Raw genomic sequence first — 43,575 nt, forward strand, 5'->3', positions numbered from 1 at the left:
TCTGCTGCTGCAAGTCGCCCCCGGCCATGATGCGGTGGTGGTCGCCGGCAGCCTGCCCCGTGGCGTAGACCCGCACTGGTTCCGGCAACTGCTCGACACGCTCAAGGCGCAGGGCCTGAAAGTGGCCCTGGACAGCAGCGGCGAGGCCCTGCGTGCAGGCCTGCAGAGCGCGCCATGGCTGGTTAAACCCAATACCGAAGAGCTGGGCGAAGTGCTTGGCCTGGCCGTGGATGAGCCCGCGCAGCAGGGCGAAGCTGCCCAGCGCTTGCTGGCAACCGGTATCGAGCACGTGGTGGTGTCTGCCGGCGAGCAGGGCGTGCGCTGGTTCAGCCAAGGGACAACCCTGGCCGCTGTACCGCCCACGGTGACGGTGGCAAGCACCGTCGGTGCCGGCGATTCACTGGTGGCGGGCATGGTGCACGGCCTGCTGCAGCATGAGGCCCCTGCCCGAACCTTGGCCCGGGCCACCGCCATCGCTGCCCAGGCCGTCACCCAGGTGGGCTTCGGCATCCGCGACCAGGCGCAACTGGCGCACCTGGAAGCCGGGGTGCAACTGACAGAACAACAAGAGGGTTGCCGATGAACATTGCCATTGTCACCGCCTGCCCCAACGGGCAGGTGTCGAGCGTGCTGAGTGCGCGGCTGCTGTCCGCCGCTGCCCAGCGCCGCGGCTGGAGCACCAGCGTCGAGGTGCAGGACACCGAGCACCCGGAGCGCCAGCTCAGCGCTGCACAGATCGCCGAGGCCGACTGGGTGCTGGTGGTCAGCACCGGTGCAGTGGACCTGAGCCGCTTTGTGGGCAAGCGTGTCTACCAGAGTACGCCGTCCCAGGCCTTGGCCGACCGCGAAGGTTTTCTTGATGAAGCCGCCGCCAATACCAGCCTGTTGGCTGCCGCTGCGCCCGAAACCGCGCTCGCCACCCATACCGCCGTACGCATCGTGGCCGTCACCGCCTGCCCGACCGGCGTTGCGCATACCTTCATGGCAGCCGAGGCATTGCAGCAGGCTGCGCAGCAGCTGGGTTACCAGCTTACGGTCGAGACCCAAGGTTCGGTGGGCGCGCGCAACCCGTTGTCTGCCGATGCCATCGCGGCGGCCGATGTAGTGCTGCTGGCCGCCGACATCGAAGTGCCCACGGCGCGGTTCGCCGGCAAGCGCATCTACCGCTGCGGTACCGGCATCGCCTTGAAGCAGGCGCGAGCCACCCTGGACAAGGCCTTGGCCGAGGCGAAAGTGGAAGGGGCTGCCGATGCGGCAGCTGCCGCCCCGGCCAAGGGCGAGAAAACCGGGGTGTACAAGCACCTGCTGACCGGTGTGTCCTTCATGCTGCCCATGGTGGTGGCGGGCGGCCTGCTGATTGCACTGTCGTTCGTGTTCGGCATCGAGGCATACAAGGAACCCGGTACCCTGCCTGCAGCTTTGATGCAGATCGGTGGCGAAGCCGCCTTCAAGTTGATGGTGCCGCTGTTGGCCGGTTACATCGCCTGGTCCATCGCCGACCGCCCCGGGCTGGCCCCCGGCATGATTGGCGGCCTGCTGGCCAGTACCCTGGGCGCAGGCTTTATCGGCGGTATCGTGGCGGGTTTCCTGGCCGGTTACAGCGCAAAAGCCATTGCTCGCTGGGCGCGGCTACCCACCAGCCTGGAAGCGCTCAAGCCAATCCTGATCATCCCGTTGCTGGCCAGCCTGTTCACCGGCCTGGTGATGATCTATGTGGTCGGCCAGCCGGTAGCGGCCATGCTCGAGGGCCTGACCCATTTCCTCGACAGCATGGGCACCACCAATGCCATCCTGTTGGGGCTACTGCTGGGTGGCATGATGTGCGTGGACCTGGGCGGCCCGATCAACAAGGCGGCCTACGCGTTTTCGGTCGGGCTGCTGGCTTCGTCCAGCTACGCACCCATGGCGGCCACCATGGCGGCGGGCATGGTGCCGCCGATTGGCCTGGGTATCGCCACCTTCCTGGCGCGTCGCAAGTTCGCGCAAAGCGAGCGGGAGGCGGGCAAGGCTGCACTGGCGCTGGGGTTGTGCTTTATCTCTGAAGGTGCAATTCCGTTCGCCGCCAAGGACCCGCTGCGGGTGATCCCCGCCAGCATTGCGGGCGGCGCGCTCACCGGGGCATTGTCGATGTACTTTGGCTGCAAGCTGATGGCGCCCCACGGTGGCCTGTTCGTGTTGCTGATCCCCAATGCCATCAACCATGCCTTGCTTTATCTGCTGGCAATTGTGGCGGGTAGCCTGGTGACGGCAGTGATTTACGCGGTGATCAAGAAGAGCGAGCAGGTAGAGCTGGCCGTGGCGCCCGCCAAAGGCTGACCCGTTCACCTTTCACCCATGCCCTGGGGCCACTCAGCCGCCCCAGGGCATGGAAGTGTCAGCGTGATCGATGCTTGTGCCGCAATGGCGCCAGCAGGTCACCCAGGCCGTTATGGTCGATTTCGTGCATCCATGCCAGTAACCCACCCAGTTCCCCATGCGGGAAACCCTTTCGGGCAAACCAGGCCAGGTAGTCTCCCGGCAGGTCAGCGATGGCGCGACCCTGGTATTTGCCGAACGGCATGGTGCGGGTAACGAGTAATACCAGGGTTTCTGGGTTCATGTCTGTTCACGGTGTCCGATTGATGCGGTGACGATACTGCAATCTGCACGAGCGCCAAAGTCGCAATCATGCAGAACGCCGCTGTCGAGTGTGTCCGCTCGAAATTCAACTAATTGATATATATAGAGTTTTATTTATTAGTCAGGTTGGCACGATCGCTGCTCTTATCTAAAGGACTACCACCTGCCAAGGAGTTTTGCCATGAGCAACCCGAACAAAGACGTTGTGGATATACTGAACGACCTGATCGAGTACAGCAAAGACGGCGAGAAGGGTTTCAGTGGATCGGCCGGCGATGTGAAGAACCCTGAACTCAAGGCATTCTTCACCCAGCGTGCTGGCGAGTGCGCCACCGCAGCAGCAGAGCTGCAAAGCGAAGTGCGTCGCCTGGGCGGCGACCCTGAGACTTCCACCAGCATCAGCGGTGATCTGCACCGTGGTTGGGTGAACCTGAAGTCCATGGTCACCGGCAAAGACGAAGAGGCCGTTCTGAACGAAGTGGAGCGTGGTGAAGACCACGCCCTGAAGGCCTACAAAGAAGCTCGCGAAAAACTTGTCAAGCTCGGCCGCGCTGCCAGCGATAGCTCTTATGCGTTGGTAGAGAAGCAGCTGCAAGGCGTACAGCGTAACCACGACCAAGTCAAAGCCCTGCGTGACGCCGCCCGCGCTCGCTCTTAACGGCCAGGTCCCTCAACACGGTTACGGCCATTGGCTTTAGCCCTGTAGAGCGCTTCATCCGCTGCACCCAGCAGGCCTGCCAGGTCGTGCTGGGTGTTTGGCGTGTGGGCACTGACGCCAATGCTCACTGTGACAGGTTGTGTGTCCTGGCCAAACGGCGCCAGCCGCTCGACCCGGGCGCGTATTCTCTCTGCCAGCAGCATCGCCCCCGCCTCGTCGGTTTCCGGTAATACCACCTGAAATTCCTCACCGCCGTAACGTGCTGCCAGGTCGGCAGGCCGCCTGATCGACGCCTCGATGGCCTTGGCTACCTCGCGCAATGCATGGTCGCCACCTGCATGGCCGTGGCGCTGGTTGAATGCCTTGAAATGGTCCACATCCACCATCAGCACGGCGAGTGGCTTGCGGTTGCGCTGGGTGCGCGCCCATTCCTGGCGCAGCACCTGGTCGAGCCGCCTGCGGTTGGCCAGGCCGGTCAGGCTGTCGGTTGCAGCCAAGGCGGCAAGGCCCTGTTCAGCCTGTTGGCGCCGACGCAGTTCTCGGCCCAGCAGCAGTGTCAGCCACAGGATGCCTGCACACAGCAGGCCCGTGGCGACACTGACCATGATGGCGGTGCGGCGCCACGAGGCGAATACGTCGTCGGCAGAATGCACCACCAGCACGATCAGGGGCAGTTGCGCGACCCTGGCGAAGGTGTACATGCGCGGGCGACCGTCGGTTGCCGACGCCGCAGTAAAACTGCCGCTCTGCTGGCTGACCATGCGGCGGAAATTCGGTCGGTCTGCATAATTGCTGCCGATGGGTGGGTCCTGCGCGCGTGCGGGTTGACGCGCCAGCAGCTGGCCATCGGTGTTGAACAAGTTGATGTTGCTGTCCGCACCAATGTCCAACCTGCGGAACAGGTCCACGAAGTAAGACAGGCGCAGGGCACCGGCGGCAACACCGGCAAATTCGCCACCAGGCCCCGTGATGCGCCGGCTGAAGCTGATGCACCAGTCCAGGCCGCCCAGCCGCGCCTTGAACGGTGGGCCAACCAGCAGCCCCAGGCTTTCATTGCGCGCGTGGGCCTGAAATACCCCGGTGTCGGCGAAATTGGCCTTGCGTGGCACAGTGCTGGTGGAGTCCCCCACCACATCGCCTTGCTTGTCCAGCCATAGCACGTCCCCGCGCTTGCGGTCGACGAACGCTTCGTTGAACAGCAGGCGCTGGCGCAGCGGGCCCGGTATGCTCGGCAGCTCGCTACGCCCAACGGCCCATATCAGGCCCTTGAGGGATTGGTCGTAGAGCTCGGCATTGCGCAAAATGTCACTTTCGATCAGCTGCACGATGTTGTTGGCCGAGCGCACGGCCGACAACTCCACGCTGTCCCGCTCACGGGCCAGCAGGTAACTGACGATGGCTACGATCGCCAGCACGGCCACGCAGCTGCCCAGGGTAAGCGCCAGTTCGGGGTGTGACCTGTGAAGTGCGAAACGCGGTGAGGGAATTGGCATGTTCGCTACTGCAGGGGCAGGGCCATTCGCGGCGGCGACATTCTAGGGAACTGTGGATTGTCGGACAAGTTTGCCCGACAGAATCCCCATGCGGCAGTGTTCAGCACTGCCGCATGTTCAGCTCAAGGGGCGGCAGACCAAGGTCAGAACACGTTGAACGGGTAGTCGACGATAACCCGCACTTCATCGTTGTCGCTGTTGCTGTCGATGGACGCATAGCCCTGGCTGCCACGGTGGGTGGCGTAGCGCAGCAATACCGACAGGTCCTTGAAGTCACCTTCCTGGAACACGTATTTCACATCCAGGTCGCGCTCCCAGTGTGTGGCGTTCTTGCCGTCGGCGCGGTAGTAGTCGTAGTGGGTATTGCCCTGGTCGGCCTTGGTCAGGTCTGCCTTACCCCGCGAGTACGACAGCGACGTGCTCAGGCCAGGTATGCCCAGGCCGGCGAAATCGTAGCCGTATTGCAGCTTCCACGAGCGCTCATTGGGCGCGTTGAAGTCCGAGTACATGCGCGAGTTGTCCAGGTACACGCTGTCACCCAGGTTGATGTAGTCGAACGGCGTGTCACCGTTGACCCGTTGGTAGGCCGCCGTCACGCTGTGGTGCCCGGCGTTCAACGTCAGGTGCAGGCTGTAGGTATTGTTGTCAATGCGCCCGAGCAGCGCCCTGCCGGTGTTCTGGGTGTGGTAGAAGTGCGCGCCAGGGTTCAGGCTGAGCTGGTCGTTGACCACGTAGGTGTAGTCGAAGTCAGCGTAGTACTGGTTCCAGATGTCCTTGAGCTCAGCGGCATACAGGCTGGTGGTGATGCTTGGCGTGCCGGTCCAGGCGGCACCGGCCCAGCTCAGGTGTCGGCTTTTGTCGTGGCCGTCGAGGGTGCCGTAGTAGCTGTCGATGCGGCGGTGTCCGCTTTGGTTGTATGGCTTGGTGAAACTCACCTGGCCACCTTCGAGCAACAGGCCGTCGATGCTGTGGTTGCTCAGGCTGACGCCGCGGAAGGTCTGCGGCAGCATGCGGGTTTCACCACCGGCGATCACCGGGTTGGTCAGGAATAGGTCGCCGGCTTTCAGTTCGGTATCCAGTGCCTTGAGCTTCACCGCAGCCCCCGCAGTGGAGAATGAACGCGGGGCGGCGCCCAGTTCGCCATCTGCCTTGACATGGGCAGGCAGGATGCTGGTGCCTGCATAACCGCCACCGCCGTCCAACTTCAGCCCCAGCATGGCGTGGGCGTCGAGACCAAAACCGACCGTGCCAGGGGTATAGCCCGATTCGAAACGCGCCACGGCACCCTGGCCCCATTCACGTTTGTCGCGAACGCTGGGGTTGTGGTTGTCGCGGTTGAAGTAGGCATTGCGCAGGTTCAGGTTCAGGGACGAGCCTTCGACAAAACCCTGGGCCGGGCTGTCATCTGCCTGGGCGGCGCATGGAATAGTTGCAGTCAATGCAATGAACAACGGGGTAAAACGGAACGCGGAAGGCACCGGGACAAGCTCCTTGTTTCTGTCGGTGGGGCAGTTTTTGTTGTCGATGTTTGCGCTTTACATCAAGGGACGATAGGGCCGGGCACAAAACCAGCGCCTATAAAAAAAGCCGCTGATCGGCAGCGGCTTTCAAAGGTTAACATATCGACACAAACCCTGGCCATGTCACCCAGGGCCCACCGCGGCACAGCGGCTTCAGCTGTCGGCATTGGCATCCACGGTAGCTTTTGCAGCGGTCTGTTTTGCGCCTTTCACGGCATCCAGCTGTTGTGCGGCAACGGCTTCGCGAGCCTCTTCGTGGGTGCTGGCGAATGCTGCATTGCGGGCGACGAACGCCGGGGATTCTTCGGCCATGGCCAGGGGTGACAACAACAGGGAAGACAGGACGAAGACGCTGGCAATACCCATACTGTTGGACATTTGTAACTACCTTCTTGCGGTGCAAGTGTTAATGAGGACAGGGCTGAAGTTAGCCCTTCACCGGCCTTGGAAACAGAGTGAAGTTGGATAAGCACTCTTGCATGAAAGGTAACTATCTTCGGCAAACAGGTGGCGTCCAGGCGTAAACCTGCGGGCTAGAGCCTTTCTGGCCCATCGCAAGTCACGCCTGGGGCAGGCGCGTTCAATTAATAGGAGCGTTCAGAACCCGATAAAAGCGTAATAAACGGGCGGTTCGCTGGTGGTCTGCATGCCCCAGGCCTGCAAGTCTGAAACCAGTGCTTCATTCTCCACATGCAAGGTCCAGTGCTCACCGTCGGGTTCTGCGACCTGCGCCAGGGCCGTTGCGAAAGCGCCCATGTCGGGCAGGTAGGCGGTAAAGCCATTGCCTTTCACCGCGCTGGTGGTCATGCCCAGCCTCTGGCACACCGCAACCTTCGCGGCGATGTCGTCACGGTCAGCCTGGCGGGATGCCTGCACCAACGCCTCCAGGCCAGCATCCAGCAACTGTGTGCCGTGAATCAGTTGCGGGCCCTGCTGCCAGGCTTCGGGTGGGCAGTCCTTGCTCTCCGGCCGCAGCGGGATATGCGGGTTGATTTCTACCGGGTAGATACGGCACACCAGCGGCCGTTGCTCGTAGATGGTGCACAGGTCGTTGTCGTCCAGGTTGCGACAACGGCCCGGGTTGAAGGCGGCGAAGGTCACCGACACCCGGGCCTCACCACTGCCGCACGGCACCGGGTGGGAGCGACGCAGCACATGGTCGCGCTGCTCAGCCGGCATGCCCGGGCCGTCCGTCACGAACGCCTCGATCAGGACCACCACCTGCCCACCCGCATCCGCCCACTGGCGGGCCTCGCTCAAGGTCAGGGGTACGTGATGCCCGGTGCAGCACTTGCCGCAACCGGTGCAGGCAAAACGTAGGCTGTCTGTCACTTGCTCTGCGGGCTCCACTCACTGACGTACGCCTGCTGCTGACGGCGATCGTACAGGCACAGCTCGGTGCCAGTGCGCTGCTTCATGTGCTTTTGCGGGTACACGCCTTCAATCAGCAGGGCGCTCATGGCCACCCGGTCATCGAACTCTGCAGGCTTGCCGCGGGCATGGGCGTTCTTGAACTGGCTGGCGGCCAGGCACGCCTTGATCATCTGCTGGCGGTGTTCGTTCCAGGCCTCGTTGCTGGAGGCTTGGGCAACGCCGCTGAACAGGGCGCAACTGATCACAATGGAGCTGAGGCACTTCATGAATGGCTTCCCACTGGTAGCTGGCTGATAGGGGATTATGCCCCAGTCACACCCAACGGCAAGCCGGGTGTGGCCAAGGCCGGTCAGCGCTCGGCGAACACCACGGCCCGCGCCGCCACCACCAGGCAGTCGGTCAGCTCCGGGGAAGAAAATTTGGTAAGGATGGCGTTGGCCCCGGCCTGGGTCGCCTTCTCGCTGCTCATGGCACTGTCCAGCGAGGTGTGCAGCAATACGTAGAGGTGTTGAAAGTCCGGGGTCTGGCGCAAGGTGCGGGTGAACGCGTAGCCGTCCATTTCGCTCATCTCGATGTCCGAGACGATGATGTTGATTTCCTGCGCCGTGCCTTGCAGTTCCAGCAGCACGTTGATGGCGTCCTTGGCACTGCGCGCGGTGCGGCATTCGATGCCCAGGTTGCGCAGGGTATGCACCGACTGCTGCAGGGCCACGTTGCTGTCGTCCACCACCAGAATGTTGGCAGCGGCCAGCAGGCTGGCATCTTCCTCGCTGAGCCCACCTGGGTGAGGCTCCGGCGCAGGCGGGGCGATGCCGTGGATGACTTTTTCGATGTCCAGTACCTGTACCAGGGCGTTGTCCACCCGTGTTACACCGGTGATGAACGAGCGGTTGCCTGAGCCGAAGGGCGGGGGTTTGATGTCGGTGCTCAGGCAATGCACGATGCGGCTTACCGCCTGCACGTGCAGGCCCTGGCGCGAGCGGCTGATCTCGGTGACGATGAGGCAGCCACCGTTCGGGTCGGCCAGCGGCATCTCGCCGATGGCGCGGGACAGGTCGATGACCGACAGCGGGTGGCCACGCAAGGTGGCCACGCCCTTCACGTGCGGGTGCGATTCAGGCAGCTTGGTCAGCGCCGGGCAGGGGATGATTTCGCTGACCTTGAGCAGGTTGATTGCCATCAGCTTGCCGCTGCGCAGGGTGAACAGCAGCAGGGACAAAGCGTCCGCGCGGGCATTTTGCGTGGCCATGGTGACCTTCGGTGGGGAACAGGGGATAACAGGCTATCGGCCTGTTCCGTGCAGGCTTTAGGGGTGGATTGACTAACGTTCGCGCAACGCCTCCTTGGCCCGGTTGAGCGGCTTGATCAGGTAGTCGAGGATGGTCTTTTCGCCGGTGCGGATATCCACCGTGGCAATCATCCCCGGCACGATCGCAAAGTGCTTGCCAGCCTTGTTCTGCAGGCTGTCCTGCTCGGTGCGGATGAACACCCGGTAGTAGTAGATTTCCGGTTTTACCTCGTCCTGCAGGGTATCGGGCGAGATCCCCACCACCTTGCCTTCCAGGCCGCCATACACCGAATAGTCATAGGCGCTGATCTTTACCTTGGCCTGCTGGTCTGGGTGGATGAAGGCGATGTCGCGCGGTGCGATGCGGGTTTCGATCAGCAGGCGTTCGTCCATCGGCACGATCTTCATCACCTGGCCGCCCGGCTGCACCACGCCGCCCAAGGTGTTGACCTCGATGTCCTTGACGATACCGCGCACCGGCGAGCGCAGCGTCAGGCGGGTGAGCGAATCGCTGCGCCCACGAATGACCTCCGACAAACTGTCGGCCTCGGCGCTGGCCTTGGCCAGTTCTTCCCTGGCGCGCACCAGGTAGTCCGACCGCGCTTCGGTGGCCTTGAGTTCCAGTTCCGAGCGCTGGCGGTTCAGGCGGATCACCTCCACCCGGCTGGAAGCGCCCATCTTGGCCAGGTTTTCGGTGATTTTCAGCTCGCTGCGCACCAGCCGCAGCGAGTCCTCGATGCCGGCCAGGGTCTGCTCCAGGCCACGGCGGCGGGTCTGGTACAGCGCGGTTTCGGCATCGATCAGCTCCGGCGATTCGCGCAAGCCGGGCGGGAACACCAGGGGCTTGCCAGTGACCTCTGCGTGCAGGCGCGCCTGGCTGGCCTTTGCTGCGCGGTACTTGGCCTCGCTCTCGCCTACGCTGGAGGCCGTCTTGGTCGGGTCGAGCTGGGCCAGCACCTGGCCACGCTCGACCAGGTCGCCTTCGGCCACACTCATCTGCGCGACGATGCCGCCTTCGAACGACTGGATCACCTGCTCCCGCGAACTGGGGATGACCTTGCCAGTACCGGTGGATACCTCGGTCACTTCGAACCAGGCCGCCCAGGCCAGGAACGCCGCCAGCATCAGTGCGCACAAGGTGATCAGGCGGCTGGCGCGGAACACCGCCTGGTCGTCCTGCCCATCGAGGTAAGAGGCGGGGAGTTCATGGTTGCTCATGCCTGCGCTCCTTGCAGCTTGGCCAGCGCGGCTTCGCGCGCATCATCGATGACGACCCGCCCGCCATCGAGGACCACGATGCGGTCCACCCGTTGCAGCACGCTCAGGCGGTGGGTGGCGATCACCAGGGTGCGGCCCTGGCAGAAGCGGTCCAGGTTATCCAGCAGCCGGCGTTCGGTGATGTCGTCCAGCGAGGCGGTCGGCTCATCCAGCAGCAGAACCTGCGGCTGGCGCACCAGCAGGCGCGACAGCACCAGGGCCTGGCGCTGGCCGCCAGACAACCCCAGCCCGCCCTCCAGGATCAGGTGGTCCATGCCTTTGGGTAGGCGCCGCACGAAGTCCAGGGCGCCGGTGGCAGCCAGCGCGGCCACCAGTTCCTGGTCGCTGGCCTGGCCGGCCCCCAGGGTGAGGTTTTCCCGCAGGGTGCCGTGGAACAGCCGTGCGTACTGGGCCAGCAGCCCCACGTCGCGGCGCAGGTCGGCAGGGTCGAGGTGGGCCATGGCGATGCCATCCAGGCTGACTTCACCCTGGCTCAGGTCCATTGCGCCGGCAAGGGCCTGCAGCAGTGTCGACTTGCCTGCACCGTTGCGGCCCAGCACGGCAATGCGTTCGCCTGGGCGAATGTCCAGCCGGGCGATGTTGAGCACCGGTGGGGTGTCTTCGCTGTAGCGGAAGGTGGCCTGGCGCAGGCTGTACTCCCCGCGAATGGCGGGCAGGTGCACCCGTGCCTCACCCTCCGGGTGGTCGACGGGCGACTGCATCAGCTTGTCCAGCCCCTGCAGGGCCACCTTGGCCTGCTGCCAGCGGGTGAGCACATGGGTAAGCTGGGCCAGCGGGGCCATCATGCGCGAAGACAGCATGGACGCGGCCACCAGGCTGCCGGTGGTGAGGTCCCCGGCAATGACCATGGGCGCGCCGATGACGATGACCACGGCGAACACCGCGCCCTGTACGTTCTGCGTCCAGGCCACCAGGCCATTGGTGAGTGTGCGCAGGCGCAGGTTGGTGTGGGCGCAGGCGGCGTTGTACTGGTTCCATTGCCGCTCGAAGCGCGCTTCGGCCTGCAGTGCCTTGATTTCGTCCAGGCCTTGCACGCTTTCCACCAGCATGGCATTGCGCAGCGACGACTCGCGCATCGACGCATTGGCCAGCCGGGCCAGGCGCCGCTGCGCCAGCAGGCCAGGCAGCACCATGGCCAGCAAGGCCACCAGCGGCACGAACACCAGCACGCCGCCGATCAGCCAGAACACCAGCAGGAACAACAGGAAGAAGGGCAGGTCGGCCAGCGCCGTGGCCGTGCTGGAGGTGATCAGGTCACGCACCGACTCCAGCTCGCGCAATTGCGAGATGAACGAGCCGGTGGATTTGGGCCGTACCGAGTTGCGCAGGCGCAGGGCATGCCCGTACACCAGGTCGCTCACCCGCAGGTCTGCACGCTTGCCCAGCAGGTCGGTCACCTTCAGCCGCAACAGGCGCATGCTGAAGTCGAAGACCAGCGCCAGCACCACACCACCAAACAGCACGTACAGGGTGGGCAGCGATTCGGCCGGGATCACCCGGTCGTACACCTGCATGGAAAACAGCACACCCGCCAGCGCCAGCACATTGGCCACCAGCGAGGCGACCATCACCTGGCCATAGGGGCGCAGGTCGCGCAGCACGATGCGGGCGAACCAGTGGCGGTCGTAGGGGGCGGTGTAGTCGTCGGTGCGCACGTCGCGCAGCGGGCGTGCCGGGCGCAGCAGGGCGACGCGGGTGATTCTGCCCACCAGGGTATCGCGTGGCAGGCGTGATGCGAGGCCTTGATCGCCGGCAAACACCACGGCCAGTTCGTCTTCCTGGGTGACCGACTCCACCACCGCCAGCTGGCCGTCGTCCAGCTCCAGCACCAGCGGCGTGCGCCACTGGCGCAGCCCTTTGGCATCGAAGCGCACGAAGCGCAGCGCCAGGCCCGCCTGGCGCGCCATGTGGCGCAGGATTTCGTCCAGCGGGCGGGCATCCTCGTCAGCCGCCAGGCGGATACGCTGGGGCGATACGTCCAGGCGGTAGTGGTGGGCCACCTGCAGCATCACCTCAAGCCACGGGCCCAGGTCTGCGCGGGGTGCGGGTGCCGGGGCCGCGGCCTGTTCAGGCAGCGTCACGTTGATCGGGTCGCTCATGGCCGGATCTCCACACCTTGCAGATTGCGCCCCTCAAGGCCCAGGGCGGCCCGCAGGGCGCCGGTGTTGTACAGGCAGTCTACGTCCAGGCGCAGCAGATCGGAGCGGGTGCCGGCCAGCTCGAAACGTGATTGGTAGATTTCCTGCTCGGCGTTCAGCAGGTCGAGCAGTGGCCGGGTGCCCAGGTCCAGGTATTGGCGGCCGTACAGCATGCGCGCCTCCTGAATGCTGACCTGGCGCGCTTCCAGCGAGCCCAGGCGGCGGCCCAGGCCGGAGGTTTGCGCCATGGCCTCGGCCAGCCCACGGCGCGCCTGCAGGCGGGCGGCGTCTTCGGCGGAGTCGGCGGCGGTGAGCGCATAGCCGGCTGCCCGGGTGCGCGCGCTGATGGCCCCGCCCTGGTAGATAGGCACCTCCACGTTCAGGTAGATACCGGCCTGGGTTCGGTCCAGGCGGCCGTTGTCGCGGTTGTAGTCGTTGTCCAGGTAGTGGTTGACCTGCGGCTGCAACGACACCGTCGGGTAAGCCTCGGCCTTGGCCTGGGCCAGTTCGGCCTGGCCCTGAGCGCGCTGGGCGAGGGCCATCAGCACACCGGGCAGGCGCTCGTCGCCCTGTGCCGGGCGCTGGCAAGCCTGGGCCAGTTCCGGGGGCGGCTGCTCGGTGAGGGACACGGGCGTGACGCGCCCCAGCAAGGCGGCCAGGGTGGAACGCCAGCGTTCGTATTGCGAGCGATATTCTTCCAGCACGGCGCGGGCGCTTTGCACCCGGGACTCGGCCTGCACCACGTCGGAACGGGTACTGGCACCCATGTCGCTGCGCTGACGGGCCATGGTGGCAATGTCACCGACCCCGCGGATCTGCTCGCGGGCGATGGCGATCAACTGCTCGTAGCGGCGGGCCTCGATCCAGGCATAGGCGGTATCGCGCGCCAGGTCGTCCACTACCAGCAGGATGTTGGCCTGGGCACGGGCGGCAGCGGCCTGGGCGGCGCTGACCGCATGGTCCACCTTGCCGAAGTCGTACAGCATCTGCTTGAGCGAAAGGTTTACCGCCTGGCTGTTGCGGTCACCCCCATAGCCGGTGTCATAGCCGGTGCGGATACCACCGGAAATCTGCGGGTAATAACCCGCTCGGGCGACGTTGATGCCCTCGCCCTGCTTGTAGAGGTCGCCGATGGCCTCGGCGATGCTCGGGTGCCATTGCGCGGCCTGCAGCACCGCATCGGACAACCCCAGGCGCTGTGCGCTGGCTACCGGCACTATGCCTGTGGCGGGGCGGGTGGGTACGGCACCTGGCGCATCACGTAACAGCGATGGGCCAATCTGGCGCAACGTCGGGTCCAGGTCATCGGCGGCTTGGGCCGCCGGGTAAAGGTTCATGGCCAGGAGCCCGAAGGCCCCCAGCAACAACGGTGACAGCGCACTGCTTCGCTTCACTGAGTGTCCTTACTGCTGATCATCATCCATGCCGCCGGGTAAACCCGGCGGGTGTGCAACGGCCTCAAACCACATGAATACCGTTCTGTACCCACAATTGATGGCTCGGGTCCTCCTGGGCCGTGTATTGGTTATAGTCGATACCGTCCAGGCTGTGGTTGCCGATGCGGTTCCAGGTGTCGGTCATCAGCACCGTGTCGTGCTCGTCACCCTTGATGATCAGGGTGTCGTTGGCGCTGTCGGTCACCGCCACCACGTCAGCCAGGCTGAGGGTGAGCGCCACGGCGCTGGTAGCGTTGAGGTCGATCACCTCCAGGTCATGCACCTGCCCGGCCAGGTTGGCCAGTTCGATGCTGGCATCGCCACCGCCCCACAGCAGGGCATCGTTGCCGGTGCCGGTATCCACGCTGACGAAGCCGTTATCCAGGGTGACCTGGGTGCCAGTATCCGCGTGGCTGGCCACCGCCGTGTTGCTGCCATCATCGCTGTCGACGGCCACCTCACCGGCGGTAGCCGCCGCCAGGGTGCTCAGCGCGACGCCTTCGTCACTGGCATCTGCCACCAAGGCACTGCTGGTGGTGAAGCCGGTGACAGGGTCCAGGTTGATGGTGAGTGTGGCCGTGTCGGTGGTGCCATTGGGGTGGGTCAGCTCGTAGGTGAAGGTTTCTTTCTGGCCGACCACCGCCGAGGTCAGCCCGGCGTTGAGCGTGTAGTTGTAGCTGCCGTCGGCAAACACCACCAAGGTGCCGTAAGTGCCCTGCACGCTGGCACCGTTGTAGCCGGGCAGGGTGAAGGTGTTGGCTGCGGTCAGCACGCTGAGCACCGTCAGTGGCGAGCCCAGGTTGTCTGCCCCCGCGCCGTCTGTCAGCAGGTTGCCTGACACAGGCGTGTAGTTGCCGACCACGAACTCGTTGAGGTGAGTGGCCGTGGCATTGACGGTGGTAGTGAGCGAGCTGAGCAGGCCGATACCGCCGGCCGTTACGCGCACGTGGTAGGTACCCGCCCCCTGGTTCTGGAAGGTGTACCCGGCGCCCCCGCCCAGCAGGCTGAGCAGCGAGGTACCGGCCACGGTCTGCACGGTCACGTACTGCCCGGTAGTGGGGTTGAGCTTGAGCAGCTCCAGCGTGGTGCCATTGAGCAGGCCCAACAGGTTGGTGGAGTTGAGCACCACTTGCAGGTCGGCGGAGGTATTGGCCGCCACGGTGGTGGTGTAGGTTGCCGAGCGGCTGCCGAGCACTGGCAGCGACAGCGCCGCGAAGGTGGTACTGCTGGAGGTCTGCAGGTTGACCAGGCTGATGTTGGTGTTGTCTACGTCGTTCACCGCATCCACCACGGTGGCAGGCGCTGCGTAGTTGTTGTCATTCCAGGTTTCGGTAGCCTGCGGGCTATCGATGCGCACATACAGGTTGGCCGTGTCGGACTTGCCGTTGGGGTGCACCAGCTGGTAACTGAACACATCCACCTTGCCAACGCTGGCGGGGCTGCCGTTGGGGGTGTAGGTGTAGCTGCCATCCCCACGGATCACCAGTGTGCCGTATAGCCCTTGCACGGTGGTGGCGCTGCCTGCGCTGATGTAGCTGCCGGCCTTGAGCACCTGCAGTACCGCTTCGCTGTCCGGGCCGCGCGCGTCCACGCTGCCGTCAATGCCCACATCGGTAATCACGTTGCCCGAAGCGGCAGTGCCGGTACCGGTGAACTGCGTCAGGCTGGTGGTTTGCACCTCCAGCGCGGTCGTCACGGTGGTCAGCAGGCCGATACCGCCGCTGCCTACCGTCAGCCGATAGTCGCCGGCCAGCAGTTCGCCGATGCCCACGCGTATGCCCTGGCCCAGCGGCAGCAGCACCAGGTCGAGCAGGCCCTGGCTGTTGCCGGTCGCCAGGGTTACCCAGTTGCCGCTGGCATTCTTCACCTGCAGGGTGAAGGTGGCATTGTCCAGCAGCGCCAGGGCACTGTCAGTCTTCAGTGTCAGGGTAGGGTCAGCCGTGGTCCCGGCTGCTACGGTCCAGGTGAAGGTTTTGCTGAAGCCCGCGAGCAAGGTGCTGAACGTGTCCTGGTACACCCGCGTGCTCACCACCGGCGCCAGGTTGACCACGGCGGTGGCCAGGTTGTCGCTGGCAATGACCGGCGCGTTGGCATCCACATCGGGCGCCGTTACGGTGACATTGCCGGACAGGTTACCGCGTGGGTCGCTGAGGGTGACAGACACCACCTGGCCGTTGTCCTGCGGCGGGTTCAGGGTGAGGGTGAAGGTACCGTTGGCCTGCACCGTGCCGGTCTGCAGCACTGTGCCGGTGGCACTGCGTACGGTGACCGTGGCACCCACTTCACCGGTACCGGTCAGGCTGCTGCCGTCGGCGCTGAACTGCAGGTTGCCGGCAGCAGCGGGCGGGGTGAGGTCTGGCGCGGTCAGCGCAGTGCTGGTCGAGACGTTACCTGCACCGTCGGTGAGCGTCACCGTGAGGGCCTGGTTGTCGATTTGCGCAGCGGCCAGGCTGACCACGAACAGTCCGTTGCTGCCTACCGTCGCGGTACCCAGCACGGTGCCTGCGCTGTTGCGCACGATGGCTGTGCTACCCACCTGACCAGAGCCGCTCACCGCAGTACCCAGGGCATTGATGGTGGCCACGGGTGCGGCCGGTGGCGTGGTGTCCGGGGCGGCCAGGCTCACACTGCCCGACAGGTTGCCAGCAGCATCGGCCTGGCGCACCACCAGCAACTGGCCGTCGTTCTGTGGTGTGGTCAGGGTAATGCTGAAGGCGCCATTGGCCTGCACCAGGCCGCTGCCCAGCTGCCCACCAGGGCCCTGCACGGTCACGGTAGCGCCCGCCTCACCGTTGCCGGTCAGTACAGTACCTGTGCCGTTTATGGCAACGTTGGTGGGGGCGGCGGGGGGCTGCACGTCGGCAGCGGTGAAGCTGGTGCTGGCAGACACGTTGCCTGCTCGGTCGGCCTGGCTCAGGCTCAACACCTGGCCGTTCAACTGGGCAGCATTCAGGTTGACGCTGAAGTTGCCGGCGGTATTCACCACCGCAGTGCCCAGCACGGCATTGCTGGCATCACGCACGGTGACGGTGGCACCTGCCTCGCCATTGCCGGTCAGTACCAGGCCATTGGGCGACAGCGCGATCACCACCGGGTTGGCCGGTGGGGTGATGTCCGCTGCCACCACGAAGGTTGGCTGCGATTCGCCCCCCACCAGCGCCACGGCGGTTACCGTCAGCTGCTGGCCGTTCAGTTGCGGCGTATTCAGTTGCAGGCTGAAGGCGCCGTTGAGGGTGGCGCCGCCCACGCCGATCTGATTGCCCGCGGCATCGTAAACCCGAATGCCGGTACCGGTAGGCGCGTTGCCCGTCAGCGTCAGGCCGTCGCCGGCCAGCACCACGTTGGTGGGCGGCACCGGTGGCGCTGCCAAGGGGGTGATGTACGTCACGCTGGCAGAGGTGTTGGACGCCGCGTCGGTCTGGTAGATCACCAGGCTGGCCACCGACCCAGCGGCTGGCTGCGTGACGATCTGGAACGTACCTGCCTCGCTTACCTCGCCAGTGCCGATCACCTGGTTGTTCTTGCTGATGGTGACGGTGGCGCCAGGTTCGCCACGGCCCGTGATCACGGTGAACGTGTTGTCCACCGCCAGGTCGGTGACGGGGGCAGGCGGGGAGGTATCCCGGGCCTGCAGAGTTGCGGGTATCGACTCGTTGCCGGCCGCGTCTGTAGACACGATGGTGAGCAACTGGCCGTTGTTCTGCAGAGGGTTCAGCGCAACCGTGAAGGCCCCGCCCTCGGGCACTTGCACAGTACCGACTTCGGCACCGTTCGGGCCGCGTACGCTAATGGTGCTGCCTGCCTCGGCAGTACCGGTGAGTGTCGCGCCCAAGGGGTCCAGCACCAGGTTTGACGGCTGTACCGGGGGTGTCAGGTCAGGCGCCTCAAGTGCCAGAGCCGGTGATGGATTGCCGGTGGCATCCTGGGCAATCACCGAGAGTGTCTGGCCGTTGACCTGCGCCGGCACCAATGCCAACACGAAGGTGCCGTCAGCCGCCACCACGGCCTGACCGATCAGGTCGCCTGCATTGTTCAGCACAGTGACGCGCGCGCCGGCCTCGGCCGTACCCACCACCTGGGTACCACTGTCGTTGATGGTGGCTACCACGGCAGCCGGTGGGGTGATGTCCAGGGCTGTGAGGCTGTTGATGGGGGAGACGTTGCCCGCCGCGTCTGTCAGGGTTACCTGCAACACCTGGCCGTTGAGCTGGGCGGCGTCCAGTTGCACGGTGAAGATGCCGGCCGGGGTCACTTGGCCGGTACCTATCTGGCTGGTGCCGACGAATACCCGCACGGTGGCGCCCGGTTCGCCGATACCGCCCAGCGTGTCACCCGCCACGCTCAGCTGCAACGCCGTGGCTGCGGCCGGCGGGGTCAGGTCTGGTGCCACTACGCTGACCGGTTCGCTGACGTTGCCGGGTGGGTCGGCCTGATGCACCGACAGCACCTGGTTGTCGATTTGCGCAGGCGACAGTTCCACGCGGAAGCTGCCATCGGCAAGCACCGTGCCCGTGCCTAGCCGCACGCCGGCCGCGTTGCTGACGGTGACCGTAGCGCCGGCCTCACCCCGGCCGGTAACCACGCTGCCGTCGGCATTGATGGTGACTTGGGTGAGGGCGTCAGGCGGGGTGAAGTCCGGCGTCTGCAGGGTCGCCACTGCAGACACGTTACCGGCAGCGTCTGCCTGGGTGAAGCTGAGCAATTCGGCATTGCTCAGCGCGGGGTTGAGGTCAAGGGTGAAGTGGCCGCTGGCGTCTACCGTGGCGCTGCCAAGGGTTTCACCCTCGGCGTTTTTCACCGTGACCAGCGCGCCGGCTTCGCCACGGCCAGTAATGGTGACACCGTTGCTGGAGATGGCGAGCTCGCCGGGGGCAGCCGGCGGTGTGGTGTCCGGTGCCGTTATGACGCTGGGGAGCGACTGGTTGCCGGCCGCATCGGTGAGCAGCACTTCCACTTGCTGCCCATTGGCCTGGGGCGCCGCCAGGCTGACCTGGAAGGTGCCGTCGCCGCGCACGGTCGAGGTGCCCAGCACACTGCCGTCGGCAGCCAATACCCGTACCGCTGCGCCTGCCTCGCCCGTGCCGTTGAGCAGCGAACCGCCGCCGGCAAATGCCAGGCCCTGGGCAGGCTCGGGTGCGATGCGGTCAGGCACCACCAGGCTGACGCTGTTGGACTCGTTACCGGCCGCGTCGGTCTGGCTGGCGCTCAGCACTTCGCCGTTGAGTTGGGCCACCAGCAGGGTGGAGCTGAAGCGGCCATCGGGGTTCACCACGGCGGTGCCGAGGTCGACGCCGCCTGCGCCGGTAATGGTCACGGTTGCACCGGGCTCACCGAGGCCGGTCAGTACCAGGCCGTCGTTGGACAGCACCAGTGCACTCAGCGGTTGCGGCGCAGTGGTGTCAGGGGCCTGCAGGGTTGCAGGCAGGGACACCGCACCATCGGTGCCGAGCGCGTCTACCCGCAGGACCTCGCCGTTGGCCTGGGCGCTGCCCAGGTTGACGGTGAAGGTTCCATCGTTGGCTACCTGGCCACTGCCCAGCAATTCATCGTTGGAGCCATAGACCCTGACCGTGGTGCCACTGGCGGCCGTGCCCGATACCGACAGGCCGTTGGCGGCCAGCGTCAGGTTTTCGGGTGTCTGCGGTGCAAGCACGCCAGGTGCGGTGATGGTCTGGGCAACCGAGAGGTTCTGCGCCGCATCGGCCTGCACCACGCTCAAGAGCGTGCCTACAGGCGCGGCTGGGTCGAGGGTGACGCTGAAGCGGCCATCCGCTGCGACCTGGGCAGTGCCCAGCAGGGTGCCGTCGGCGGCGCTGACCCTGACCGTGGCCCCCACTTCACCATGGCCTACAAGGGAGGTGCCGTCGGCCGACACGGCCAGGTTGGTCACCGCTGCTGGCGGCGTGGTGTCCAGGGCCGTATAGGTGGCCACGGGCGACACATTGCCTGCGGCATCGGTCGCCGTTACCTGTAAGGTCTGCCCGTTGGTCTGTGGCGTATCCAGGGTGATCTGGAAGGTGCCGTTGCTGGCCACCCGAGCAGAGCCCAGGACACTGCCAGTGGCATCGCGCACGGCCACCGTGCTGCCTGCCTCGGCACTGCCGGTGAGTTGCAACCCACTGGCCGCCAACAGCAGATTGGCGGGCGCAGCCGGTGGCGTGAAGTCCGGTGCGGTGATCGCCACGGCGGGCGAGGTGTTGTTGCCGGCGTCGGTCTGGGTCACGCTCAGGCGCTGGGCATTGAGCTGGGCGCTATCCAGGGTCAGGGTGAAACTGCCATTGGCCGCGACCAGGCCGGTACCGATGATGGTGCCGTCGATGCCGCGCACGGTAACCGTGGCGCCTGCTTCACCCAGGCCGGTGAGGGTCAGGCCATTGTTGTTCAGGGCTACGTTGGTCAGCGCAGCGGGCGGGGTCAGGTCCGGGGTGAGCAGCGTGACGGCGGTCGACGTATTGCCGGCTGCGTCTACCTGGGTTACCCCAATCGCCTGGCCACTGACCTGCGGCGTATCGAACACCACAGTGAAGCGGCCATCGGTACCCACGCTGGCAGTGCCCAGTACGGCGCCGGAGGCGTTGCGCACCTGCACTGTGGCGCCTGGCTCACCGCTGCCGGACAACTGCCGGCCATCCAGGCTCAGCTGCGGGTTGCCCACCGCCGCAGGCGGAGTGCGGTCGGGCGTCAGCACGCTGGCAGGGCCGGACACGTTACCCGCAGCATCGCTCAGGGTCACCTGCAGGGCACTGCCGGTGGTTTGGGCGCTGGGCAGGGTGATTTGGAACTGCCCGCTTTGGTTGACCGTACCGGTAGCCAGCACGGCGCCGCTGGCATCACGTACCGTGACGGTGGCGCCGGCCTCGCCTTGCCCGCTGAGCACAGTGGCGGCACTGTTGAGGCTAAGATTGCTGGCGGCCGGTGGGGCCTGCAGATCGGGTGCCTGCAAGGTAGCGGCCAGCGACACGTTGCCGGCAGCATCGGCCTGGGTCACGACCAGGTTCTGTGCGTTGACCACCGCAGGGACCAAGTTGACCGTGAACAAGCCGTTGGCGCCCACTGTCGCCGTACCCAACAGGTTGCCCTGGCCATCCATGACCCTGACAGTGGCGCCGACCTCACCTTGGCCGGTCAGCGTGCTGCCAATCCTGTCGATGGCAATGGCGGTGGGGGCGTCCGGCGCCGTAGTGTCTTCTGCCACTACGGTGGCAGGCACCGAAGGCTGCCCGCCTGCGCTGGCGCGAGCGGTCACGTGCAACGTCTGGGCGTTGAGCTGCGCATTCAGGAAGAACACGCGGAAGATGCCATCACTGCCCACTGTGGCTGTGCCGAGGGTTGCCCCTGCCGAGGTTACGGTAATCAGCGACCCCACGGTGCCTTGGCCGGTCAGCAGGAACCCGTCGGCGCTGATGGCCAGGCCGCTCGGGGTGGCCAGTTCATTGCCGGTCGGGCCTGCCAGCGGCACATTGGGAGAGGCGTTGCCTGCCGGGTCGACCACCACCACGTTCACGGTTTCGCCAGCCGTCAGCGGCGGCACTACCGGTACCACGAAGGTGCCATCTGCACTCACGGTTTCACTGCCGCGCTCGCTGCCATCGGGGTTACGGATAACCACCGTGCTGCCAGGCTCGGCGCCGCCGCCTACCACAGCGCCATCGGGGCTGATGGTGACATCGGTCGCCGGCAGCGGTGGGGTGGTGTCCGGGGCGGTAACGGTGATGGGGGCGGTGGCGTTGCCCGCTTGGTCGGTGACCACTACAGTCAGCGGCTCACCATTGAGTAGCGGAGTCGGCAGAGGGACGCTGAAGCTGCCGTCGCCAGTGACCGGCACGGTGATTTCCAGGCCGGTGCTGTCGCGTACGGTCACGGTCGCTGCGCCCGGCGCACTGCCGGAGACCCCGATGCCGTCTTCGCTCACTTGCACGCCGGTAGGCAGTTGAGGCGGGGTGATGTCGGGGGCGGTGATCTGCCCAGGTTGCGATGAGTTGCCGGCAGCGTCTACCAACACCACGTTCAGCAACTGGCCATCCAGCTGGGCGGGCGACAGCGGCACCGTGAAGTTGCCACCTGCCGGCACCTGCACACTGCCCAGTACCGCGCCGTTGGCATTGCGCACTTCTACTGTGGCACCAGGCTCGCCGATACCCTGCAGGGCATCACCACCCGGATTGATCGCAAGGCCGGTGGCAGTGGCGGGTGGGGTGATGTCATCGGCGATGAACGTGGCCGAGGGGGAGACATTGCCCTGGCTGTCGCTCAACACCACCGACAACACTTCGCCGTTGGTTTGTGGCGGGGTGAGTGACACCTCGAAGTTGCCCTGTGCATCTACCTGCACGCTGCCCAGCAACGCACCACTGGCACTGCGTACTTCAACGATGGTACCCGCTTCACCCTGGCCGGTCAGCAGTGTGCCAGCCAGGTTCAGCGCCAGCCCATCTGCTGGCAAAGGGGGCTCCAGGTCTGGCGCGATGAGGGTGCCTGCAGGTGAGAGGTTGCCAGCAGGGTCCGCCTGGGTCACCGACAGGGTCTGCCCGTTGAGCTGGGGCGGTGACAGGGTAACGCTGAAGCTGCCATCTGCCTGCACCACGGCGGTACCGAGGGGCGCGCCAGCGCTGCCGGTGACGGTAACCCGTGCACCCGGTTCGCCGATGCCGGCCAGCAACACGCCATCGGCGGTCAGGGTGAGTTCACCGGGCACTGCCGGTGGCTCGTTGTCGGGCGCCATCAGGTCAACGGCCACAGACAGGTTGCCGGCCAGGTCACGCTGCTCGATGCTCAGCATCTGGCCGTTGGTCTGCGGGGGCACCAGTGCTACTTCGAAGGCGCCGTTGGCGCCCACCTGGGCAGTGCCAAGTACGGTGCCGTCCGGGGCGCGCACGCTCACTGTCGCACCTGGCTCGCCAGTGCCTGTGACCACGCTGCCTTCGCCGTTGATCGCCGCACCGGTGACGGCTAGCGGTGGTGTGGTATCGGGCGCCGTGAAGGGCACTGGCCCGGCGCTGTTGCCCAGGCTGTCGGTCGCCTCGACGGTGAGGTTTTCACCATTGCGCTGCGCGGCTGCGAGGGTGACATCGAAGCGGCCATCGGCACCGACGGTGGTGACACCCAGCACAGCGCCATTTGCAGCGCGTACGGTGATGATCGACCCAACCTGGCCCACCCCGGTGAGGTGCAGGCCGGCAGTGTCGATACTCAAACCCGACGGCTGTAGCGGGCCGTCCAGGTCGGGTGCGGTGACAGTAGTGCTCGAGCTGTTGCCGGCGGCATCGCGCAGCACCACTTCCAGTACCTGGCCATCGGTTTGTGGCGGGGTCAGTTGCACGCTGATCACGCCGTTGGCGCCTACCTGCGCCGTACCCAGCAGCGTGCCCTGGGCATCGGTGACCTCGACGGTGGTGCCGGCCTCACCGCGGCCGGTCAGCACGCTGCCATTGGCGCTCAGTTGCAGGTCGGTCGGCTCGCTGGGGGCGGTGATGTCCGGGGCAATCACTTGCACCGGCAGGGAGCGGTTGCCACCGTTATCGATGGCTACCACGTCCAGGGTTTCACCGTTGGCCTGCGGCGGTTGCAGGCCGAGGGTGAAATCACCGTTGGCGCCGGCTTGGGCGCTGCCCAGCAGGGTGCCCTGGGCGTCACGTACTTCAACTTGGCTATTGGCCGGCGCGGTACCGCTGACGCTGCTACCGTCAGCGGCCACCACGATTGCACTCGGGCTGGCCGGTATCGGCGCCTGCGGCACGGTCACATTAGTGGCAATGGACGTGTTGCCGGCGGCATCGGTTTGCACCAGCACCAGGGCCTCGCCTGCGCTCAGCGCAGTACCCAGGTTCACGACGAAGGTGCCGTTGGTAGCCACCGTTGCGGTGCCCAGCACGTCGCCATTGGTATTGCGTACCTGCACCGTGGCCCCCGCTTCGCCGTGCCCAGCAACGGCAAGGCTACCGGCGCCGGTGACTACATCGGTAATGGCGGCCGGTGGGGTGATGTCCGGGGCGGTGTAGGCCAATGGCAGTGAGGTGTTGCCAGCAGTGTCGGTCACGGTAATCGACAGTGCCTCGCCATTGGCCTGCGGCGGAGTCAGCGTGAGGCTGAACGTGCCTGAGCCTTGCACGATGGCATTGCCGATCAGGTTGCCTGCTGCGTCGCGCACCTCGACCCGCGCGCCGGCTTCGGCTGTGCCGGTCAGGGTGACGCCCGCACTGAGTACCAGGTCAGTTGGCTGCGCAGGCGGCACCTGGTCGGGTGCGCTCAGCGAAACCGGCGTAGACACATTGCCCGCCGCATCGGTCAGGGTGACCTGCAGCGCAGAACCGTCCACCACTGGCGGCTGCAGTTGCACCACGAAGCCGCCGTCGGCCTGCACGGTCGCGCTTGCCAGCAACTGCCCCTGGTCATTGCGCACCTGCACGGTGGTGCCTGCTTCGCCACGGCCCGAGACGGTGCCGCCGTTGGCACTGATGGCCAGGTCTGTTGCAGGTTGGGGTGGGGTGGTATCGATGCCGGTGTCGATGGTCGGCGCAGTCACCAACCCGGGGGCGGAGGTGTTGCCCGCCGTGTCGGTGGCCGTGACCTGCAATTGCTCGCCCGCCACCTGCGCAGGTGTCAGGCCGATGCTGAAGGCGCCGGTGGCACCCACCACAGCCGAGCCCAATACCGTGACGCCGTCCGCCGCGAGTACGCGTACGGTACTGCCTGCCTCCGCGCGGCCTGTCACTACACTGCCGTCAGCGCTGACCAGCAGCTGACCGGGTTCCTGTGGCGGGGTGATGTCCGGCGCTGTGATCTGTACGGGCAGCGACGCGGCGCCATTGCTGTCGACGGCGACCACGTCCAGCAACTGACCGTTGGCCTGGGCAGGTTGAAGGGGGACGGTGAAGGTGCCTTCGGCCCCGACTACCACACCGCCTACCAGCGTGCCATCGGCATCGCGTACTTGCACGCGGCTGCCAGCAGGGGCAGTGCCGCTGATGCTGCTGCCGTCCTCGGCAACGACCAGGCCAGTTGGGCTGGCAGGCGTCGGCAGGGTCGGTACCTCGAACACCAGCGCCTGAGAAGCATTGCCGCTGGGGTCGGTCTGCACGAGCGTCAATTGCGCGCCGGGCAGGGCAGGCGTGTCAAGGTTGAGCAGGAATGTGCCGTTGACACCCACCACGCCGCTGCCGATTAGCGCACCATTGCCATCGCGCACTTCGATAGACGCGCCGGCTTCGCCGCGACCGCTCAGGGTGAGGCCGGCGTTGCCGACCACGATGTTGCTGACGGGGGCTGGCGGGGTGATGTCCGGGGCGTCGAACTGCAGTGGCGCAGAGCGGTTGCCAGCGGCGTCCACCAGGCGTACGTCCAGCACTTCACCGTTGGCTTGAGTTGGCGACAGGGTAAGGCTGAAGGTGCCGTCTGCTGCAACGCTGCCGGTGCCAACCAATACGCCGGCCGCTGTGCGTACCTCTACGGTGGCGCCAGGTTCACCGCGGCCGGTAAAAGTGGCCCCAGCGTCCAGGGCAAGGTCGGTGGGCTGTGCCGGGGCCTGCAGGTCTGGGCTGACTACCGTTGCCGGTGGCGAAACATTGCCTGCGGCATCAGTGAGCACTACTTGCAGGCTGCTGCCATCCCTTACTGCAGGGTCGAGAGTGAGCTGGAACGTGCCATCCGCGTTGACGCTGCCGCTGACCAGCAGGTTGCCTTGGGTGTCACGCACTTGCACCGTGGCGCCGGCTTCGCCTCGGCCGCTCAGCAGGGCGCCGGCCAAGCCGATGACCAGGTCAGTGGGCGCGAGCGGCGGGGTGGTGTCGCCGCCATCGATATCCGGGGCGGTGATGCTGCCTGCGCCGGAGACGTTGCCGGCGCCATCGGTGGCAGTCACTTGCAACACCTCGCCATTCACTTGTGGCGGGGCCAGGGTGACGCTGAAGCTGCCGGTGGCACCCACCACGACGCTGCCTAGCACCGTGGTGCCGTCGGCAGCCAGGACTCGGATGGTACTGCCCGGCTCGCCGCGCCCACTTACCTGGGTGCCATCTGCATTGATCGCCAGTTCGCTTGGGGTGGCCGGGGGTGTGATGTCGGGGGCTGTGATTTGGGCAGGCAGGGAAGACAGGCCGTTTTCGATGGCGACTACGTCCAGCAATTCACCGTTGGCTTGGGCTGGATTCAGCGGGATGCTGAAGGTGCCATCGGCATTGGCGGTGGCGCTGCCGATCAGCGTGCCGTCCGTGTCGCGCACTTCGACGCGTGCACCCGCGAGTGCGGTACCGGTGAGCGCTGTACCGTCCGCGTTGACGGTCAGGTTGGTCGGGCTCTCCGGCGCGGTGGTAAGAGGGACCTCGTAATCCACGGCGACCGAAGCGTTACCGCTTGGGTCAATCTGCACCAGGCTCAATTGCTCGCCGGGCTGTGCAGCAGGATCAAGGCTGACCAAGAAGGTGCCATTGGCAGTGACCACGCCACGGCCCAGTAGATTACCGTCGGCGTCACGCACTTCGACGGTGGCGCCGGCTTCGCCTCGCCCGCTCAGGGCAGTGCCGCCAGGGCCGACCAGGATATTGGTCACCGCATCGGGCGGGGTGATGTCGGGTGCATCGAATTGCAGAGGTGCCGACACGTTACCGGCAGCATCGACCAGCCGTACATCCAGTGCCTGGCCGTTGGCCTGGGCTGGCGACAAGGTCAGGCTGAACAGCCCATCAGCCCCGACAACGCCAGTGCCGATCAGAGTGCCAGCGGCATCACGCACCTGAACTGTGGCGCCTGGTTCACCGCGGCCGGTGAAGGTCACGCCGTCTGCCAGGGCCAGGTCGGTGGGTTGTGCGGGAGCAGTGAGGTCCGGCGAGGCGACGCTGCCGGGGGGCGATACATTGCCAGCGGCATCGGTGAGGGTGACTTGCAGGGTGCTGCCGTCTTTCACCGCGGGGTTCAGCGACACTGCAAATGCGCCATTCGGCCCCACGGTTCCAATGGCAATGACATTACCTGCGGCATCACGAATCTGTACGGTAGCACCGGCTTCGCCGCGACCGGTGAGCAGAGTGCCCGCTGAACCGATCGCCAGATCCACCGGGGCAGCTGGTGGCGTGGTATCGACGCCGTCGATATCAGGCGCCGTAAGCGTACTGGCTTCGGAAGTATTGCCAGCAGCATCAGTGGCAGTGGCGCGCAGCACTTCGCCGTCTACCTGTGGCGGGCTGAGGGTTATGTTGAAAATGCCCGTTGGTCCTACCAGTGCGGTGCCGAGTTGCGTGCCGTCGGCAGTGGTTACACGCACGGTGCTGCCGGGCTCTGCACGACCGGTCACCAGAGTACCGTCAGCGCTTATCGTAAGTTGGGTTGGCGCATCTGGCGCGGTGATGTCAGGTGCCGTGACTTGGGCGGGGAGTGAAGACAGGCCGTTTTCGATGGCGACCACATCCAGCAATTCGCCGTTGGCTTGGGCTGGATTCAGCGTGATGCTAAAGGTGCCATCGGCATTGGCGACAGCACTGCCAATCAACGTGCCATCTGCCCCACGGACTTCTACGCGAGAGCCAGCCGGCGCAGTACCGGTCAGCGCTGTACCGTCCGCGTTGACGGTCAGGTTGGTCGGGCTCTCCGGCGCGGTGGTAAGAGGGACCTCGTAATCCACGGCGACCGAAGCGTTACCGCTTGGGTCAATCTGCACCAGGCTCAATTGCTCGCCGGGCTGTGCAGCAGGATCAAGGCTGACCAAGAAGGTGCCATTGGCAGTGACCACGCCACGGCCCAGTAGATTACCGTCGGCGTCACGCACTTCGACGGTGGCGCCGGCTTCGCCTCGCCCGCTCAGGGCAGTGCCGCCAGGGCCGACCAGGATATTGGTCACCGCATCGGGCGGGGTGATGTCGGGTGCATCGAATTGCAGAGGTGCAGAAACGTTACCGGCAGCATCGACCAGCCTTACATCCAGGGCTTGGCCGTTGGCCTGGGCAGGGGACAAGGTCAGGCTGAACAGCCCATCAGCCCCGACAACGCCAGTGCCGATCAGAGTGCCAGCGGCATCACGCACCTGAACTGTGGCGCCTGGTTCACCGCGGCCGGTGAAGGTCACGCCGTCTGCCAGGGCCAGGTCGATGGGTTGTGCGGGAGCAGTGAGGTCCGGCGAGGCGACGCTGCCGGGGGGCGATACATTGCCAGCGGCATCGGTGAGGGTGACTTGCAGGGTGCTGCCGTCTTTCACTGCGGGGTTGAGCGACACTGCAAATATGCCATCCGGTCCTACAGTCCCGGTGGCGATGACATTACCTGCGGCATCACGAATCTGTACGGTAGCACCGACTTCGCCGCGACCGGTAAGCTGAGTGCCCGCTAAACCGATCGCCAGATCCACTGGGGCAGACGGTGGCGTGGTATCGACGCCGTCGATGTCCGGCGCGGTCACGGTGCTGGCAGTGGATGTATTGCCAGCGGCATCTGTAGCGGTGGCTTGCAGCACTTCGCCATCCACCTGGGGTGGCGTCAGGCTGATGCTGAACAAGCCTGTTGCGCCGACCACTGCGGTGCCAAGCTGAGTGCCGTTAGCAGCCAATATACGTACGGTGCTACCCGGTTCTGCGCGACCAGTAATCACAGTGCCGTCTGCGCTGACGGCCAATTCGGTCGGTGCCGCAGGTGCAGTGATATCGGGTGCAGTGACTTGGGCGGGGAGGGAAGACAGGCCGTCTTGAATGGCGACCACATCCAGCAATTCACCGTTGGCCTGGGCTGGATTGAGCGGGATGCTGAAGGTGCCATCGGCATTGGCGACAGCACTACCAATCAACGTGCCGTCTGCCCCACGGACTTCTACGCGAGAGCCAGCCGGCGCAGTACCCGTCAGCGCTGTACCGTCCGCACTAATGGCCAGATTGGTTGGGCTTTCTGGTGCAGTAGTAACGGGAACCTCGTAATCCACGGCAACCGAAGCGTTACCGCTTGGGTCGATCTGCACCAGGCTCAATTGCTCGCCCGGCTGTGCAGCAGGATCGAGGCTGACCAGGAAGGTGCCATTGGCAGTGACCACGCCACGACCCAGTAGATTACCGTCGGCGTCCCGTACCTCGACGGTGGCGCCGGCTTCGCCTCGCCCGCTCAGGGCAGTGCCGCCAGGGCCGATCAGGATGTTTGTCACCGCATCTGGCGGGGTGATGTCGGGTGCATCGAATTGCAGGGGTGCAGAAGCGTTACCGGCAGCATCCACCAGGCGCACATCCAGGGCTTGGCCGTTGGCCTGGGCAGGGGACAAGGTCAGGCTGAACAGCCCGTCCGAACCGACAACGCCAGTGCCGATCAGGGCGCCAGCGGCATCACGCACCTGAACCGTGGCGCCTGGTTCACCGCGGCCGGTGAAGGTCACGCCGTCTGCCAAGGCCAGGTCGGTGGGTTGTGCGGGAGCAGTGAGGTCCGGCGAGGCGACGCTGCCGGGGGGCGATACATTGCCAGCGGCATCGGTGAGAGTGACTTGCAGGGTGCTCCCGTCTTTCACAGCAGGGTCCAGCGACACTGCAAATGTGCCATCCGGCCCGACAGTCCCAGTGGCAATGACATTACCTGCGGCATCACGCACCTGCACGGTGGTGCCGGCTTCACCTCGGCCAGTCAGTCGCGTACCGGCAAGACCAACCACCAGATCGACCGGTGCACCAGGCGGTGTGGTATCGACGCCGTCGATGTCCGGCGCAGTGATGGTGGCGCCGGGTGAAAGGTTGCCGGCCGCATCGGTAGCCGTCACCGTCAAGCCTTGCCCATCTGTCTGGGCAGGTTGCAGGGTGATGCTGAACAGCCCATCGGCACCGGCTGTAGCAGTGCCCAACAACACCCCACCCGCGCCCCTTACCGCGACGCTCGAGCCCGGCTCGGCGCGGCCTGTGAGCGTTGTGCCTTGAGCGCTCACAGCCAGATCAGTCGGTGCGAGAGGGGGGGTCAGATCGGGTGCAGTGATGCTGCCGGCCAGCGAGACATTGCCGGCGGCATCGGTCAAGGTCACCTGCAAACTCTCGCTGTTGATCTGCGCAGGGCTCAATACAACGCTGAAGCTGCCGTCAGCTGCCACACTGCCGCTGCCGATCACATTGCCAGCGGCGTCGCGGACGTTCACGGTGGTGCCTGGTTCACCCCGGCCGGTCAGCGTAACGCCCTGGGCGTCGATCGCCAGATCGCCAGGGGGAAGCGGGGCGGTCGCATCCGGGGCAGTGACCGTTCCCGGTGCCGACTCGTTGCCAGCCCCGTCGGTCAAGGTTACCTGCAGGTTCTCGTTGTTGACCTGCGGTGGGTTGAGCGCAACCTCGAAGCTACCGTCTGCGCCAACGGTGCCATTACCAATCACGTTCCCCGCCGCATCCCGGACATTGACCGTAGCGCCTGCCTCGCCACGGCCGGAAAGGCGCAGCCCGTCGGGTGATACCAGCAAGTCGATGGGTGTCGCCGGGGCTGTGGTATCCGGTGCTGGGGTGCTGCCACCGCCACCTCCGCCACCTCCGCCACCGGAAACCGCTGCTGCACCACCCCCTACACCCAGCAGGCTAAGGCCCGCAATTGCCCAGGTTGGCATCGCTTCACCCGCTGTACCGATGCCGGCTACCAGCTCGTCCAGCGAGGCGACCTCATTGAAGGTGAAGCCGGTGAATGCCGCCGCGTCGTAGTCAGCGTGCCACAGGGTGCCGTCTTCGCCGACGAAGACCATGTCGCTGCCGACGCCTGCCTGGTTCACCGCGAAGAAATTACCGATGGTGACTTTTTCGCCGGACTTGAGGGTGACGATCAGGTCTTGCCCGCGCTGGGTGACGTTGGCGACCTGGTCGGGGGAGACGGGCATCTGGACCACACCGGGTCCGTTCAGGCTGATGTTGCCCCAGGCGTTCTGGGTGGCGACGGCGGATTGCTTATCGGCGACGACGATGTTTTCCATAGGTAGCTCCCTGCTGGTGTGCGAATCCCCCGGCCCGAAACCCTGGGGCCGCCACTGCGTCACCGGCCCTTGTAGAGCGCCTGCGCGCAGCCTCGACCGCCTGGTCAAGATGTGGGTGGTTAGGGAGATATAGCAGCCACGCAAGAAGCAACCAGATGGCTTTCTGGGTTAATCCTTTTGTGAGAAAACCTCAGCGAAGGCCCAGTCTGCGGGCCAATCGGCTCAGGTTGGCGCGGTCCAGGCCAAGCTCTCGGGAGGCAGCTGCCCAGTTTTCCTGATGCCGTTGCAGGCAGTTTTCGATCACCTGCCGCTGGTAGGCATCGACTGCTTCGCGCAGCCCGGTTGTGGGCAGCGGCGCCGCCGTATCGGGTTGCTGGGAGGGGGTGTCTACGGTTGGCAGTGCTGAGGGGCGCAGGTCCAGGTCGGCAGCCTCAAGGGTGAGGATGCGCGGGCGCTGTGCATGTTGCCCGAGGGCCTTGAGGGCGGAGCGGCCGATCAGGTGCTCCAGTTCGCGCACATTGCCAGGCCAGCCATAGGCAACCAGCGCCGCCTGCCCGTCAGGGCTCAGCCGAAGGCTGTTCAAACCCAGGCGTGATCGGTTCTGTTCCAGAAAATAACCCGCCAATAGCAGCACATCGCGGCCTCTTTCCCGCAGTGGGGGGACGTGCAGAGGGTACACGCTGAGGCGGTGATAAAAGTCTGCCCGGAAGCGGCCCTCGCGTACTTCAGCTGCCAGGTCGCGGTTGGTGGCTGCGATCAGGCGCACGTCCACGCGGTGCTCACGGTCCGAGCCCAGGCGCTGCAGCTGGCCGCTCTGCAGTACCCGAAGCAGTTTGGCTTGCACGGTCAACGGCAGTTCGCCCACCTCGTCAAGGAACAGGGTGCCACCGTTGGCCAGCTCGAACTTGCCGCGGCGCTCGCCGTGGGCGCCGGTGAACGCACCGCGGACATGGCCGAACAGTTCGCTTTCCACCAGGGTGTCCGGCAGGGCTGCGCAGTTCAGGCTGACCATCGGTTTGCCGGCACGGTTGCTCGCCTTGTGCAGCGCCTGGGCTACCAGCTCCTTGCCCACGCCGGTCTCGCCACTGATCAGCACGGTCAGGTCGCTGCCGCCCACCAGGCGAATTTCATCCACCAGGCGTTTGTGTGCAGGGCTCTGGCCGATCAGTTCCTTGTCCTGGCCGCTGGCCTGGCGGTACACCTCGGCGCGCTGGTGCTCGTCCTCGGCGCGCAGGGCCAGGTGCTCGATGCGCTCGGCAACGGTCACCGTAGCCGCGGCCAGGCTGGCGAACGCTTGCAGGGCGTCCAGCTCCAGGCTCTGGAACTGCCCGGGGGTCAGGGCGTCCAGGGTGACAAGCCCCCAGGGTTGTTCATCGACCATCAGCGGGCAGCCCATGCAGTCGTGAACCTCCAGGTCGACGCCTGGGGCGTTGACTAGGCCATCGTAGGGGTCCGGTAAGTCTGAGTCGCTAGGGAAGCGGGTAGGGGAAGGGCGGCTCAGCAGTTGCTGGAAGCGCGGGTGCTCACTGACGCGGAAGCGCCGGCCCAGTGTATCGGGACTCAGGCCATCCACCGCCAGCGGTACCAGCCATTCCCCGTCCAGGCGCAACAACGCTGCCGCGTCGCAGGGCAACAGGCTGCGCATGGCTTGCAAGAGCCTTCGATAGCGTTCCTGATCGGGCAGGTCTCGTGACAGGTCGCTGACCAGTGGCAGTAGGGCGGTGAGCAGGGGCTTTGCGGTCATATGGACTCCAGTGGGTCTATATGACTATACGCGTGGCGTTGTCGTTTTGACATGGTGATGATCGAAAGGCCCGGAATCACGGGCTCTACGAGTTGGCATGAATGGTGAAATGCCTAGGGCAATCATTCGAAGCCAAAGGCTCAGGAGTTACCCAATGCTCAATGCCGAACAACGTGCAATCATCAAGGCCACTGTGCCCCTGCTGGAAAGCGGTGGCGAGGCGCTGACCACCCATTTTTACCAGATGATGCTCGCCGAGTACCCGCAGGTGCGCCCGCTGTTCAACCAGGCCCACCAGGCCAGCGGTGACCAGCCCCGTGCGCTGGCCAACGGTGTGCTGATGTACGCCCGCCACATCGACCAGTTGGAGCAACTGGGTGGCCTGGTAGGGCAGATCATCAACAAGCACGTGGCTTTGCAAATTTTGCCTGAGCACTATCCCATCGTGGGCAGTTGCCTGCTGCGTGCCATCGAGGAAGTGCTGGGCAAGGACATTGCCACGCCTGCAGTCATCGACGCCTGGGCTGCCGCCTATGGGCAGTTGGCAGACATCCTGATCGGTGCCGAGGAAGGCCTGTACAAGCAGAAGGAAGAGGCCGAGGGCGGCTGGCGCGGTACTCGCGAGTTTCGCCTGGTGCGCCGCGAGCAGGAGAGCAGCGAGATCGTCTCGTTCTACTTTGCCCCGGTGGACGGCAAACCGGTGCTCAAGGCTGAGCCTGGCCAGTACATCGGCCTCAAACTGCTCATCGAGGGTGCCGAGCAGCGGCGCAACTACTCGCTGTCCGCCTTATGCGACGGCGAGCAGTACCGTATCAGCGTTAAGCGCGAAGCCGCTGGCAAGGTGTCCAACTACCTGCACGATCAACTGAGGGTGGGGCAGACCGTGCAGATGTTCCCGCCGGCGGGGGATTTCACGCTGGCCGAGAGCGACAAGCCTTTGCTGTTGATCAGCGGCGGCGTGGGTATCACGCCGACCTTGGCAATGCTGCAAGCAGCCTTGCAAACCGGGCGGCCAGTGCACTTCATCCACTGCGCGCGCAATGGCGCGGTGCATGCGTTCCGCGACTGGGTCGACGCGCTGGCAGCACAACACCCGCAGCTAACGCGCTTTTACTGCTATGCCGAGCCGGATGACGCCGGGCAGGCTGATGCGATTGGCCTGTTGACCGAGGACCTGCTGAGTGAATGGATGCCTCGTGAGCGCGATGTCGATGCTTACTTCCTAGGGCCCAAACCGTTCATGGCGGCGGTGAAGCGGCAGTTGATGGCGTTGGGGGTGCCAGAGCAGCAGAGCCGTTACGAGTTCTTTGGGCCAGCAGCGGCGCTGGTGTGATGACGGTGCGCCATCTTCCTTCCTGCCTATATATAAAGAAATAGAGATTTGCTCGCGCCTATCGCCAAGGGCTGCGCACAAATGGCGCAGGCCTGATTGGCCCGAAACAAACGTAGGAGCGAGCGCAGCTCGCGATGCGCCGCGCGGGCGGCGCTCGATCTCCCAGGCGCTGCACCTGTAAAGGCGAACACCTCCCAGCCCAACCGCATTTTGCCGTTGAAGGTTCCCGGGCCGAGATTGCATCAGGGCATCCAAGTGCTCGCCACAACACGGTCTGCGCCTATGAGACCGAGCGCCGCAGCTCGCGATGCGCCGCGCGGGCGGCGCTCGATCTACGCGCCACCGCATAAACCACGTCATGCCCTTGGTTGCCTCTCGCGCGGTTTACCCCCCCCCATTGAACCGACCTCATTACACCGTGTCTGATCCGCACCGAATGCACGCGCCACACGCGCAAACGCTTGCCCGGCGTGTAGACTTGCGCTCAGGCTGGCGGATCACGCAGCGACCCATTCATCGAAGGAACCGGCAATGAACGAACAAACATCGCGCCTGAATCGGGAACGGCGCTTTCTGGTGCTGTTGGGCCTGATCTGCGTTTCGCTGATCGGGGGCGCCCTCTACATGCAAGTGGTGTTGGGCGAAGCGCCTTGCCCGCTGTGCATCCTGCAGCGCTACGCGTTGTTGTTCATCGCCGTGTTTGCCTTCCTGGCCGCCGCCATGCCGGGGCGCCGCAGCCTGACCTTCTTCGAAGTGCTGGTGGTGCTCAGCGCCGTGGGCGGAATCATTGCAGCCGGCAACCATGTGTATATACTCGCCAACCCCATGGTCAGCTGCGGCATCGATACCCTGCAGCCCATCGTGGACGACCTGCCATTGGCCAAGGTCTGGCCGCTGGCATTTCAGGTAGACGGCTTCTGCAGCACGCCCTACCCACCCGTGCTGGGTCTTTCACTGGCTCAATGGGCGTTGGTGGCCTTTGTGCTGACCGCCTTGCTGGTGCCGTTGGGTATCTACCGCAACCGGCGCCAGGCCTAGACAAAAGTCCCTGATCGCCACAATTTTTTCAGGGCTATCATTCGGCTCTGAAAGTTGCTCAACGATTGATTCAGATCAACCCGCAGCCCTTGCGTGATGCGGGTTCCAGGGCTACTGCCAGGGGTGCGACAAACTGTCGCGAAGTTGAGTTTTGAGGCGCTATTGTTGCGCATTCTGTAAAAGACTGTTGCTCAATAAGTCATAGTCAAGGGTTGGCGACCTATCTACAATCGCCCCCAATTTCCGTTCGGCACTGCTTGCAAGTCGCAGGATTGAAGGAAGCCAAGGCGCTCCCTTTTGCTGACTTCGTCAAGTTTCGCCCAACGGCGATACCGGGCGGACCCCCCTCCGCGTTTTCCCGCACCAAATGGACTTGGTCTGCTGTACAGGCCTGTTGCCTACGAAACCAAAAGCACCACTAACCCGCTTCACGCCAAGGTCCTGCAGTCGGGCCCAGGCAGGGGCGGGTACGGGCGCAACATGCCTCACTTGGCAGGACGAAGTGCTGGCTACCAAAACACAAATTGCATTGAAGCAAGCTGATCTAGAGGTCGTGAGATGAGTAAAAAGCGTTACCCCAGACTGTTTGGCATATTGCCCTTTTTAGGCATGCTTTTACTCAGTGGGTGCAACTGGACCCTGCTCGACCCGAAGGGCCAGGTCGGCATTGAGCAAAAGAACCTGATCCTCATCGCGATCGGCCTGATGCTGCTGGTCGTGGTGCCGGTCATCATCATGACCGTGGTCTTCGCCTGGAAGTATCGCGCGTCCAACAAGGCTGCCACCTACACCCCTGACTGGTCGCACTCGAGCAAGATCGAGGCTGCTGTCTGGATCATCCCGATTCTGATCATCATCGTGCTGGGCTACGTGACCTACCAGTCCACCCACAAGCTCGACCCGTATCGCCCGCTGGACTCCGACGTCAAGCCGGTACAGATCGACGTGATCGCGCTGGACTGGAAGTGGCTGTTCATCTACCCGGAACAAGGCATTGCCACGGTCAACAAGATCGTCTTCCCGGCCAATACCCCGGTCAACTTCCGCGTCACCTCCGACGCTGTGATGAACTCCTTCTTCATCCCGGGCCTGGGTGGCCAGATCTACGCCATGGCGGGCATGACCACCAAGCTGCACCTGATCGCCAACGAAAACGGCGTGTTCGACGGTATCAGCGCCAACTACAGCGGTGCTGGCTTCACCGGCATGAAATTCAAGGCTACTGCCACGACTCAGGAAGACTTCGACAAGTGGGTCGCCGAGGTCAAGCAGTCGCCGAAGAAGCTGGACAAGGCCACCTACGACGCCTTGGCCAAACCAAGCGAAAACAACCCAGTCGAGCTGTATAGCGAGGCTTCGCCAGAGCAGTTCCAGCTGATCGTCGACAAGTACGAAGGCATGAACCGCGGCCGTAGCCACGAAGAAGCAGGCAGCAAAGACCTGGCCACAACCAAGGGTGTGGAATCGAGTACGCAACCAGCTGCCGGTGCAGAGGAGTAAGAGATGTTCGGTAAATTAACCCTGGAGGCGATACCCTATCACGAGCCGATAGTCATGGTGACACTCGCCATGATCGCGCTCGGTGGTATCGCTGTCGTCGGTGCTGTCACCTACTTCCGCAAGTGGTCCTACTTGTGGACTGAGTGGTTGACGACTGTCGACCACAAGAAAATCGGGGTGATGTACATCATCGTCGCGATGGTCATGCTGCTGCGCGGCTTTGCCGACGCCATCATGATGCGTACCCAGCTGGCTGCCGCTACCGGTGGCTCCGAAGGCTACCTGCCGCCTGAACACTATGACCAGATCTTCACCGCTCACGGTGTGATCATGATCATCTTCATGGCGATGCCGTTCTTCACCGGCCTGATGAACCTCGCGGTTCCTCTGCAGATCGGTGCACGTGACGTTGCCTTCCCGTTCCTGAACTCCCTGAGCTTCTACCTGCTGCTGGCAGGCGTGCTGCTGGTGAACATCTCGCTGGGCGTTGGTGAATTCGCCAAGACCGGTTGGGTTGCCTATCCGCCGCTGGCGGGCATCCAGTACAGCCCTGGGGTGGGTGTCGACTATTACATCTGGGCGCTACAGCTCTCAGGGTTGGGTACGACGCTAACGGGTGTGAACTTCCTCGTCACCGTGATGAAGATGCGCGCACCTGGCATGAAGCTGATGGACATGCCGATCTTCACCTGGACCTGCACCTGGGCCAACGTGCTGATCGTCGCTTCCTTCCCGATTCTGACCGCTGCACTGGCACTGCTGACCGTTGACCGTTATCTGGACTTCCACATTTTCACCAACGAGCTTGGTGGGAACCCGATGATGTACGTCAACCTGTTCTGGGCCTGGGGTCACCCTGAGGTTTACATCCTGATCCTGCCGGCCTTCGGCGTGTTCTCGGAAGTGACCTCGACGTTTGCCGGCAAGCGCCTGTTTGGCCACCACGCGATGATCTACGCATCGGGTGCCATTGCAATTCTGGGCTTTGCGGTCTGGCTGCACCACTTCTTCACCATGGGTGCCGGCGCCAGCGTCAACACCTTCTTCGGCCTGGCGACGATGCTGATCTCCATTCCGACCGGTGTGAAGCTGTTCAACTGGCTGTTCACCATCTACCAGGGCCGCCTGCGCTTCACCGCGCCGATTCTCTGGACCCTGGGCTTCATGATCACCTTCTCGATCGGTGGCATGACCGGCGTTCTGCTGGCCGTTCCAGGTGCTGACTTCGTGCTGCACAACAGCCTGTTCGTGATCGCTCACTTCCACAACGTGATCATCGGTGGTGCGGTATTCGGCTACATCGCCGGCTTCGCCTACTGGTTCCCGAAAGCCTTTGGTTTCACCCTGAACGAGAAGTGGGGCAAAGCTGCCTTCTGGTTCTGGATCTCGGGCTTCTACGTTGCGTTCATGCCGCTGTATGCCCTGGGCTTCATGGGTATGACCCGTCGTCTGAACCACTCCGACAACCCGCTGTGGGAACCCTACCTGTACGTAGCCGTTGTCGGCGCCGTGCTGATCCTGTTCGGTATCGCCTGCCAGCTGATCCAGCTGTACGTATCGGTTCGCGACCGTCACCAGAACATGGACGTCACCGGCGACCCATGGGGCGGCCGTACGCTGGAATGGTCGACTTCGTCGCCACCTCCGTTCTACAACTTCGCCCACATGCCTGAGAAGGTTGGCCTGGACGCCTGGCACGAAGCCAAGGAAGACGGTGTTGCCTACAAGGTGCCGGCCAAGTACGAAGCGATCCACATGCCGAGCAACACCTCTACCGGTTTGTTCATGGGCTTGTTCCTGACCATCTTCGGCTTCGCGTTCATCTGGCACATCTGGTGGCTGGTCGGCGCAAGCCTGGTTGCAACCATCGCTGTCTTCGTTCGCCACGCTGCGCGTGACGACCAGGGCTTCATGGTTCCGGCCGAAGAAGTGGCGCGCATCGAAGGCGAGCGCATGCAAGCGCTGGCCAAAGCAGGTGCTCTGCCTGCCGGCGCACGTGTCGAATCGTTTGAGCGGGTGTAATCAATGTCCAGTCAAGTAATGCACGGTGCTCATGGTCATGACCATGGGCACGACGATCACCATCACGACTCGGGCCAGATGACCGTACTGGGCTTCTGGCTGTACCTGATGACCGACTGCATCCTGTTTGCGTCGCTCTTCGCCACCTACGCGGTGCTGTCCGGCAGTTTTGCCGGCGGCCCGTCGGGTCATGACATCTTCCAGCTCGATTTCGTAGCGGTAGAAACGCTGTTCCTGCTGCTGTCCTCGATCACCTTCGGCTTCGCCATGCTGAAGATGTTCGCCGGCAGCAAGTCGGGCGTACTGGGCTGGTTGGCTGTGACCTTCCTGTTCGGTGCAGGCTTCATCGCGATGGAAATCTATGAGTTCCATCACCTGATCGGCGAGGGCTTCGGCCCGCAGCGCAGCGGTTTCCTGTCGGGCTTCTTCGCCCTGGTAGGTACCCACGGCCTGCACGTGACTGCCGGCCTGATCTGGATGGCAATCATGATGTACCAGATCAACAAGCACGGCATCACGCCGACCGCCAAGACCCGCATGAGCTGCCTGAGCCTGTTCTGGCACTTCCTGGACGTGGTCTGGATCTGCGTATTCACCGTCGTCTACCTGCTGGGAGTTCTGTAATGGCTAACGCACACGACACTCATCACGAGGGTGGCCACGGCAGCGTGAAGTCGTACATGATCGGCTTCGTCCTGTCGATCATCCTGACCGCGATTCCGTTCGGCCTGGTGATGTACCCAAGCCTGCCGAAGAACCTGACCGTTCTGATCGTTGTGGCCATGGCCGTGATCCAGGTTGTTGTACACCTTGTATACTTCCTGCACATGGACCGCTCGAAAGAGCAGCGCAACAACGTATCAACGTTCCTGTTCACCACGTTGGTGATCGCACTGCTGGTTGGCCTGTCGCTGTGGATCATGTTCAGCATCCACTTCGAAATGCTGGCCAAGTGAGGTAAGACTGCATGTCCGTTAAGCACTTTATCCAAATCACCAAACCGGGGATCATTTTCGGTAACGTGCTTTCCGTGGCAGGCGGTTTCTTCCTTGCCGCGAAGGGCCATGTGGACTTCGCCCTGCTCCTGGCGGTCATTGTGGGCACTTCTCTGGTTGTGGCGTCCGGTTGTGTGTTCAACAACTGCATCGACCGCGACATCGACCAGAAGATGGAGCGCACCAAGAACCGCGTCATGGTCCAGGGCGGCATGTCGCTGCCCCTCGCGCTGATTTACGCCACCCTGCTCGGGGTGGCGGGTTTCAGCTTGCTGTACGTTCAGGCCAACCCTCTGTCCGCGTTCTGCGCGCTGGTTGGTTTTGTGGTGTACGTCGGCTTCTACAGCCTGTGGCTCAAGCGCAAGTCGGTGCACGGCACCCTGGTTGGCAGCCTGTCCGGTGCCATGCCTCCGGTGATCGGTTACTGCGCCGTGAGCAACAGCTTCGACCTGGCTGCGGTCACCCTGCTGGTGATGTTCAGCCTGTGGCAGATGCCACACAGCTTCGCCATCGCCATCTTCCGCTTCAAGGACTACAGCGCCGCCAACATTCCGGTACTGCCGGTGGCGCGCGGTGTGCTTGCGGCGAAGAAGCAGATCGTGCTGTACGTGCTGGCCTTCCTGCTGGCCACGTTGATGCTTACCCTGGGCGGCTACGCCGGCCTCGCTTATCTGGCTGTTGCTGCTGGCATGGGCCTGTACTGGCTGTACATGGCCTGGGGTGGCTACAAGGCTGAGGATGACAGCAAGTGGGCCCGCAAGGTATTTGGCTTCTCCATTCTCACTGTCATGGCCTTGAGCTTGATGATGGGGGTGGACAGCCAGACTGCGGCCGATGTGCTGATGACTTACGCACGCTGAAATTGCTGCCTGCTTCACGAAAAGCCCCGGCCTTTGTGCCGGGGTTTTTTATTTCAGTCATAAGCCGGTGGTTGCAATCACTCTCCCTTGATTTTCCAACAATGCGTCTAAATAAATAATAAAAAACAGGGTATTGCCCTTTACAGGTAGCCCATATCGGCACTATCTTCTGTTTCAGGCCGCCCCATGCGGCCAACGTCGCTCGGACGGTTCCGGGCGCTTACGTCTCAGAGGAAGCCATGGCCAACCCAGGTTCGCCGCGCCGTTTTGCGCGCATTGATCGTCTCCCCCCCTACGTCTTCAACATCACTGCCGAACTCAAGATGGCTGCCCGCCGCCGCGGCGAGGACATCATCGACCTCAGCATGGGCAACCCTGACGGTGCCACCCCCCCGCATATCGTGGAGAAACTGGTACAGGTCGCCCAGCGTGAGGACACCCATGGCTATTCCACCTCCCGCGGCATCCCGCGGCTGCGCCGGGCCATTTCCAACTGGTACAAGGAACGCTACGAGGTCGATATCGACCCCGAAGACGAAGCCATCGTCACCATTGGTTCCAAAGAGGGCCTTGCCCACCTGATGCTGGCCACGCTCGACCAGGGCGACACGGTGCTGGTGCCCAACCCCAGCTACCCCATCCACATCTACGGGGCGGTTATTGCCGGTGCGCAGGTGCGCTCCGTGCCGTTGGTGCCGGGGGTGGACTTCTTCAACGAGCTGGAACGGGCCATCCGCGAGTCGATCCCCAAGCCCAAGATGATGATCCTGGGTTTCCCGTCCAACCCGACCGCCCAGTGCGTGGAGCTGGACTTCTTCGAGCGGGTGGTGGCCCTGGCCAAGCAGTACGGGGTGCTGGTGGTGCATGACCTGGCCTATGCCGACATCGTCTACGACGGCTGGAAGGCCCCGTCGATCATGCAGGTGCCGGGCGCCAAGGACGTTGCAGTGGAGTTTTTCACGCTGTCCAAGAGCTACAACATGGCCGGCTGGCGTATCGGCTTCATGGTCGGCAACCCGGAACTGGTCAACGCCCTGGCGCGCATCAAGAGCTACCACGACTACGGCACCTTCACCCCCCTGCAGGTAGCGGCCATTGCCGCGTTGGAAGGTGACCAGCAGTGTGTGCGTGACATCGCCGAGCAGTACCGCCAGCGCCGCAACCTGCTGGTGAAGGGGCTGCACGAGCTGGGCTGGATGGTCGAGAACCCCAAGGCGTCGATGTACGTGTGGGCCAAGATCCCGCCGCAGTATGCGCACCTGGGGTCGCTGGAGTTTGCCAAGAAACTGTTGGCCGAGGCCAAGGTGTGCGTGTCGCCGGGTATCGGTTTTGGCGACTACGGTGACGATCATGTGCGCTTCGCGCTGATCGAGAACCAGGACCGCATTCGCCAGGCCATACGCGGCATCCGCCAGATGTTCCGTGCCGACAGCGCGCCTCGCGCGTAAAGCCCTCGGGGCCGCATCGCGGCCCCACTAAGACCTACGGGATTCGCTTCCGCCTGCTCCCCGCATGCTGCCGCCTCTATCTTGACCACTCATTTCTCCCCACAGAGACCCTCCAATGAGTGTATTTACCGCCTACTTCTGCGGCACCGGCTCGCACCGCTTCGACGACGCAAACCCCAACTTCTGGAATGGAGAACTGGTTTCAACGCTGGCCAACAATGACCAGGGCCGCGAGTTCGCCCACTGGATCGCCGTGGACGGCCCCGGCAGCGGCAACCTTCAGGATGACCAACTGTTCGTTGAGCCCGGCGGCTACTTCAACTGGACCGGCCAGTTGTTCGGGCGTGGCTGGGAGGAGAACGTCAACCATGTGCTGCAGGTGATCAAGGGCGAAAGCAACTGGCAACGCACCAAGCTCAGCGAAGCCGACTACGAGCGGCTGAAAAATGCCGGCGTACCGGTGCCCGAGGTGGCCTCCACGGCATCCTGGTTCTGGCGCACCTACGATTATGGCGACCGCCACCCGACGCCCCAGGAACTTCAGGAGCGCATCATCGGTATGTTCCGCAAGCCGCGCCTGCCCACCCAGGTCAACCTGGTGGGCTGGAGCCGTGGCGGCATCAGCTGCCACATGCTGGCCAATGCCATGGCTCAGGACCCCGTGCTGCGGGACATCCCGGTGAACATCTTTGCCATCGACCCGGTGCCGGGCGTGGGGAACGTTCAGCGTGAACGGGTTGCCTTGGGCAGCAATGTGCGCGAGTACGTGGGGTTCTACTCCAGGGACGAGCGCTCCAAAGGATTTGCCTGCGTGGTCCCGTAGGTGGAGGAGGGGACACGGATCTGCATCTACCCTATGCCAGGGCGCCATGCCACGCTGGTGGGCAATGCCTCCATCGACGGCGCGGGGGTGGGCAAGCTGCTGGTGGAGCCAGGGCTGATCGTGCGGCATTACGCCGAGGTGTGCCTGGCGCGCTGGGGGGTTGAGCTTGCCGGCCGGCTGGGGCTCAGCGATGCCCAGGTGATGGGGTACCACCAGGCGATCGCTGCGCGTGAGGGCCAGTACCAGGACATGCGCCGGGTGTCTTACACCGTGATCACCGAGGGCAGCCAGCACGACCGGCTGGTGCACGAGGGGAGCAGGCAGACGGGTTTCAGCCAGGTGTGCGGCGATGGCTACGAGCCCACTGCGGGCCTAGGGCTGCAGCAGTGTGACGTGAATACCTACAAGGCGCTGTGCTGAGTGCCCGCGCGACAGGGCCTGCCCCTGTCGCCACGCAGGGATGGCGATGGACGGCGATTATTTTTGCATTCCCCCTCTATTCAGCCACCCCTGCTTGGACTGAGAATGGCGCCGCGGGCTCAGCCCGATAACAACAACCTTCCCTCCGTGCCATCATGTCCGAATATAACCCTTGCCTTGACTGCGGCGCTTGCTGCGGGTACTTCCGTGTGTCCTTCTTCTGGGGTGAGTGCCAGTCTTCCGGTGGCCTTGTGCCGGACGACCTGGTGGTGCAGATCAACCCCACCCGCGTCGCCATGATCGGCACCGATGCCAAGCCGTGCCGCTGCATCAGCCTGAAAGGCGAGATCGGGCAGGAGGTGGCGTGCACCATCTATGAAAACCGCTCCAGCCCTTGCCGTGAGTTCGATGCGTCCTGGGAGGGTGGCGTGCACAACCCCAGCTGCGACGCAGCGCGAGCGGCCTACGGCCTGCCCCCATTGACCCCGCCTGGGGCCAACGAGCCGCACTGGCCGGATGATGGGGCTGAGGTGGCTTGAGGCTGAGGTGGCCAGTTCGCACGTGACCCCATGCAAATCCGTCTCTGGCCGGTCATCCTTGCTGCACTTCGGCAGGCACTAAAAGCGTCGTGTACGCTGGCACAGGCCACATTGGCCCGAAACAAACGTAGGAGCGAGCAAAGCTCGCGATGCGCCGCGCG

The 43,575-nt window shown here is 64.2% G+C and carries 24 protein-coding genes and 1 pseudogene (1 of these 25 cut by a window edge); 13 read left to right on the forward strand and 12 right to left on the reverse strand.

Going from position 1 to position 43,575, the window contains the following annotated elements; translation table 11 throughout:
- Nucleotides 1–583: the 3' portion of a 1-phosphofructokinase gene (gene pfkB, locus IAE33_RS12750; protein ID WP_201163761.1), read on the forward strand. Its footprint begins 365 nt before the window's first position; only the last 583 of its 948 coding nucleotides appear in the window; the start codon falls outside the window, past its left edge; it ends in the stop codon at nucleotides 581–583.
- Nucleotides 580–2,316 (forward strand): PTS fructose-like transporter subunit IIB, encoded by a 1,737-nt coding sequence (locus IAE33_RS12755; RefSeq protein WP_201163762.1) that lies wholly within the window; start codon nucleotides 580–582, stop codon nucleotides 2,314–2,316. The genes pfkB and IAE33_RS12755 overlap by 4 nt, the downstream gene beginning before the upstream one ends.
- A 58-nt stretch (nucleotides 2,317–2,374) precedes the next feature.
- Here the strand turns inward: IAE33_RS12755 and IAE33_RS12760 are convergent, their stop codons facing one another.
- On the reverse strand, nucleotides 2,375–2,599 hold the full coding sequence (locus IAE33_RS12760) for a DUF3820 family protein (RefSeq protein WP_201163763.1): 225 nt from the start codon (nucleotides 2,597–2,599) through the stop codon (nucleotides 2,375–2,377).
- A 201-nt stretch (nucleotides 2,600–2,800) separates the two neighbouring features.
- Here IAE33_RS12760 and IAE33_RS12765 point away from each other — a divergent pair, with 201 nt between their 5' ends.
- Complete coding sequence (locus IAE33_RS12765) at nucleotides 2,801–3,277, forward strand: ferritin-like domain-containing protein (protein ID WP_201163764.1); 477 nt, start codon at nucleotides 2,801–2,803, stop codon at nucleotides 3,275–3,277.
- Here the strand turns inward: IAE33_RS12765 and IAE33_RS12770 are convergent.
- From IAE33_RS12770 to norR, 11 genes are all read right to left on the reverse strand, one after another.
- Nucleotides 3,274–4,770 carry a sensor domain-containing diguanylate cyclase gene (locus tag IAE33_RS12770; protein WP_201163765.1) on the reverse strand — a complete coding sequence of 499 codons (1,497 nt, stop codon included), beginning with the start codon at nucleotides 4,768–4,770 and terminating at the stop codon, nucleotides 3,274–3,276. The genes IAE33_RS12765 and IAE33_RS12770 overlap by 4 nt on opposite strands.
- A 143-nt stretch (nucleotides 4,771–4,913) precedes the next feature.
- Entirely contained in the window at nucleotides 4,914–6,248 is a 1,335-nt protein-coding gene (locus IAE33_RS12775) for an OprD family porin (RefSeq protein WP_201163766.1), read from the reverse strand.
- A gap of 195 nt (nucleotides 6,249–6,443) precedes the next feature.
- A complete protein-coding gene (locus IAE33_RS12780; RefSeq protein WP_028631633.1) occupies nucleotides 6,444–6,668 on the reverse strand; it encodes a hypothetical protein in 225 nt (74 codons plus the stop codon).
- Nucleotides 6,669–6,887: 219 nt separating this feature from the next.
- On the reverse strand, nucleotides 6,888–7,622 hold the full coding sequence (locus IAE33_RS12785) for a YkgJ family cysteine cluster protein (RefSeq protein WP_201163767.1): 735 nt from the start codon (nucleotides 7,620–7,622) through the stop codon (nucleotides 6,888–6,890).
- The gene (locus IAE33_RS12790; RefSeq protein ID WP_028631631.1) at nucleotides 7,619–7,930 is read right to left on the reverse strand and encodes a hypothetical protein; all 312 of its coding nucleotides are present in this window, start codon (nucleotides 7,928–7,930) and stop codon (nucleotides 7,619–7,621) included. Before IAE33_RS12790 ends, IAE33_RS12785 begins: the two co-directional genes overlap by 4 nt.
- Before the next feature lie 83 nt (nucleotides 7,931–8,013).
- Nucleotides 8,014–8,913: a chemotaxis protein gene (locus tag IAE33_RS12795; RefSeq protein WP_028631630.1), complete on the reverse strand. Its 900-nt coding sequence runs from the start codon at nucleotides 8,911–8,913 to the stop codon at nucleotides 8,014–8,016.
- 72 nt (nucleotides 8,914–8,985) lie between these two features.
- Nucleotides 8,986–10,170 carry an HlyD family type I secretion periplasmic adaptor subunit gene (locus IAE33_RS12800; RefSeq protein ID WP_201163768.1) on the reverse strand — a complete coding sequence of 395 codons (1,185 nt, stop codon included), beginning with the start codon at nucleotides 10,168–10,170 and terminating at the stop codon, nucleotides 8,986–8,988.
- On the reverse strand, nucleotides 10,167–12,329 hold the full coding sequence (locus tag IAE33_RS12805; RefSeq protein ID WP_060483272.1) for a type I secretion system permease/ATPase: 2,163 nt from the start codon (nucleotides 12,327–12,329) through the stop codon (nucleotides 10,167–10,169). Before IAE33_RS12805 ends, IAE33_RS12800 begins: the two co-directional genes overlap by 4 nt.
- Nucleotides 12,326–13,762, reverse strand: coding sequence for a TolC family outer membrane protein (locus IAE33_RS12810; protein ID WP_201163769.1), 1,437 nt, complete (start codon nucleotides 13,760–13,762; stop codon nucleotides 12,326–12,328). The genes IAE33_RS12805 and IAE33_RS12810 overlap by 4 nt, the downstream gene beginning before the upstream one ends.
- A gap of 64 nt (nucleotides 13,763–13,826) precedes the next feature.
- Nucleotides 13,827–30,692, reverse strand: a complete 16,866-nt coding sequence (locus tag IAE33_RS12815; RefSeq protein ID WP_201163770.1) for a BapA/Bap/LapF family large adhesin — start codon at nucleotides 30,690–30,692, stop codon at nucleotides 13,827–13,829.
- 190 nt (nucleotides 30,693–30,882) lie between these two features.
- Entirely contained in the window at nucleotides 30,883–32,436 is a 1,554-nt protein-coding gene (norR, locus tag IAE33_RS12820; RefSeq protein WP_201163771.1) for a nitric oxide reductase transcriptional regulator NorR, read from the reverse strand.
- Between the two features lie 154 nt (nucleotides 32,437–32,590).
- Between norR and hmpA the strand changes: the two genes are divergently transcribed.
- The 10 genes and pseudogenes from hmpA (at nucleotide 32,591) to IAE33_RS12870 (ending at nucleotide 43,414) form a co-directional block, all read left to right on the forward strand.
- Entirely contained in the window at nucleotides 32,591–33,769 is a 1,179-nt protein-coding gene (gene hmpA, locus IAE33_RS12825) for an NO-inducible flavohemoprotein (protein WP_201163772.1), read from the forward strand.
- A gap of 531 nt (nucleotides 33,770–34,300) precedes the next feature.
- A complete protein-coding gene (locus tag IAE33_RS12830; protein ID WP_028631623.1) occupies nucleotides 34,301–34,807 on the forward strand; it encodes a disulfide bond formation protein B in 507 nt (168 codons plus the stop codon).
- Between the two features lie 558 nt (nucleotides 34,808–35,365).
- A complete protein-coding gene (cyoA, locus tag IAE33_RS12835; protein ID WP_201163773.1) occupies nucleotides 35,366–36,307 on the forward strand; it encodes a ubiquinol oxidase subunit II in 942 nt (313 codons plus the stop codon).
- 3 nt (nucleotides 36,308–36,310) lie between these two features.
- Nucleotides 36,311–38,329 (forward strand): cytochrome o ubiquinol oxidase subunit I, encoded by a 2,019-nt coding sequence (gene cyoB, locus IAE33_RS12840; protein WP_028631621.1) that lies wholly within the window; start codon nucleotides 36,311–36,313, stop codon nucleotides 38,327–38,329.
- A 3-nt stretch (nucleotides 38,330–38,332) separates the two neighbouring features.
- Nucleotides 38,333–38,953 carry a cytochrome o ubiquinol oxidase subunit III gene (cyoC, locus tag IAE33_RS12845; protein WP_028631620.1) on the forward strand — a complete coding sequence of 207 codons (621 nt, stop codon included), beginning with the start codon at nucleotides 38,333–38,335 and terminating at the stop codon, nucleotides 38,951–38,953.
- On the forward strand, nucleotides 38,953–39,285 hold the full coding sequence (gene cyoD / locus IAE33_RS12850) for a cytochrome o ubiquinol oxidase subunit IV (protein ID WP_028631619.1): 333 nt from the start codon (nucleotides 38,953–38,955) through the stop codon (nucleotides 39,283–39,285). The genes cyoC and cyoD overlap by 1 nt, the downstream gene beginning before the upstream one ends.
- Before the next feature lie 11 nt (nucleotides 39,286–39,296).
- On the forward strand, nucleotides 39,297–40,184 hold the full coding sequence (cyoE, locus tag IAE33_RS12855) for a heme o synthase (protein WP_028631618.1): 888 nt from the start codon (nucleotides 39,297–39,299) through the stop codon (nucleotides 40,182–40,184).
- Between the two features lie 239 nt (nucleotides 40,185–40,423).
- Nucleotides 40,424–41,632 (forward strand): alanine transaminase, encoded by a 1,209-nt coding sequence (gene alaC / locus IAE33_RS12860; protein WP_028631617.1) that lies wholly within the window; start codon nucleotides 40,424–40,426, stop codon nucleotides 41,630–41,632.
- Between the two features lie 115 nt (nucleotides 41,633–41,747).
- Nucleotides 41,748–42,875, forward strand: a pseudogene (locus IAE33_RS12865) (hypothetical protein).
- Between the two features lie 155 nt (nucleotides 42,876–43,030).
- On the forward strand, nucleotides 43,031–43,414 hold the full coding sequence (locus IAE33_RS12870; RefSeq protein WP_028631615.1) for a YkgJ family cysteine cluster protein: 384 nt from the start codon (nucleotides 43,031–43,033) through the stop codon (nucleotides 43,412–43,414).
- Nucleotides 43,415–43,575 lie beyond the last annotated feature (161 nt).

The organism is Pseudomonas sp. S60 (genome assembly GCF_016647865.1).
GTDB lineage: Bacteria > Pseudomonadota > Gammaproteobacteria > Pseudomonadales > Pseudomonadaceae > Aquipseudomonas > Aquipseudomonas parafulva.

What these genes read in the sequence shown, in the direction of transcription:
- IAE33_RS12755 (WP_201163762.1), top strand. Translation starts at nt 580, where the DNA reads ATGAACATTGCCATTGTCACCGCCTGCCCCAACGGGCAGGTGTCGAGC.
- IAE33_RS12760 (WP_201163763.1), bottom strand. Translation starts at nt 2,599, where the DNA reads ATGAACCCAGAAACCCTGGTATTACTCGTTACCCGCACCATGCCGTTC.
- IAE33_RS12765 (WP_201163764.1), top strand. Translation starts at nt 2,801, where the DNA reads ATGAGCAACCCGAACAAAGACGTTGTGGATATACTGAACGACCTGATC.
- IAE33_RS12770 (WP_201163765.1), bottom strand. Translation starts at nt 4,770, where the DNA reads ATGCCAATTCCCTCACCGCGTTTCGCACTTCACAGGTCACACCCCGAA.
- IAE33_RS12780 (WP_028631633.1), bottom strand. Translation starts at nt 6,668, where the DNA reads ATGTCCAACAGTATGGGTATTGCCAGCGTCTTCGTCCTGTCTTCCCTG.
- IAE33_RS12790 (WP_028631631.1), bottom strand. Translation starts at nt 7,930, where the DNA reads ATGAAGTGCCTCAGCTCCATTGTGATCAGTTGCGCCCTGTTCAGCGGC.
- IAE33_RS12795 (WP_028631630.1), bottom strand. Translation starts at nt 8,913, where the DNA reads ATGGCCACGCAAAATGCCCGCGCGGACGCTTTGTCCCTGCTGCTGTTC.
- IAE33_RS12800 (WP_201163768.1), bottom strand. Translation starts at nt 10,170, where the DNA reads ATGAGCAACCATGAACTCCCCGCCTCTTACCTCGATGGGCAGGACGAC.
- IAE33_RS12805 (WP_060483272.1), bottom strand. Translation starts at nt 12,329, where the DNA reads ATGAGCGACCCGATCAACGTGACGCTGCCTGAACAGGCCGCGGCCCCG.
- IAE33_RS12815 (WP_201163770.1), bottom strand. Translation starts at nt 30,692, where the DNA reads ATGGAAAACATCGTCGTCGCCGATAAGCAATCCGCCGTCGCCACCCAG.
- norR (WP_201163771.1), bottom strand. Translation starts at nt 32,436, where the DNA reads ATGACCGCAAAGCCCCTGCTCACCGCCCTACTGCCACTGGTCAGCGAC.
- hmpA (WP_201163772.1), top strand. Translation starts at nt 32,591, where the DNA reads ATGCTCAATGCCGAACAACGTGCAATCATCAAGGCCACTGTGCCCCTG.
- IAE33_RS12830 (WP_028631623.1), top strand. Translation starts at nt 34,301, where the DNA reads ATGAACGAACAAACATCGCGCCTGAATCGGGAACGGCGCTTTCTGGTG.
- cyoA (WP_201163773.1), top strand. Translation starts at nt 35,366, where the DNA reads ATGAGTAAAAAGCGTTACCCCAGACTGTTTGGCATATTGCCCTTTTTA.
- cyoB (WP_028631621.1), top strand. Translation starts at nt 36,311, where the DNA reads ATGTTCGGTAAATTAACCCTGGAGGCGATACCCTATCACGAGCCGATA.
- cyoC (WP_028631620.1), top strand. Translation starts at nt 38,333, where the DNA reads ATGTCCAGTCAAGTAATGCACGGTGCTCATGGTCATGACCATGGGCAC.
- cyoD (WP_028631619.1), top strand. Translation starts at nt 38,953, where the DNA reads ATGGCTAACGCACACGACACTCATCACGAGGGTGGCCACGGCAGCGTG.
- cyoE (WP_028631618.1), top strand. Translation starts at nt 39,297, where the DNA reads ATGTCCGTTAAGCACTTTATCCAAATCACCAAACCGGGGATCATTTTC.
- alaC (WP_028631617.1), top strand. Translation starts at nt 40,424, where the DNA reads ATGGCCAACCCAGGTTCGCCGCGCCGTTTTGCGCGCATTGATCGTCTC.
- IAE33_RS12870 (WP_028631615.1), top strand. Translation starts at nt 43,031, where the DNA reads ATGTCCGAATATAACCCTTGCCTTGACTGCGGCGCTTGCTGCGGGTAC.